The following is a 56,745-nucleotide window of genomic DNA, read 5'->3' on the forward strand; positions in this document are numbered from 1 at the left end:
TGCTCGGCGCCGGGGTGAGGGTTCGCCAGCCCGAACGCACCTCCGCCTACGACAAACCCCTCGCCGAGCAGTTCGCCGCCGAGACTCCGGACCTGGTGGTGTCGAAGATGGCGAAGGCGCTGCGGGAAGGGAAAGTGTTCGTCGACTGGAGCCAGAACAATCCCTCGAAGAACACGGTCGCGCCGTACTCGCTGCGCGGACGGGAACACCCGACGGTGTCGACGCCGGTGACCTGGAACGAAGTACGGCAGTACCGACGTCCGGCATCACACCTTCCCCGACCAGGCAACAGCTCTGAACCGTGTACAGAGGTCGACCTTCGTCTCCCACGCCAGCCCCGGGCCAGCGGGCAGGGTACCCCCGTCGGGTACAGCGAGCATCGGCTCGATCCAAGCAGGCACGCTGGCCACGTCGACCTCCGATCCACCTGCGGCTGGAAGGCACCTGGAGCGGTGGGCCGCCACCACCGAACATAACCCGTTCGGCCCAGCGCTGCTCGATAGACACAGGTCACAGGCCCCTGTTAGCAAGCAGCAGGGGATACGACTTGCGCCGTGGGACACCTCTGCACTCACCGGATGTGCCTCGCCATTGACGCTGTGGCCGGCGTCGGCCCGTCAGAACAGCCCGATCTGCTCAACCGTTGGCGCGTCCGGAGTTTTTGGCGGTAGCTATGCATCGCGTTCGAGATCGAGCAACGTCGACCAGGGCCCGCGCTCGATCAGTTCCCGAAGTGTCGACGGTCACGGATGTAGTTTTCGGCACGTACAGCGCTGGGCGATCTCGCGGCCCGGCGCGGCCGTGTCGCGGACTCGGCGGTCCGGGCGGGGACCGCGGTGGTCACCGTGACGGCCTCGGCTTACTCGGCGCCGGGTGCCACTCCAGGTAGTCGCGCCTGTGATTGCTAGGCCGCCGATTCACGGGCTGCCCGCTAGGCGTCGACAGCGAAGGCAGCAAGCCCGGTCTCAAGCAGGTGCGCGGCGCGGCGGACGTCGGTGGTGACCGCGTCGCGCACCCGCGCCGGACTCCGGCGTCCGTCCAAGTACCTGCGCGAGGAGTTGACCTGGACGCTCCATAGGCCGAGCAGCGCGGCCGCGGCAATCTGAGGCTCGGGGTCGCGCGGGTCCAGCCCGGCCCGATTGGCTAGGACATCGCAGGCGGCGGCGGTCATCTGCTGGAGCATGTTGCGGTGGTGCGCCTGCAGCGCGGGCGTGTCGTGGACCATGGCTTCGAAGCGCTGCACCGCTTCGGCGGCCCAGGCCCTGTCGTCCTGGGCCTCCAGCCAGGAGGTCAGATTGTCCAGTTCGCCGGCCAGGATCTGCACCATGCCCTCAAGCGGCGTCGTTCCCGGATCAGCGAGGGCTGCCCGGAGGGCGGCGAGCAGGTCGCCCGGGAGGTCCAGGACCAGTGCTTCTTTAGTCGGGAAGTAGTTGAACACCGTCGTCGGCGAGACATCGCACACCTCCGCGATCTCCGCGACGGTGACGGCCTCGAAGCCGCGCTCCAGGAACATCTCGGTGGCGGTGTCGATCAGCATCTGTCGTGTCGCGCGCTTGCGCCGCTCCCGGCGTCCCATCGCATCGCGTGTGTCGGCGTCCAGTGCGCGCAGCGCGCTCCAGTCGACGGTGTGTGAGCCCATGGCCACAAAGGATAGCCATCTGCTTACGATCATGGTGCTACCATAAAGTTGTAGTGACACCACTTTAGTACCGCATCAGAAAGAGGCAGGTCATGTCGGATCTCGAGCGCAACAAGCAGGTCGTTGTCGACTACTACACCACCGCCTTCGCCGGGAACCCGGAGAAGGCGATCGCCGACCACTTCGGTTCGCGGTACCTCCAGCACAACCCGGACGCGCAGGACGGCCCGGAGGCGTTCATCGGGTTCGTGAAGTGGCTTCGGGGCGAGTACCCGGACCTGAAGCTCGACATCAAGCGTGTGATCGCCGAGGGCGACATGGTCGCTACCCACTCCCACCTGGACCTCGAGCCCGGCAATCCGGGCAACCCGGGACGGGCGCTGGCGGACTACTTCCTCCTGAAGGACGGCAAGGTCGTCGAGCATTGGGATGTGATTCAGGAGGTGCCCACGACCGCGGCGAACGATAACGGGATGTTCTGAACAGCCGCGCCTGGCGAACAACCATCGTCGGATGCCGCTGTCCCGCCACCGAAGTTCAGTCCAGTTATCCGTGCAGGAAAACATGCACGCCTGAGGTGACAATGTCGGCGATTTCCGCGTCGGACGGCATCGTGACGCCGGGGAAGGGGCTGACGAGGTGAAGTAGTCCACTTTCGGTGATCTGCTGCAGGTGCTGGGCAAACTCTCGTCGGACATGTAGCGGTCCTGTCTCCTGCCAGGCGTCGAGTGAGTCCTGCGGGATGTGACCTGCTTCTGTGTTGATCTGCCGGACCAGCGCGAAGTGCTCGGCGTATCCCGGCGCGGGCACCGCGACGTCCATGCCGAACGCGATCAAGTCTGCTTCGAGATGGACTTCCGGACCTGCGCCAGGTCGTCTGCGCGGATCGTCACCAGGGGTGCGTTGGGCTTTTCGTCGTCGTCGGCCTGGAACCCGTAGCAGCAGTTCACACTGATATGGCTGGAGCAAAACTGGAGCGGACGCGTGCGATCGTCGGCAATGAACGACAGTCAACGGCAACCTGGTGCACCGAACGACATGCAGTTTCTCTATCGTCGCAGGTCAGGGGGCTATTTGGACCATTCTGGCAGTGAGGGGGTCAGGGGTTCGAATCCCCTTAGCTCCACAAGTTTCATGATCGCCCGGCCTGCACGTTTCCGCAGTTCGGGCGTTATTTTTCGGTGCACCAAACATCGGTCCATTGTAGACTCGCGTTAAGTTACTGTTTGGCAACTGGGGCACATCGTGACCCCCTTTCCCAACGGGGTCACCAAAACTGCCCCAGCGCATTCACCCAACGGGGTGATTGTGGCAAGTATTTTTGGCCGCCGACCGTCAACGGTTCGCTGTTTCGCCTGCATAGGGACCCTTTCCGGGTCGAAGGAGTCGTCCTCCAAGATGTCGGGAGCCGTAGTCCAAGACGAGAGGAGGTGATATCCATTTTGGGCTACACGAATTTCCTCGGTGGACGGGACTTCATTCGATGAAGTGTCGTTGTCGTCTGCCGTATAGACATGACTTGGCGATATTGAGACCGGCTTGAGCTCCTGCTCGCCGATCGGCACGAACGTTGGGAACGCGATCTCCAAGAAACCGTGGTTTCGCCGCATACCGCGTTGTCACCTTTGCCGTCATTGAGCGGGCACCTGAGGCCAGGCGGTGTCCGCGGCAAGTTTTTCGACGATCCGATCGTGGAAACTCTTGCGCTTCAGTGCTTCCTCGATATCGGTAACGACTCGGCTTAGTGGATAGGGGATTTCCGCTTCGATCTCGATGACCGCAGCCTCGGTGGCACGCCATTCGGCAGCCAGCCTGTCGACGATGCGGACCGTTTTGGCCGTGAGTACCACCTTCTTGCTGCGGGCATCGACACCGGTCTTGGTCCGGACGAAGCCGGCCGCGCGCATCGCTGCCACCTTCTGACTCATAGCCGAGTGAGTGGCCGAAACCGACTCGGCTAGTTCGGTGATCGTCATCGGCCCGCGAGCATGCAGCCTGAGCAGCACCATCACGAAGCTCGGCTTGAGCCCCTCGATGTGCGCCTCAAGGTAAATCCGCGCGATCTCCGCGTCCATGCGTGCCTGCAACAACGACCACTCGCGCCACTGGCTCTGCGCCGTCGGGTCGGGACCACTGACCTGCGTCATCCGGCTATTGTAACAGCACTTGCATAAGTGCTGTTACAATAGCTATGTTGGGTTGATGGCTGAGCAGTATCCGGAGATCGAGCCCTACGCGTCAGGATCCTTGGATGTCGGCGAGGGACACGACCTGTACTGGGAGACGGTCGGCGATCCGGCGGGGACGCCGGCGCTGTACCTGCACGGCGGCCCAGGGCAGGGCTGCAATCCGGGCCACCGACGGAACTTCGATCCCTCCGCGTATCGAGCAGTGCTCTTTGACCAGCGAGGGTGCGGACGGAGCCGGCCGCTGGCAGATTCCGCCGCTGCCGACCTGAGCACCAACACGACCTGGCAGCTCCTGCTCGACATTGAGCGGTTACGTGAACACCTCGACATCGAACGGTGGGTCGTGGCCGGCGGCTCCTGGGGCGTCACGCTGGCCCTGGCCTATGCCCAACGGCACCCGGACCGGGTGACTGCGATGGTGCTCGCCGCCGTCACCTCCGGCACCCGGCGCGAGACCGATTGGATCACCCGCGACATGCGGCGGGTCTTTCCGCGGGAATGGGACACCTTCGTCGCCAATGTGCCCCAACACGAACAGGGCGGAGATCTGGCCGCCGCCTATGCGCGCCTGCTAGCCGATCCCGATGTCGCAGTCAGCAACCGCGCCGCAGAGCAGTGGTGCAGGTGGGAAGACACCCATGTCTCGCTCACGCCCGGTTGGGAACCCTGGCTGCGGTATCAGGACCCCGCATTCCAGCAGATCTTCGCGCGACTCGTGACCCACTACTGGAGCAACGGCTGCTTCCTCGACGACGACCCAATCGCCGCGAATATGCACAGAATCGCCGATATCCCGGCAGTACTCATCCACGGCCGGTACGACATCTCCGGCCCCCTCGACACAGCATGGGACCTCCACCACGCTTGGCCGGCCAGCCGCCTCATCGTCCTCGACGCGGGACACGGCGGCAACAACATGACCCGCGCCGTAGTCGACGCCCTCAACACTTTCGCCCACCGCTAGCGTCAGTCGTCGATGACCAGGTGACGGAAGTTGTGTACCTCGATCCGCGAAATATGCGAGCCCATCCGTCCCTTTCGACTCTGTGCGTCGTTCCGTTCCGAAGACCATCCCAGGACTCACCGTGGAGCGACGGCGTCCTACCACTGGCCGAAGCACCGGCTCAGGGGTGTGTAACGTCAGTCGGCCTTGCGCACCGGCGGCCGCAATCGTTGTTGGATCGTGTGGCGTTCGGTTTCGTTGAGCAGAAATCCGGTGAACAGGGCGCGGATAGCGGCGATGAGTTCGTCCGCTGTCGGCGGGTCATCGGGCTTGGCCAGGTGTTGCAGCATGAAACCGTCGAGCAGCGCGACAAACGCGGGACTGGCCGTGTCGGCGTGGGGGAATCCGACTGAGCGCAGGACCTCCTCGGTCGAGTGCCGAAACCGGTCGACAGCCTCGCTCACCGGTTGGCGCAACGCCGGGTTGCGGCGCGCTTCGAGGTAGATGCTGACCTGGGCGAGCGCGAGTCGTGGATCGACGGCGCGGTGACCGACGACGTCGAGCAGTCGCTCCAGGTCGCCGGCGGCCTCGCGGGCGAAGGAGAGGTAGTCGTCGATCTCTCGCTCGGTGTAGGCCAGCAAGGCTTCGGCGGCGAGATCGTCGATGGAGGCGAAGAAGTAGCCGGCGGTCGAGGACGCAAGTCCGGCGCGAGCGGCCACGGCCCGGTGGGTGATCGCCTGCGGGCCGCCTTCGGCGATGAGTTCGACGGCGGCCCGAAGCAACGCGTCACGGCGGAGTTGGCTGCGCTGTTGGCGGGGCGTGCGTGCGTCGACCATGACCGACCATATCAAACCTGGAGACGTGCACAGATTCTGTGGTTTAGTGACTGCGCTCGCTGCCGAGCCCGTCGCACCAGGACAGGCTCGGTCAATGGCGGCGCCGTGCTCGCCGGCGAAGGAGCTACCGATGTCCACTAAGGACTTGGCCATGACAAGCAGGCGAGGTTTCCTTGCGACCACTGGAATGGCGGGCTTAGCGCTCGCTTGCGGGACGGCCGGTCAGGCTGCGGCGGCCACCACGGCACCACTCTACGACGCCACTCTCACTTCATTGGCGCGACACCCGTTGCCGACGTGGTGGCGGGACGGCAAGTTCGGTGTCTTCGTCCACTGGGGTGTGTACTCGGTTCCGGCGTGGGCACCGACCGACTGGCCGCTGTCCAGCACGGCAGAGTGGTACTGGCTGCTCCAACAGCTCCCGCTCACTCCGTACTGGCAGCACCACCTGGAGACCTACGGTCCAGGTTTGAGCTACGACGACCTCATCCCGCGATTCGGCGCCGAGCATTACGATCCGGAGAGCTGGGCGGATCTGTTCGTGGCGGCCGGGGCTCGCTATTTCGTACTGACCAGCAAACACCATGAGGGCTTCGCACTGTTCCCCAGCGCGGTGAGCGACCGGAACGCGGCCGTACTCGGACCGCGGCGAGATCTGGTCGGGCCGCTGGTGATCGCGGCGCGACAACGTCGCCTGAAGACCGGCCTCTACTACTCGGTGCCGGAATGGTTCAACCCCGCACCACACCTGGGAGCGACCCTGGGGCGACTGCAGGACATCGGGCGTTCACTGGGCATGGGTACGACCCCGGCAGACCTGCTCGGCCCGATCGAGAACCTGCTTGCGTTCAACGAGTTGCCGCCGCGCAACGCCTACACTCAACGCCCGGTGGCCTACACCGGCTACCGGGCCGTCGACGACTACGGGGCGTTCGAGCGGGCGCAACTGCGCGAGATCATCGCCCGCTATCACCCCGACCAGATCTGGGCGGATATCGGCGGCCCGGAGGACTACTTCCAGGGCAACCGGATCATCGCCGAGTACTACAACCAGGCGGCGTTCCACAATCCGGGCGGGGTGGTGGTCAACGACCGCTTCGGCGATCTGAACACCCACCGGGACTACTCCGTCGTCGAGAACGGCGGAACGTATCAGAGTGGCACCCTGTCCGGCGCGCCCTCGGAGACAGTGCGCACCATGGGTAATTCCTGGGGCTACAACACCAACGACACACTCGCGCCCGCCGAGACATTCATCCGCGAACTCGTTGTCGCCGTGGCCAACAACTCCAACTACGTGCTCAACATCGGCCCGCGCGCCGACGGCACCATCCCGCAGCCGATGGCCGATCGTCTGCGCACCATCGGCGCCTGGCTCGGCATCAACGGCGAAGGCATCTACGCCACGCGCCCCTGGACCCAACCTGACGCCACCTCCTCGGCCGGCGCCGTGTACTTCACCACACGCCCGGACACCACTCTGTACCTGACCACATTGTCCTGGCCCGGACGCGAACTCCGGGTCACTGCACCGCTCCCGCTGTCCACAGGCACCCGGATGGTCCTGCTCGGCTCCGACGGCAAGCCCCTGCCGTGGAGCCGGAACGCCGACGGCGTCACCATCACCATGCCCGCTGACGGAGACGAGCACGCCGCCACCAGCAGCCAGTACGCCTTCACCATCCGAATCACCGATTGACCCGGAGTTCCGGGACGGAGAGGAATCGCCATGCCGGCACGGAGCGCACGCCGCGTCGGGTTAGCCGTTGCCCTCGTTGCCTGCGTCAGCACGACCTTCGCGACCGCGGTGACGTTCACCGCCGCACCGCCGGCCAGTGCTGCCACGGGATACCACGAGTACGTCGCGCTCGGCGACTCCTACACCGCCGACTCGGCTCTGACCTGGCCCTCGGTGCAGTTCGTGCCGTTCGGCTGCGCACAGTCCACCGACGACTACCCGCACCAGGTCGCGGCCGCCCTCGGTGTCGCTGACTTCACCGACGCGTCCTGTGGCGGCGCCACGACCGACGACATGACCCAGCCGCAGTCGACCCCACTGGGTACGAACACGCCGCAGTCCGATCGGCTGACACCGACGACCGACCTGGTGACCTTGGGCATCGGCGGCAACGATGCCGGGTTCATCGGATACGTGAGCCAGTGCGAGAACTCCAACCCCGATCCCAGCTCCGGCAACTGCGCAGACACGTTGACCACCAACGGTGTGGACCAGATCTCGCAGTCCATCGCCGCGGCCGAGCCGAAGATCGCCACGGTCCTCGCGCAGATTCACCAGCGCTCACCGCAGGCGCGCGTGTTCGTCGTCAACTACCTCGACGGGCTGCCACTGACGGGCACGGCTGCTACCCCACGCTCGACATCCACGACACCGACGTGGCCTATCTGTCGGCGAAATACGTCCAGCTCAACGACATGATGGCGCGAGTTTCGGCGACAGGCAACGCCACCGTTGTCGACACCTACACGGCCGCCCTCGGCCACGACGTCTGCTCAGCCACCCCCGACGTCGCCGGCACCGACCAGTTCCCGCCGCTGCACCCCGACGACGACGGCGCGTACGCGCAGAGCCGGATCGTCACCAGCACGATCAAGGGCAAGGAGAATCCGTGATGAGGACGTTCTGGACGGCGCTATGCTGCGCGGCGGGCATGATCGCCGCGATGGTGGTCATGGCCCCCGATACGACAGCGGCACCCAACGCCGGCGCGAGCGGAAACCTGATCGTCAACGGAGACGCCGAAGCCGGGTACTGCACCACCGACTGGCACGCCGCGACAACCGTGCCCGGGTGGACGATCACCGCCAACAGCCCCAACATCATGTGCGACACCGCGGCAAGGTTCACGCATCCGGCCAGTCCCACGCCAGGCAAGGCGTTCTTCGCTCCCGGCGACCAGGGTGACGCCACCATGACCCAGAAGACCACGGTAGCCTCGGCAGCCGCCGCGATCGACACCGGAACGGTCAGGTTCGACCTGTCCGGCCAGTTAGGCGGCTGGACCTACTATCCGGGATACGTCCAGGTATCCCTGACCTTTCTCGACAGCGCAAACCACCCACTCGGCGGCACCGGCCTGCCGACCGTGACCGCCCTGGATCGTGGCTTGCAGACAGGTTTCCTCACTCGGACAACCTCGGGGACGGTGCCGACCGGAACCCGATCGATAACCGTTCAGGTCCAGTTCCTGGACAGCGGGTGGCTCAACGGTTACGTGTTCGGCGAATCCGGCTATGCCGACGACCTCGCCCTCACCCTGTCCACACCGGTCACCACGCCGATCCTGAAGCCGCCGCCATCGACGGTCCCCGGCTACGACCACGTCTTCGTGATCATGATGGAGAACTCGGACTACTCCCAGGTCACCGCGGCTGACAACGGAATGCCCTACTTCCACAGCCTGATGGACAAGGGCACGTCGATGTCGAACTACCACGCCGTCTACCACCCCAGCGACGAGAACTACCTCGCCATCGCCGGCGGCGACACGGCTGCGACTGGGGCCGTGTACTGGCCGAACATAAAAGATCCGGGCCGCAACCTCGGCGACGAACTCGAAGCGAACGGCAAGAGCTGGAAGGCCTACGAACAAGGCATGGGCGTGCCCTGCAACGACGACCCCAGCACCGTGCACACCTACGACTCCTACTACGCCCCCGACGACGCGCCGTTCATCAACTACACCGATATCAGCGGCAACCACGCGCGCTGTCAGGCGCATCTGGTCGATACCAGCCAGCTCACCACCGACCTCGCGGCCGCCGGCACCACACCGGCGTTCTCCTGGATCGCGGCTGACGACTACTACGACGGCGAGGCCTCCGGCAACGGCAACGCGACCAGCCGGCGGGTACAGGACGGCTGGTTCAAGCAAACCATCGACCCGATCCTGGCGTCGCCCGCCTGGACCACCCAGAAATCGTTGCTGATCCTCACCTGGGATGAGGACAACCCGGTCATCGGCGACCCGGACAACCATGTCGCAACGCTCGTACTGGGTTCGCAGGGATCAGTGCCGGCCGGCCGCACGAGCGCCACCCGCTACGACCACTACAGCACCGCGCGCACCGTCGAGGACGCACTCGGTATTGCTTCCTTCACCGCCAATGACCGTTACGCCACACCGCTCAACGACGCCTTCACTGCCGGAACCAGCTGATGGGCGACTTTCCCGACGGCTTCCAGTTCGGCCTGGCCACGTCCGCCTATCAGATCGAGGGCGCCGCCGCGCTGGACGGACGCACCCCGTCGGTGTGGGACACCTTCTGCCGCAAGCCCGGCACGATCGCCGACGGCTCCACCGGCGACGTGGCCTGCGACCACTACCACCGCTGGGCCGAGGACGTCGCGCTGATGGCCGACCTCGGTGTAGACGCGTACCGGCTCTCGGTGTGCTGGTCACGGGTCCAGCCTGACGCCGGCGGAGCACCGAACGAGAAGGGGCTGGACTTCTACAGCCGGCTCGTCGACGCGTTGCTGGAAAGCGCCATCCAGCCTGTGGTCACCCTGTTCCACTGGGACCTGCCGCAATGGGTGCAGGACGCCGGCGGCTGGCGGCGGCGCGACACCGCCGACCGGTTCGCCGAGTACGCCGCGGTAGTGGCCGCGCGCCTCGGTGACCGGGTCGGCACGTGGAGCACGATCAACGAGCTGTTCGAGCATTTCGCCCTCGGCCACCTCACCGGCGAGCACGCGCCCGGGCTCACCCTCGGGCTGGCCGACGGACTCGGCGTGGCGCACCACCTCCTGCTCGCCCACGGCCGGGCCGTGCAGGTGTTGCGCGGCGAAGTCGACGCACCGATCATGGGCATCACCAGCTACGCGCCAGCCGTGCCGTCCGCCGACGGCGACCACACCGCGGCTCAGTTCTACGACGTACTGCAAAACCGGCTGTTCACCGAACCGATCCTGCAAGGCACCTATCCCGATGAGGTCGCGGCGCTTCTCGCACCGTTCACCCGGGACAGGGACCTGGAGCTGATCGCTGCGCCGCTCGACTATTGGGGCGTGAACTACTACTCGGTCAACGCGGTCCGCGCGGTCGACCGCCCCATCCCGCTGGAGGTCGTCGCACCTGCCGGTTACCACCTGACCGACTCCGGGTGGGCCGTGTCCCCGAGTGGCTTGACCGACGTCCTCGTCGGCCTGCGCGAGCGTTATGGCGAGAAGCTGCCTCCCCTGGTCGTCAGCGAGACCGGCTGCGCGTACGCCGACACGATCGACGCCACCGGGCAGTGCCATGATCCGGACCGCGTCACGTTCCTCGCCGCACACATCGATGCGATGACCACCGCGATCCGTGCCGGAGTGGACATCCGCGGCTTCTACGTGTGGTCGCTACTGGACAACTTCGAATGGGCCCAGGGGTACACCCGACGTTTCGGTCTCGTGCACGTCGATTTCTCCACCGGCCGCCGCACACCGAAGTCATCATTCACCTGGTACCAAAGCCTGATCGACACGCGAAGCTGAGCTTCCAACCAGCGCAGTTTCGGTGATGGCGAACAGCTTCGTGATCCTCAACGTCGACCCGCGACGACCAGGTCCTACTGGTTCCGCGCCGGTTCGGTCTGGGATGGACACTCAAGGGTGGTTTCCGGGACGCCGGCAGGTCGGGGGGCGCCCTGCTGACGCTCCAGCACGGGGAGTCGCATCCCCTGTCCTTCCGAAGATGATCACGTCGCGGTCGTAGATGAGCCGCCGAAGCTCTGCGGTGGGCTCGTTGAGGTGCTCGTCGACGTGCTCGCGGGTGTCGCCGCGCGGTGTCAGCGCGAAGCTCACCGGCAGCCCGAGTCCGCCCTCCCACCGTGTCGGGTCACTGGCGAGCCGGGTCGGCCTTCAGAGTGACGCGGTGCAGCAGACGGGTGAGGTCGTCGAGTGGCCCTGCGGGTCGCAGGTGGGGTGGGTGCGGCTGGCCGAGGGTGTGATCGTCAGCGTGCAGAGCGGCGATGAACCCGGCGACCGTGCTAGGAGGTGGAGTAATGGTGTCGCCGGCGAGGTAGCGCAGGACGATCAACTCTTCCCCGGAGTGGCTTTCGATGGCTGCGGCCCAGCCGTGCCGTTCATCCCAGAGCAGCGCGAGGTCCCGATCGGGGTATTCGGGGTGGCGCGTGTCGAGGGCGACGTAAGCCGATACCGAGGTGTCATGGTCGATGGTGCAGGACTCGAGACCGATGTCCAACTGCTCGGTCACCGCGCGCAGATAGGTGCGCAGAGCGAGGATCGCGGGGTGCGCGGGACCGCTCGGGAGTTCGGTTGCCGGGAGCACGACGGACGACATCCTTTCGAGGCATGGGGACAGGGGGACCGTCGGGTGGCGGGGAGCCGTGCGCCGGCTCCCCGCCACCCGGGCGGACCCGCAGACCGCGCTCGCGACCCGGGGCTCACTGTTCGGACCGCAACGCGGCGGGCGGGTTCGTCGGGTGGTTGATCCTTCGGACAGGCATCACCTTCTTCCTCAGGCACGTCACTGGCCAGCGGGTGCGAGGCGGGGACCGTTCCCGTGCGCTCACCTGCCGGGCGACAAGAGGAACACCCGGGCACCTCCGGCGGCGGACCGGCGCCGCGGCGTGGTGCGGGTCGTGGCTACGGGACTGCGGGCGTGGGCCGCGTGGAGGCCGGGCGGACCAGGCAGCGTTCATCAACTCGTCGAACTCCGCCTGGATCGTCTCCTCGTCCAGCAGGAGGAGCAGTGCCACCGCGGCCGGCACCTCGATGGTGTTCATGGCGATCACCTCGGTCGCGAGGCGGCGGGATATCAGGCCCGGATTTCCTTGCGGTCCCCGCCGGTGGCGGAAATCGCGATACGCCGCGGTTTGGCTTTCTCCGCGATCGGGATACGCAAGGTCACGACACCCGCGTCGTAGTCGGCATTGATGTGCTCGGTGTCGAGAGTGTCACCGAGGAACAGCTGGCGGGAGAACACACCCAGCGGACGTTCGGCGACCTGCATCTGAACATCGTCACCGGTGGATACCGGGCGTCGTTCGGCTTTGACGGTGAGCACGTTGCGCTCGACGTCCAGTTCGATCGCCGTGGGATCCACGCCGGGCAGGTCGAACCTGACCACGAACTCGTCGCCGTCGCGGTAGGCGTCCATCGGCATCGCCGTCGGCTTGGACCAGGTGCCGGTGGGTGTGCCGAGCAGCTGCTGGGTGAGCCGGTCGAGGTCGCGGAACGGGTCAGTGCGCATCAACATGGGTTCCACCTCCAAGTTGTCTTCTCTGGCGTCAACACGCACCACTGTTCTAACATGTCATCGAAACGATGACAAGTAGGGAGTCGTCGAAAGGATGACGAAAATGGATGTGGACCCGCTCGCTGCCGTCCGGCCCCTGCTGGTGTCGGTGCTCGCCGCACGCGACGGGACGGCTGAGCAGGGCGAGTTGCTGGCGGCGTTGAGCGCGCTGCGGTCGCTACGCGAGGAACTGTCAGGCTGGGAGCCAGAGCTGATCACCGCTGCCCGCGCCGCGGGCGTCAGTTGGACCGCGCTCGCGCCCGCGCTCGGCGTGGCTAGTAGGCAGGCTGCTGAACGCCGCTACCTGCGCCTGCAGCCGTCTAGCACCGGCGAGAGAACAGGTGAAGCCCGCGTCGACGCCCAGCGCGCCCGCAGGGCCGGAGACCGCGCCGTAGCCGACTGGGCCCGGGAACACACCGCCGCACTGCGGGCGCTGGCCGGGCAGGTCAGCGCCTTGGAAGACCTCGGCACGGCGGCGCAGAAACGTGTCACCCAGCTCAGTGAGGCCCTCGGCGACGACGACCCGGCCGCGCTTCTGCGTCCCCTCGCCGCGACCCACCCTCATCTCGGCGATCAGCACCGCCACCTCGCGCACCAGGTCGGCGCCATCACCGAGCGCACCGACCAGGTGCGCCGCGACGCCACCCATCGCGGCCACCCTCCGAAGTGACGGGCGCGACGGACAAGCACAGACCGACCGCCTCGCCGGGCCGGATCAGTCGGTGACCGGCAGGTCGGCGTCGGCCGACCGTAGTTCAGTGTTGCGGCGCTCGGAGTCGTGGAGCTGGTCCTCAAGGGTGATGATGCGGCAGGCAGCATCGAGGCTGCGCAGGAAACCCTGCGTCACGCCGAGCATGTCCGCGGCTCGGCCCATGGTGTAGGCGGGGTACTGGTCATCGTCGAACTTGTCGGCCCCACCCGAACCGGGCACAGGGGTCTCAGGTTGGTCAGGAATCATTCCACCTCCACAGCACAAGGGACCCCGGGTGCCGTGTGCGGCGCCCGGGGTCCCGAGGGTTGGGTTTCACCATTGTCAACCGACGTAGACGTCGGCTTCCTGTATCCGCGGTGTCCGTCCGAGAGGCGGACGACGCAGAGATCGCTTATTCGTAACCGAGAACCACCTTCCAATCCGATGGGACTGCGGCACCCGCGCGGCGCAACTACCCGGCCGCTGCGGGCGATCCAATGATGAGACGCTTTCCTTCCTTTTTCCCGTGTTTCCTTACCGTGTATCACTTCCACTGCTGCGGCCGTCACCGGCTGGGACCCCTTCACTGATCGGCCCCGGCACGCGTCATGCCTTCTATGAGTCAACGGGCTTCCGGGCAGTTGCCCAGGGCCTATCGCCTCATGAGGTCCTCCCGCGGCGTCGAGCTCTTGGTCACGCTCGGCAAGGTTTTCGTTGAGGTCAAAGACTTGTTACTGCTGGGTGGTGGACACGACCGCAGGACGTCCAGCGGTGTTCACGTCAGCTGACTCCGTCAGAAGCCGGGGAACACGCGGCGCAGGTCGTCGAGAGTGACGCTGCCCTCGACGGTGACGCCTTTGTCGTACGGTGCCTTGAGACGACCGCTGACCAGCCGGACGAACGCCTCCGCCGACCCGTTGAACGTCGAGGAAGGAGACTCCAGGTGGTTCACCACAGTGACCGCATCGTCGATCACCAGACCGCCGCCGGGGATCGCGACGGACACCGGGTTCGCAAGCTCGGCCGGCTTCGCGAGGAAGCTCAGCATGAAGCCCACGGGCCCGGCGAAGAGATCGACGAGCACCGCGGCCGAGCCGGCGTCCACCCCGGCGTTCGGGTCGAAAGCCACGCGCACGTCCCACGAGTGGTTGGCCACCTCGTTGAGCCGCATACCCAGGGCGGTCAGCAGCGGGACCGGCTCCGGAAGGAAGCCGAGGTCGACGGTCAGCGACGAGCGCTGCTCAGGCGTGAGCGCCTCGACCGTGTCAAGCCAGCGGCCGTCGTACTCCAGGAAGCCCTCAGCCTGCGTTCGCGGAGCGGACGCGTCCCAACGAGCCCAGATCGTCTGGTTGTCCTCGGCCACCACGGTCTGTCCGGCGGCCACGGCAATCGGTGTACGGCCGATCTCCGCGCCACTGCCAAGGTGGGAAAGGGCCTGGGCGACGGTCCACTCCGTGGCGCCACTGGCAGCGGCCAGCTGGTCGTCGGTAAGGGTGCGGACGAGGCCGGCCAGCGTGGCGTGCTCGGAGCGGAGGGCGATGATCGTGCGGTCCACGAGTTGACTCATGCCACACTCAACTCCCGAATGGACGCGTCTGTTCCGCAGATCACCATGCCAGGCAGATCAACAAGGCCACCCGGACGTGGCCGACCCGTAAGGCGCCGGCCGGCAGCGCGCACTTACCCGTCCGGGTTACTGCGCAGTCGACCGGTCGCTGCGCAGGAACAGGACGCTGCTGAGGAGGCCGATGAGCACGATGGCGGCGTTCACCGCGATCGCGACCTTCAGGCCGCCGAGGATGGCCGTGGCTCCAGTGCCGACTATCGCGGCGGTGGAGACGGCGCTCATGATCGGCGTGCCCATCGTGATACCGACCTGCTGGGTCATGGTGGCGAGGCCGACTGCCAGGCCCTGCTCGTGGTCGGCGAGCCCCGAGGTGGCGGTGACCATGAAGCCCACGATGACGAGCAGGTTGCCGACACCGCCGGTGAAGCTGGCGACCAGCAGCAGCCACATCGACGAGCGGTCGTCGCTGAGGAGGCCGATCATGGCCGCGGTGGACACGGCCTGCAGGATGCCGCCGACGATCAGCGTCTGTTTGGTGCCGATCTTCCCGATGACCTTCGCCGCCGTAGTGCCGCCTAGGACCGTTCCGAGGCCGAGAACGCCGAAGCACAGGCCGGCGGTAAGCGGGGAGAAGCCAAGCACCTTCTGTAGGTAGAGGGTCAACGGGAAGACCAGGGAGGTTTCGGTGAGGAACGCAAGCAGACCGGCGAGGTTGCCCCAGGCCACCGACCGCTTGCCGAGCACACCGAGCGGCACCAGCGGCGAGGACACCTTGCATTCGACGGCGTAGAACACCAGCAGCAGCAGCACACCCGCCGCCAGCGACAGCAGGGCGCTTGCCGAGCTCCAGCCCTTCTCGCCCGCCTGGGTGAGCCCGAAGATGATGGCCAGTAGACCGAGCGTGACGCTGACGGCGCCGGGCACGTCCAGCTTGGGGCGCACGTCGGGCCGGGACTCGTTGATGACCCTCGGGGCGATGAGCAGCACGGCGAGTGCGACGGGCACGTTGATGAAGAACGCCCATCGCCACGACAGCAGGTCGGTCAGCACGCCGCCGAGGATGGCGCCGGCGGTGAACCCGCTGGACATCAGCGCCCCGTTGAGTCCGAGCGCCTTCCGGCGGAGCGGTCCCTCCGGGAACGAGGTCGTCAGCAGCGACAGTCCGGCAGGGGTCACAGCGGCGGTGGCCAGCCCCTGGAAGATGCGGGCGGTGATCAGCATCCCCGGGTTTTGTGCCAGCCCGCCCACGATCGAGGCCACGCCCAGGACCGCGAGGCCGCCGAGGAACAGCCGGCGACGGCCGAACAGGTCTGCGACCCGGCCGAAGAACAGGGTGAAGCCCGCCGCGCACAGCGCGAACGAGGTGGCGATCCACTGCAGGTCCGCCAGTGGGAAGCCCAGGCTCCCACCGATCACCGGCAGCGCCACGTTCAGGATGGCGAAGTCCACGGCCAGCATGAACTGCGCTGCGAGCAGCAGGACGAGCACCAGCCGGAGCCGGGGGGTGAGCACGGCTGATGCCGTGCCGACGGCAAGGCCGGACCCGATGCCGGTCACCTCCGTATCATTGACAGACATGACGTCGAGTCCCTTTCCTCATGGTTCCTGACACGCGGCGCGTTCGGTCACGTCAGTCGCGGTTACGGATAAAGGTTCGTCGACGTCCAAATTCCCAGCCAGAACCGTGCCTTGCACAGTCAGCGCGAGGGTAGTCATCACGGGACCACCCTTACGGCTTCCGACCTTCGGACCCGGCGGGCATGATGGGAGGTCAGTGGCCACAGCTCGCAGCAGTCCGCCGATCCGGAGGCATGGATGGACCTCTCGTCCGAGCTCGGCGAATTCCTCAAGTCGCGCCGCGCCGCGGTGCGCCCCGAGGAAGTCGGCATCACCTCGCACTTGCTCCGCCGCCGCGTCACCGGGCTGCGCCGCGAGGAGCTGGCTGTGCTCGCCAGCGTCAGCGTCAGCGTCACCCACTACACCCGCCTCGAACAGGGCCGCGCCCCCAGTGTCTCCGACGGATTGCTGGAGGCGATCGCGCGCGCCCTGCGCCTCACCGACGACGAGACGGCCCACCTGAAGGACCTCGCCCGGCCTGTTGCCGCGTCGTCCCGCCCCGCGCTGCCCCGGGTGGCGCACACCAGCGCCTCGGCCCGGCAGCTGCTGGCGGCCATGACCGACGTACCGGCCCTCGTCCTGGACCGGCGCAACGACGTCCTCGCGTGGAACCAACTGGGCCACGCGCTGCTCGCCGGTCACCTGGCGCCCGAGAGCCCTGACGCACCCGCCACCCGCCCCAACCTGACCCGGATGCTGTTCCTGGACGAGCAGTACCGGGAGTTGTACACGAACTGGCACGACCAGGCACTACTCGCCGTGGCCTCGCTGCGTCTGGTCGCCGGTCGCCACCCCGATGACCGCTCTCTGGCCGAGCTTGTCGGTCAGCTCAAGATGAACTGTGACGAGTTCGCCTCTCGCTGGGCCCGACACCCGGTGCGCACTTGCACCTCCGGAGTGAAGCAACTACGTCACCCACTAGTCGGTGCCATTGAACTCAGCTTCGAGAATCTCGTTATCCCTGGCACCTCAGGCCAGCGCCTGATCGCCTATACGGCGGAGCCCGGCTCGCCGTCGGAGGCGGCATTGCGGCTCCTGGGCAGCGCGACGGCTCCTGAGGCGCAAGACACGACAGCCGTATGGCGCCACATCACTGCCCCGGCGGTGCGGTGAATGCGGCGTCTTTGAATGTCGTGCGTCACCTTCGCGTGCAATATTGAGTTCCTCGAATTCTCGTGATTGACTCCTCCCTTGTCTCGCCGGCTTATGGCGACGACACGTGCCGCCCCTCGAGCGCCATTTCCCGCGTGCGTAAGCCACATCCAGGCCAAGTCCGAAAACAGGACCAGGGCAGTTCAGGGCGCGCGTCCACGCAGGGCGCCGCCGGCGTGGAACTCAGCGCCCTGAGCGTGGGACTCGCGATGTGCACCCGGTGCTGTCGGCGAGTCCCACGCTGACGGAGCCGAGTCCCACACCCGGTTCCGCCACCTACGACCGAAGAGTCACATTCGTGCGCCGGCGTTCCGTTGCCGGTGATCGTACGAATACGCGTCGTCAGCGGACTCGGCAGTTGACGACACGAGCCAAGGACAACGCCCGGTCGTAAAATGATTAGCCAACGGTAAATAATGAGTACGTCGGCACCCGACCAAGCAAAGCTTTTTCGCCGGATGTGGCGCCGGTCCCATTTCGACGTGTATTCACGACGGTAGGCAACCGGAGCCGATGATCACACGTCTTGACACCAGGTTGTCCTGTATCGCGGGAAGGATTCTCGGTGACGGATAGGAATGGGGAGAGGCCGGGCCGCGGGGCGCCCGGACAGCGGCGCGACTACCCGACGCGACGTCCTGGCGTACCGGCTCGCCCTACCCCGGCACCGCGGGACGCTCGCGCGAGTGAGCCGCGGACCGTCGCAGTGTCGGCGCCCGCGAACGCGCCGACCGCGCGCCGCCGCTCAGGACGCCGCCGGGGGCGCACCATCGGCGCGGTACTCGTCAGCGCTGTGTCACTCGTGGTATTCGGCGCGACCGGCTACGCCTGGACGCAATACACCAGCCTCATCGCAGGACTGCACACCTCCAATGTCCTCGGCGGCGGCACCGCACCGGCCTCGGTCCACGGCGACACGAACATCCTGATCATGGGGCTGGACAGCAGGCTCGACGAGAACGGCAACCCGCTCCCCCAGAACATCTACGACGCCCTCCACGCCGGAGACAGCCAAGACGGCGGCTACAACGCCAACGTCCTGATGCTCCTGCATGTACCGGGTGACGGCAGCAAAGCCACCTCCATCTCCATCCCCCGCGACGATTACGTCGACCTACCCGGCTGCCCCGACCAGCAATGCAAAGGCAAGATCAAACAGGCCTACGGCCTCGCCCTCGACGCCAAATCCAAACAACTCGCCGCGCAAGGGGGCACCGACAAGACCCAGCGCGAACAACAAACGCGCGACGCCGGCCGCTCCGCCGAAATCGCCACCGTCCGGCAGTTCCTCGGCGGTGTCGCGATCGACCACTTCACCGAAGTCACCCTGGTCGCGTTCTTCCAGATCGCCCAAGTCGTCCAGCCGATCACGGTCTGCGTCAGCGAAGACACCCAGGACAGCTACTCCGGCGCGAACTTCCACCAAGGACAGCAACAAGTCAGCGCCGAACAGGCGGTCGCGTTCGTCCGCCAACGCCGCGACTACGTCCACCCGAACCTGAACTTCACCGATCTCGACCGCGAACGCCGCCAGCAGGCGTTCATCGCTTCGCTGGCCTTCCAGCTCAAGAACGGTGGCGTGTTCACCAGTCCGGCGAAGTTGCAGGGCATCCTCGCGGTGGCCAAACAGAACATCGCCATCGACTCGGGACTCGACCTGCTCAGCTTCGCCCAGCAGGCCTCGAACCTCACTGGCGGCAACATCAGCTTCGTCACCCTGCCGATCGACCACTTCGGCAAAGACCCCAACGGACAGGACGTCAACTTCGTCAACCTGGCCCAGGTTCGCGCCACCGTGCAGCAGCTGCTCGGCACCACCCCGGCCGCCCCCACCCCGGCCCCGGCAGCGGGCCCTGCCGCACCCGCGGCAGCCACCGGCACCGTCGACGTGATCAACGCGACGTCACGCACCGGACTCGCCGGCCAGACCCAGCAACTCGCGGTCGCCCACGGTTTCACCGCCGGGACCACGAGCACGGACAGCAAGCACCTGAGCCGCTCGAAGATCTACTACGGCACCGGCGGATCCGCTGGTGCCACCGCGCTCTCGGGCTTGCTGGGCGGGATCACCACCGCGCACGACACCGCCCTCGCCGCGGGCCACGTACGCATCGTGATCGGCGCGGACTTCGTCCTGCCTGCCGCCGGCAGCTCCACACCGCCACCGAACCCGGCAGCGGCACCGGCACCGGCACCGGCACCGGCACCGGCAGCAGGAGCGTCTGACAACCCCAACGCGTTGAGCAGCCTCAGTGGCGGCGGCATCCCCTGCGTGAAATAACCGACCACGGCTACGACGACAGGCAGGAAGATCATGACCGCCAGCTCACCAACCAAAGGACCGTCCACACCGGACTCGCCTTCGGAGCCGGCGCCGCGCAGGCGCGGGCCGTCGGCGCTGGTGATCACCCCGGCGGCACTCGTGGTGTCGGTCGGCGCAGGCGCTCTGGACATGCGACTGAACCACACGCTCGGCGTGCTGTTCGCCACGGTGTTCATTGTGGCCTGCCTTTCCGCCGCACTCACCGTGCGCCGAGGCAGCCTGATCGAGGTGATGCTGGCGCCGCCGATGGTGTTCGTCGTGGCCGCCGGGATCGACGTCCTGCTGTTTCGCCAGCCAGGTGGCGGAACGACATTGACCGTGCTGGCCGTCGCGCAACCGGTGGTGACGCATTTCCCGGTCATGATCGGCGCCACCGCACTGACGTTGCTCGCGGGGATCGTCAGGCTTGTTTTGCAACGCCACTCCGCGGGGCACGGACAGGCACTTACCTGAGGTCAGTGGGAACACCACCAACGGCGTCACGCAGCAGAGGACCAACTACCGGTAGCGAGGGGCCACGCGCATGTTCGGTCTGAGTCTGGAGCACATCACGATCCTGGTCATCGCCGGGCTGTTCATCCTGGGCCCCGAACGACTCCCCGGCGCCGCCGCGTGGGTGGGCACCACACTGCGCAAGGTCCGAGATCAGGTCGCGACCGCGCGCGACCAGATCAACACCGAGCTCGGCCCGGAATTCGAGGAGCTGCGCAAGCCGCTACAAGACCTCCAAGCCCTGCGCGGGCTCGACCCTCGCACCACAATCTCCCGCTTCCTCACCGACGACACACCCCAGCCACCAGCCGCTTCCCCGGCTGTCGGCCCGCAGGTCACCCAGGCCTCGGCGCTCCGTGAGCCCGGCTCCACACCGACCGTCGACATGGACGCGACCTGACCCTCAGGTTTGAGACCCACAGACACATTTCCGGCTCTTGTGTCGTATCGTTCACCGAGGGCGAGTCCCACACTCAGACCGACGAGTCCCACACCCAGCTCCGGACACCGGCTTTCGCCGTACACCGACACGACCCGACCGGCCTTCGCACCCACCAGAGACTCCCCCGCCGCCCCAGTCCGTGCTGCGGTAAAACGCAGCCAGACCACATCACCAGCACCCACTGCTATCGCGGACCCACACAGACGACCGACAGAAACATTTCCTACTACTGTGGACGTAACGCGGCTCGGGCCATGTCCAGTTCGGTCGTCAGCCTGTCGATCTCGTGCCGCTGTGCGGCAACCTTCTCGGCCAGCTGGTCGCGGTAGGTGGCTTCTGCGGCAGCGTCGTACTGCATCTGCAACACCCTGGTGTACAACCCGATCCGGTTGTTCTCCAGCTTCTCCAACAACACCGACTCGGTGTACGGCCGCAACGCCGCCAGCAGCTGCTCGTCGGCGGCCGACCCCCGCCTCATCAGCACACCCAGACCGAACACCGCCGGCACCACCACGAAATGCCAGTCATCCCGGGCCGCGGAGAGCACGTCCTCGACGGCCGTCGCGACACCATTGCGCTCACCACCCGCCTGCTGCGCCACGGTGAATGCGCCGAGCCCGACAAATCCCGCAGGGGTCAGGCCGTCGTGCCATACCGTTGGCCCGTCCTCGCTCGCCGGGTGCCTGTCGGCGAGACTGAGCAGCGACGGCTCGTAGTACAGGTCCCGGCGCGACCACGGCCACAGCACGTCGTGCATCACGACCACAGCATCCGGCGCGTTCGCGACGATCCAGCGCAACTCCCGCTCGACCACCGCGTAGTTGTGATCACCATCGAGTACGTAGAGCTGCGCCGGTGGCAGGTCGGGCAGTACCTCGGGCGAGGGTTGCTCGACCAGGTGCAGCGCGTCGTTGCCGGCGAGGGTGGACCGCAGCCGATCGCTCGGTTCCGGGTCGACGCAGTACACCGCCGACGCACCCAGCTCGACGTAGATTCCACTGACTTGACCGGATTCGACGCCGATCTCGGCGACTGTAGCGATTTGCCGGTGGGTGAAGACGATCTCGAAGATCTCCCGGAACACCGACAGGGAGTGCAGGAGCAACGGCTGGCTCCTCGCCTCGCGTATCTGGGTGTGCGGATCGTCGCGGCAACCCAGTGACGGCCTCATCACTGTCCCTTCAGGCGGCGGACGGCGAGCCGGGCCGCTCCGGCGGCGATACCGGTCGCACCACGCTCGCGATACTCGTCGCGGACCTTCGCCGAGATCCGCAGCGCCCGACCGGCCGGCGGCATCCGATGCCCGAGCCCGGAACGCGACCGCGCCAGCATCGCAAACGCGACCGTGACCTGCACCGAACTCACCGGTCCGCCGCACGCATCCTCCAGTGGCAACCAGACAGCGGCGAGCGGGGAATGGAACTCCATCATGTTCGCCCCGAGCCACGCGCAGTCCTCATAGTGCAGCCGTGAGAAGTCCTCGGTGCTGCTCCAGCGAATGCTCCTCGGCTGCCCACCGGCGATGACCTTTGCCTCGATCCAATCGACCCGCACCAACGCCGGACGACCCGGGATCGCCAGGGACACCTCCGACACGTCACTGGCATAGAAGTCCATCCGGGCGAAGGTCAGTCCATTGTGGTTGATCCGCACACGCCGGCTGGCGCCGTCGAACCACTCGCCGTCGGTGGTGCGGTAACGCACTGTCGTCGAGGACGGCTCCCCCGCCGGTTCGAACATGCTCGCGTCGATCAGCCCGGCATGGACCGCACGGGCCGCAGCGCCCAGGTGCGGATCCGACGCGCCCAGCAGCGCCGGCCAGAACGAGTCGCGCATCTGCAGATCGTCGAGGTCGCTCGGGGACAGGTACGGCACCGCGGAGGCGAGGTCATCGGGCAGCATCCGCGTCACCACCGCGGATCCGAAGTTGTCCTCGTGCTCCCAGTTGCCGAACACCGAAGCTTCCTCCGCTGTCGGCAGCTTCAGGGACGCCACCAGGATGTTCGCGAGCCGGTCACGGGCGTCACCGACCAACAGCGGCCAGCGACCTGCCGCGGTGCCGACGTAGCGGTTCCACTGCGCCTGGAACGCGCGGATACCGGCCTGGACCGCGCCGCGTTCGAGGTTCTGCGCCGTGCTGCCCGCGGATACGCCCAGCACCGGCGAACCGTCTTCAGCGAAGTCGATCAATGAGCCGCACAGCGCGTTCACCGACTGCTCGAGGACTTCCGGGCTGCGCGCCAGCACGCCCGCGATTTCCCGCGGATGCCCTGCCTGTCCGAGATAGCCTTCCGCCCGCAGCCCCGCCATCAGCACCGACACCGATCGATCGTCGGTAGCCAAATACAGCCCCACCGGTGCGATGTCGAGCTGCGCCAGCTTGAGTACCTGCGCGAGCTGCCGTTGGATCGTGCCGCCCCACCCGAGGTCGACGAGCGTCAAATCCGGCCGGTCGAGCGCGCCGGCCTTCCGCAGGGAGATCAGCAACCGCTCGCGTGCGGTCGTCGCGGATACGGCCAGCCGATTGGCCAGGTGCGGTGTCTCGGTCAGCGCCAGGCCGACCCGTGAGGCGATGTCGTCATTGTCGAGGACCGTGTCGAGGTCCTGGGCCAGATGCGGGACATCGCCGACCCGCAGGTGCAGCATCACCAGCAGCTGCCGCACGGTCAGTTGATGCCGCTTGCGCACGAACTCGTGGATCGACGCCTGGTCGGCACCTGCCAGTGCGGCGATCGAGGTGACCTGGCGCGACAGCCAGATCGGCTTCGCCCGCACAGCCCAGCCCCGCGTCTGAGCGGCCGCGTTGATCAGGTCGGAGAGCAACTCGCCTTCACGCATCGGGCACCAGAGCACCGGGGTGCCGGCCTTGTGCGCGGTGAACGCGGCCCACTCCGCGAAGCCGGTCAGCGCCGGACCCGCGACCGATGCGCCATAGCGCCAGGCTGCGGTTACCGCGGCGGTGCCGCTCGGGGTGTGGGCCTGCAAGGTCTTCGCGCGCAGACTGGTGATACCGAAGTCGCCGTCGTCAGGATCGAGGTGCGGCGCATACGGGCCGAAGGGATCGCCGGGCTCGTTCTCCCGCTCCAGTGTCCGCGCGAAACCCTGGTCGATGCGCGCGAAATGCACGGTTCTGACGCCCAGTTCCGCAGGAACGTCGACGTCGGCGATCTCATTGTCGCCGATGTGCACGATCTGGTCGGGACTGCGGCCAAGCTCCTTGAGAACGATTTCCCATAGGCCAGAGGCCTTGTCGGCACCGTGCTGGTGAGAGCGGAAGATCCGCGCACCCTTGAGCACCTCGAGTTCCGGCCGGTCGAGCAGGTACGCGAGCTGGCTTTCGGTGAAGTACGTGTCGGAGATCAGCACGAGCGGCAGACCCTGTTTGGCGGCGACCTGGACCAGTTCGGCGATGTCGAGGTCGACCACGGTGAACTCACGCTCAGCGTCGACTTCGGCTTGGACAAGTCGGTCCAGCGAGGTGGTCGCGAACAACGACAGCGGCATCGCGCGCCAGATGTCGAACAGTGAAACCTCGCTGCCCAACGCATCGTCACCGCAGCGCGCGTCGTGTTCGGCAGTGATGCGCATCCTGCGGAACGCGGCATCGGAAATCCACGCCGGGCAGACGCCGTCGCGCCGGAGGCGGGCTCCCAGCAGGCCGAACAGGTCGGCGGGGCGCGGCGTACGGCGCCACAGGATCGTGTCGAAGATATCCAGTGAAAGCACCGAACATGATCGGTCGGTGACCATCCGGAGCACCCGCGCCAGATTCCTATGTTCAGGATTCGCATTTTTCACTGCGTCGACGCTTTCTTGCAACGGCATGCTTCTCCCGATCACGATGATTCTTTGCCACGCGTGTACTTGGCGCGAATTCAAGTTGTCCGTTGCCACGCTGGTCAACCGGCAGTTTTCCGCTATCCGCAGACTGGTAGCGGACCGGCTCGTGGACCGTAACGAGTCTGCGGAACCCCACAAGAATGGCAACCGCCGACACGCACAACAGCAGTGCCGGCATGATCGAACTCGTCACCATCGAGTGACCGTAGCCGCAAGAGGCTGAGAGGACGCTGAGCGCCGACTGGGCAGTGCGTTAGCCGGCTACGAATAGCCCAACCACCAAGGGCCGCGGCCCCGCACCGCAGGACAGGCGCCGACCGGGCGAGGTTACGACGACTGGCAACACCACTTCGCCGAAACACGGGAGCCGAGATGACGTTGACAAGCCTCGCGGGAAGGTCCTACGATTCGGGCAATAGTTAAGAGTCTTACCAAATAGGCGTCGGGTGCGGTCCCGACGCCGCGACTGCCATCGAACCCCTCCGAGAAAGTCTCGCCGGGCAAGCGCCGAAACCGGCAGGCTTGGCAACCCACCGCTGCTCGCGACGCCATTCGTGTCTGTGACATTAACGCCTGCCACGCCGCCGAACCAGATACGGACCGTACGAAAGGACGTACCGTGATCAGAATACTCGCCCGACCGGTGGCGGTTCTCAGCTGCGTACTCGTCACCGCCGTACTGTCGGCCGGCTCCACCTATGCCGGCACCCACTCACTTTCGTGGTCGGCGGACCCACATCACGGCGTGGGCGCGTTCCCGTCGATCCAGTGCGACACCGGTACGTTCCGCACCACGACCGACCCGCAGCAAGGCCTGGTGTGGCAGGCGGAACAACCGGCGAACCTCGAACGCTGCGAGTCGGTTGGTCCGGACTTGAAGCAGGGCAGCACCTACTACCTCGGCTGGTCGTCGAAGTTCCACATCACCGATTCGACGAGTCGGTACATCTTCCAGGTGAAGTCCAGTCCCAGCACGGGCACCGCCAACCACCCGATCGTCCTCGAGGTGGTCGGCGGCCAGCTCCAACTCCAGGAATGGACCCATGAGCACAACGAGGTGGTGCTCTGGCAGACCAAGGCCGTCGACGACCACTGGAACCGCTACGCGCTCAGGGTCTTCGAAGGCCAAACGAAAGGCACGATCCAATTCTGGTTCAACGGTAAACCCCAGCAGTTGAGCAATGGGTCGAACACCTACACCGGGACCACCTATGACGGTACCCGAAGCTATCTGAAATGGGGCCTCTACCATGTGGCGCCCGAACCCGCCACGCAATGGCTCAGCACCATCAAGATGGGTTCGACACTAGGCGACGTGACCAGCTGAAGGCACGGCCTCCTCAGTGCCGCAGCGGTCACCGCGAAGCCCTTCGAGTCGTCCACTGTGGACATCGATTTCGGGCTCGCTGGTCACCGCTGGCGTTCCACATCGGAGGACACGAACAGCAGCCCCTTGGGGTTGCCGAAACCCGATCCGAAGACCGCGACGGCACCGGTGTTCAGATCCAGGCTGCCCAACGCCGCGGGCGTAGGCGACCCGCTGGGTACCGAGACAAAGGCTTGGCCATCGCGGAACGGCCCGTCGATGGCGATCACCCTGTTGTTGGCGCTGTCGACGACATACAGCGTGCCTCGCCCGCCGGAGGTGAACACGGTGTCGTCGACCTGGGTCTTCAGCGACAGCACATCGGCTCGCTGCGTCCGCTTTCCGGGGTGGGAAAGGAAAACCAGTTGACCGTCGCCTTGGCTGTCGAGCAGCAGATCCCCTCCGCGGCGCGGGACCGACCGCGGCACCACCTCACTGGAGTCCGGGTCCGACAGGTTGAGCTTGACCGGTTTCCCCGTCACCACGTCGGTGGCGACCGCGTTGTCGGCGAGCACGGGTGTCAAGGTGGCTTTGCCGTCGGACAGCTTCGCGGTGTAGAGCGCCGGCCGGCTGTAGGTGGTGCCATTCGCGTCGGCGGCCGGCGCGGACGCGGTGATGAACACCGTCCCGTTACGGACCACGACACTGTCGGTACCGCCGCCGTGCGGCAACGGGCTCGGATTGTACTGGTAGTGCTGGACCTCGGTGCGCTTGTCGCCGCCGTCGCGACGGGCGTTCCCCCGCGGTGAGATCGTGTACAGACTGCTGTTGCCGTCCTCGTTGGCCGTCGCGATGACCCGGTCTCGCGTCGGGTCCGCGCCGAGGCCGTCGATCTTGCCGGTCAGATTCCACTGGGCGACCTGCTTGCCCCGCAAGTCGTACTCCACGACGGTGCTGTCGGCCCGCCCGGAGGGCGCAGGCTCCCCTTTGGCGCCGACGCCGTTCTGGTAACCGACGAACAGATGGTCGCCCAACCTGGCGATGTCGTCCGGACCGACGACAGCCGAATCCTTGCTCAGTGCGAAAACCTTGGCCGAGAACCCGGCGGGCAGAATGATCCCGGCGTCGGCTGTCCGGACGGCGGCCGTGGCGTTCGGCACCCCCAGAACCGCCGAGAGGAGCACCGTCGCGGCGACGGTGGCCGTGCGTCCATTCTTCACGAAAGTCATAGAACAACCCTCTCCAAAAAAGATCCGTGCAGGCGCACCCGGTTATACTCACCTGTCCTCGTGACGTATTCACGTCGACAACCTGGACACCGGGTGAACACGTTTGGGATTTCGCCGAGGTCGGAGCTTATTTTCGGGTCAGGAATCGACCACGCGAAGAACAATCCTGAATGGACTCGGATCAAAGCTGAACCACTTAGGACAGTCGGATACCACAGGTGCTGTCAGCGGCCGCGCGGCGGCAACGAGATCACGTCGTGGTCGTCGTCCGGCGCGACGTCAGGACGGTCCATACCGGGAGAAAGCCAACGCCGCGGTGTCAGCGCGGAGGCGACCCGCCGTCGGAAGCCGCTGCGGTTTCGGGCCGCGGCAATGGTTCCGCGGCGGAGCTCGGCGACGTCGGGAAGTGACAGCGGACTCAGGTTCCATCCGGTGGCCATGGTCAGCAGACGATCGGCCAGTGCCGGGTTGCGGGCCAATACCGGTCCATGCAGATAGGTGCCGACAATGTTGCCGTGGACCACGCCTTCACCACCATCACCGTTACCGGTTCCCCTTTTCACCCTGGCCAGCGGCGAGATTCCCGTACCCAGCCGAGTTCTTCCCTGATGGTTCTCGAATCCCGTCAACACCGGATCCGCCAAGCCGACCTCGGGCAGCGCCTGGGTGACGATTTCACCGATGGCGCGCCGCGGTGCCGGCGTGGTGGTGAGATCCAGCACGCCGAGACCGGACACTGCGCGACCCTCCTCATCAACAGCCGCGGTACCCAGGATCTGCAGACCCGCACATACCGCGAGCACAACCGCTCCACCATCGACCGCGGCAGGAAACGCGCTACCGGCGAGAAGTCGGCTGGCCTCGGCCTGCGCGATGTCCTCCCCGCCGCCGAGCAGGTAGATGTCGCAGCCGGCCGGCACCTTCATCCCGGCGACCACTTCGGTCAACTCGGCGCGGTGTCCGCGCGCGCGGAGGCGTTCGACGAGTACCGTCGCGTTGCCCCGATCTCCGTACGTGCCAAGCAGATCGGGAAACAGCAGCACAATGCGAACCGCGGACTCAGTGCCCATCGGAGAGTGCCCCCAAAGTGTTGCGCAACTGCGCGAAACTCGTGTAGTCCGCGATGAGCGTCACCGGCCCCGCGGGTACGGTTTCCAACGCGGCCGGAGAGTCTGCGATGGTGAGGTGATCAACGCCGGCATAGCTCAGTCGAACACCGAGATCGGCGGCCCGAGCGCCGGACGCGATCACGAGCCTCCCGCGGAGGCGGTCGAAATTCACGTCGTAGAGCCACGAGGTGTCACGGCCGTCGGCCTCGCCGGCATTGATGGAGATGATCACCGGGGTGCGGTCGGCGCACACCAGGTTCAAGGTCGCGGCCCATCCGGCCGGGTTCTTCGCCAGAACCAGTTGCACCTCGTGCTCGCCGACGCCGAGCGTGCGATAGCGGCCCGCCGCCTCCGTCACTGACGACAGCGCCACCGAAGCTTTCTCCGCCGCCACACCTAACGTGTAAGCCGCGGCAACCGCCATCGCCGCGTTCGCGCGGTTGACCACGCCGGGTACGTTGACCTGCAACGGAACCAAGCTGCCGTCGTACATCACCAAAGGCCCACCCAACTCGTCTCCGCCCGGGCTGCGCATTTCGTTGTGCGAGAGCCACCACTGCGGCAGCGGGCGGAAGAGACCGCACCGCGTGCACTGCCAATGCAGATCGTCGGCGTCGTCAGCGGAAAGCCGGTGCCCGCAGTGCGGACACGTACGGGCATCTTCGTTGAGCCCGGTGCCCGCGGCCACCCACACGACGTTGGCGAACGAAGTCGCGATCGAGACCACGTACGGGTCATCGCAGTTCGCGACGACCACGAGGTCCGGAAACGTGTCGGCCAGGCGGCGGAGCGCTATCGCGGTGCGGCGGATCTCGCCGGCCCGGTCCAGCTGATCACGCGTGAGATTGAGCAGCACCAGCACAGCCGGGGCCGTCTGCGCGACCGCTTGCGGCAGATAGAGCTCGTCGATCTCGACGACGGCGGTGGGGGCCTTGGACGTCGCCAGCGCGGTGGTCACCCCGTCGAGCATGTTCGCGCCGTCGGAATTGCTCGTCACCGCTCCCGCCGACCGCATCGCGGCCGCCAGCAACGCGGTGGTCGTCGTCTTGCCGTTGGTACCGGAGACCAGCACGACCCGACGCCCCGCGGAGAGCTCCCGGAGGATGCCGGGATACACCACCAAAGCCACGCGGCCGCCGATCATGCCACCGCCGAACCCGAACAGGCGTGACGCGCGCACGGCCCACACACCGGCGCGCAGCGCGACCCGGCCACGCCACGAGACCTTCATCGTCCCCGGTGTGGTCGGTTCACCGGCGGCCCCGGGCGCTTGCACCGGCCTTGCCGGAGCGCTCAGATGCTCGGTACTCACGAGGTGTTCACAACTCACGCCATACCCATCTTCATCATTGACCGCCCGCGATCACGAAAATTCTTCATGATTCACCTGAAGAGCGGGCTCGGAATGTTCGACGACCACCGCGCCGATTACGTCGAGGCTCGAGTGACCGGCAGCTTCGGGTTTCACGGAGCTCCGGCTCACGATCGGCCCGCTCCCGGCCAGGCGGAATCCCCACACCATGATGACCACCAGCGCACAACCGAGAACCGACAACACCACTACAGAAGTCGTCGTCACAAGCTCGAAGATAGATAAATCATCCTGAGTAGACGCTGAGTGATCACTAACCCGATCCGGCGGGCATGCCGGATTGCAGGTAATTGGTTCGGTTCACCAGGGACAGCGGAAGGTAAACTATCGCTGCCGGGCAGGGAATGGTATTCCCGATCACCACCGTCACGAGAGCATCGTGGATTTGCCGTCCGGCGGCGTCTCGAGGCGGTAACCATGACCGCGCAGGGTGGAAATGGTGGGTGTTTCGAGCGGGGTGGAGCCCGCGGATTCGTCAGCCAGACGTCGACGCAGGGCAGCCATCGTGACGTCGAGGGTTTTCGTCGAGCCGAACCAGTTCTCGTCCCACACCTCGGCCATGAGGTCCTCGCGGGTCACCGCTGTGTCCGGTCGGCGGGCCAGCGCGGTGAGCAGGTCGAACTCCTTGGGCCGCAGATCGACTTCGCGCCCGGCCAGCAAGCACCGCCGCGCGGCGACATCGAGCACGAGATCGCCGAGCCGGATCGGGTCCGATCCGGCCGGGACGGCCGGTTGGCGCCGCAACTGCGCTCGCAACCGGGCGAGAAGCACGGTAAGTGTGACGGGTTTGACCAGGTAGTCATCGGCGCCGGCGTCGAGCCCGACGACGATGTCGATGTCGTCGGCGCGGGCGGTCAGAATGATGATCAGCAGGTTGGGGTGTTCACCTCGCAGCGCGCGTGCCACCTCGACGCCGTCGGTGTCGGGCAGTCCGAGGTCGAGCAGCACGACGTCGGGGGCGGCCAGCCGGGCCTGGGTCAGCCCGCTTTCGCCGGTCCGGGACCAGTGCGCGTGGTAACCGCTGGCGAGCAGCCCGGCGTGCAGGTTCCGGCCGATGGTCGGGTCGTCTTCGATGACGAGGATGTCGACGCCCTCGGCAGCACGATGCGGGCTCATGAAACGGATCGTAGCCAGCTGACCCGGTATCGCGAGTCGGCGGTTCGGGCGGTCATAGGTCACGCAGTTCTTCCACGGCCGGACGGGTCGAAGCGCGCGCGCTGATCAGGGCTGCGACCGTGAGGGCGACGACCACGGCGACCGCGGTGCCTGCCAGGTAGGTCCACGGGACCGCGATGCTCGAGGGCGGCGGATCGAAGACACCGGTCAACACCGTCACGAGCATCCGTGACAGGCCCCACGCGATGACAGCGCCGCCGAGCAGCCCGCCGACGCTCAGCAGGAATCCTTCGCTCAGGACCAGCCCGCGGAGTTGACGGCGATTCGCGCCGAGCACGGACATGATCGCGAGGCTCCGGCGCCGTTCGGCCAGCCCGACGGCCAATACGATCCCGCCCGCGCCGGCCGCGAGCAGGACGGCGAACATCAGTTCCAGCTGGGTGAGACCGTGCAGATTGACCGATGTGAGGCTCGAGCCCACCTGTGCCCTGGTCTGGGTGAGGTCGGTGATCGCCGCGGTGGTTCCGAGCCGGGACCGCAGCGCCGCGGCGACTCCGGTTTGGTCGGTTCCGCCGGTATCGACGAGAAATGCGCTGACCGAGTCCGACCCGGCGGCCTGCGCCAGATAGTCAGCGTTGGCGACGAAGAAGCTGTCCTTGGGCGCGGTCGGAAACTCCTTCACGATCCCGACATAGTGAAACGGGACAGTCCGCAGTGTTTTCGTCCTGCTGTCCTGCACCCGAAGGTTGATGAGGTCGCCAGGGGCGAGCTGGAAGTCCTTGACGGTTTCGGCACTGACCAGGATCGAATCCGGTTGCCGGGTGAGGGTGGTCATCAGGTCGGTCGCCGTGCCGCCCTGGAAGTAAGCGTCCTGCAAAGCGGTCGCCTGGGTGATGGTCCCCGGCCGGATTCCATAGAGGTCCTGCAGGTCGGCGCCGACGTAGGCGAAGCGATGCTGGACCGGCTCGACGTGGCGCACGCCCGGAACGGCCTGCAGCTGCTCCGCGGACGACGGTCCGACCTGGGCACCGGCGGGCTCGGTCACGGTGACGTCCGCGCCGTTGGTGAGCTGGGCGTCGGCCTCGGCCTGCTGCTGATAGGTGCTGTTGAACACCGCGGTGGACGCGGCGAAGGACAGGGCCAGCGCGAGCAGGACGATGGCGCGGGCGAGAGTCCGGCGCTGCCGGGACAGACTCGCCGCTCCGGGACGGGACAGACGGCCGGCCAGCGGGCGCAGAAGCCGCTCGAGCGGGCGGCGTCCGTGCGCCAAGGCCAACGCCACCACGCGCCACAGCAGGCCCGCAGCCCCCAACCACAGCAGTGCCGGGCCGAGGAAAGCCCAGTACGACACCGAAATCGAGGCAACCCCCTCCGGTGCCAGCACCAAGGAATAGTCGTTACCGCTCGAGGCCCAGAAGACCACCAGCGACCCGCCGATGAGCAAGAAATCCAGGCCGGACTTCATCCACCAGGTCGCTCGCGGACGGCCGACGGCCTGGCGGGCCTGGATGACGCTACGACCGCGGAGGTCCGCGACAGCCGGGACCAGCACGGTCAGCGCCGTGATCAGCAGACCCGCGACGAACGCGATGGCGAACCAGACCGCGGTCGCCGTGGGGCTGGTACCCGCGGGCGACGGCCCGAACGCGAACCTGCCTGCCGCGGCGGCGATACCGAGACCGAGGGCGCCGCCCGCGGCACCGACAAGGACAGCCTCGGCCACCGCGAGCCGGGCTACCGTGCGCGGCGCGTGGCCTCGGGTACGGAGCAACGCTTGCTCGGCCCGTCGACGATCCGCACCTGCACTGACCAACGCCGCCGTCAGCAACGCGGACACCACCACCCCGGGAAGTCCGAGGAACAGGAACAGCATCTGCGCGTAGGCGGCGTCGCCACGGGCGGCGTCCAACGCCGCGCCCAGGTTGTTGCCGACCAGCGCCGCGCCGGACAGCTGGGCTTCGAAGTTGTGCGCGGCGGCGATCGTGGTCTGATACGCAGCAGCGGGGTCGTTGGACAAGGGCGCGTCGCGGTGGACGTGGAACTGGGTCGTCACGGTCCCGGTGGCCGGGGAGCCGGTAAACGCGGCGAACATCGTCTCGGGAAGCAGCATGACGTTGTCCGGAGGCGCGGACGCCTGGGCTTGGGAGGGCGCCCCGACCTTCTGGAACAGCGAGTCCGCCTGGGGCAAATCGACGACGCCGTCGACGGTGACGATCAGGGGGTCCGCCCCGCTACGCCCGATGCTGACCTGGTCACCGGGGCGGACGTGCAGGTTCGAGGCGGTCTGCTGAGCGATGAGCACCCCGGTCGGTGACCCGCTGAGCTGCCGGACCTCGCCAGGGAAGGCGGCCGCATAGGTCCCTGACACACCGAGGATGACGCCGGGGCCGGTGGTCTGAGCGGTGCCGCCATTCGACGCCTGGAAGCCGGTCGTCCGTGACGTCCGGACGGTTTCCGTCGCCGCGACACCCGGGGTGCCCCGCAATCGCGCGAGCACGGTCGCGGGGTCCGCTCCGGGCTGCACCTCGACCTGCCAGTCGACCGCGACCGAGCGCAGGGCCCGCGCGGTCATGGTCGCCTGGGAAGCGGTGAGAAATGTCCCCAGTGCCGCGATCAGTGCCACCGCCAGCGAAATACCACCGGCGGTGGCGAGCAGGCGGCCTGCTCGCCGGGCCAACAGCCCGCGCAGCCACAGGATCGTCATGACCGCACCACCCCGGGCACCGTCGTGCGCAACCGGCCTTCGTGCATCGACCATTGCGTTTCCAGTCGTTCGGCGACAGCTCGGTCGTGTGTGGTGACCACGAGCGCCGCGGCGAGATGGTCGGTCGCACCGAGCAGGGCGTCGAGCAGTCGCTGGCCGGCGGCGTGGTCGAGCTGACCGGTGGGTTCGTCGGCCAGGACGAGCCGTGGGCGCTGCGCGAGAACGCGAGCCACGGCGACTCGCTGCGCCTGGCCGCCGGAGATCTCCTCCGGGAGCTTCGCCGCCAGATCCTCCACGCCCACCAGTTCCAACGCCTCGGTGACCCGCTGTGCGCAGTCGGCCCGGCCGATCCCTGCGATGACCAGTGGGAGCGCGACGTTCTCCTCGACGTCGAGCGCGGGCAGCAGACTCGGGCTCTGGAACACCACCCCGATCTGGTGGGTGCGAGCACCGACGGCGGCCGGCAGCCCTGGCCAGCCGACGTTGCCCCGGGTCGGGCGTTCGAGACCGGCCAAGAGATGCAGCAGCGTCGACTTCCCCGAACCGGACGGCCCGGCGATCGCGATCCTGGCGCCTCCCGTCACGGTGCAACTCGTCCCGTGCACGGCGACGACAGCGGACGCCCCGGTTCCGAAAGTGCGCGACACCTCGTCGCAGACCACCAGTATTTCGGCCGCGCTCATGCGGTCACCGCTCCATCCTGCAAGGACACAACCCGATCAGCGATCGCCACGACGTCCGCGCTGTGGGTCACCACCAGAAGCCCGGTACCCCGGCTCGTGCGCTCACGCAGCAGGGACAGCACCTGCTGTTCGGTGCGGCCGTCGAGTTCGCCGGTCGGTTCGTCGGCGAGGATCACGTCGGGATCATTGGCCAGCGCGACCGCCAGCCCAGCACGCGCGAGCTCACCGCCGGACAGCTGGGTCGGCACGGCGCGGCCGCGACCGCTCAAGCCGACCTGCTCGATCAACTCGTCGACGGCGACCCGGCTGCCCGCCCGGCGACCGGCGTACCGGGCGACCCTGATGTTGCTACGGACATCCAGGTGCGGCACCAGGTTCCGGGATTGCAGCAGCACGCCGATCCGGTCGGCGCGGATCTTGGCGCGGTCGGACTCCTGGCGGTGGCTCAGTCGCTCACCGCCCACCCAGACCGTGCCTCCCGCGGGTTCGTCCAAGCCGGCCAGGCACGCGAGCAGGGTCGACTTGCCCGAACCGGACGGGCCGACCACCGCGACCGTCTCGCCGCGCTCGACGGTCAGGGAAACTCCGCGCAAAGCCAGGGTCTCGTCCTCCCCGGTGCGGAAGAACCGGTACAGCTCGCAAGCCCGCAGCGCCGGGTCGGACCCGTCCGCCGTCGTCGTGGCGACTGCCATCACTGCCACCGCAGCGAGTCGGTCACGGTGCGCCAAGGATCGACGTTGTCGGCGTTGGTCGGGCCGGACACAGTCAGATCCACCCGGGTGCCGGCGTGAAAGAAGACGTAGCGCTCGAACGCGTCCCGGACGACCTTGCCGGTGACCGGATTCGGCGGCGAGTCACCCTGGTAGGTCACCAGGACCGCGGATCCCGCCGGGCGGTCGACCATGGTTACCGCTCCGAGCGCGAACTTCGGTACCTGTCCTTTCCAGGACGCGACGTCGGAGGCGGTGACCGAAGCGGCCGTCGGTGCGGTCGCCGCCTTTACCGCGATTACCTGCACCTGGTTCAGCTTGTCAGTGAACGTCGTCGCCGCACCCGCGCCGGACGAGGCCCAGCCTTCCGGGATCTTCACGGTGAAACCTCCTCCCGGGGGCGCGAACGCCACATAAGCCTGGTTGTCGGGGATATCACCCGGTGGGTTGGTCTCGGTCGGCGCGGCCTGCCCCGATACCGGCGCCGAAGTCTGAGCGACCGAAGACGACGGTGCTTGCCCCGACGACCCCGAACACGCGGACAACGTCCACGCCGCGATCACGATTCCAGTGCTCAGCACCGCTTTCCCACCCGACATGACACCTCCACCTCCGCACCCGCTACCGACGTGATCACGCTAGGAACCCAGTGGCCAAAGGAGTCGCCCAAGAGGGTTCGAGGAGGGCAAAAACGAACACGCCCAAGGCCACCGGCGAACTCCTTGTGCCGCGCGGCGAGGGCAGGCGGTCATGATGGGTCCATGCGACGTCGTGTGGTGCGGGTGGCCGTGGTCGCCATTTCGGTGGCGCTGGTCCTGTTCGCACTGCCGTTGGCGGTTCTGGTCCGGTCGTCCCTGCTCACCGAAGAGCAAGGCGAACTGGAGCGGGTCGCCCTCGCCGCCGCGGTCCGGGTGAGTCCGCAGTTCGCGGCCAGGGACAAGGTGGAGTTGCCGGCCGTCGAAGCCGACAACACAGTCGGTGTCTACGACCTGACCGGACACCTCAAAAGTGGACGCGGACCCGCGGTTGCCGACGGAGTCACGCAGCAGGCGACGGCCGGTGTCGCGGCCGACGGCCAGGTCGGCTCGGACCTCGTCGTCGCCGTGCCGGTGTCCAGCGCCGAGCAGATCAACGGCGTGGTCCGCGCTTCGGCGCCCACCAGCGTGGTGTGGGGACGGACCCTGCTCGGCTGGTCGCTGCTGGCGGCGCTGGCAGCCGGAGCCCTGCTGGTGGCCGTCATGGTCGCGCGTCGCCAAGCACGTCGGCTCGCCGAGCCCCTGGAAACGCTGTCCGACTCCTCCGAGCGGATCGCCGGCGGCGACCTGGGTGCGCGCGCCGAACCCAGCGACATCGCGGAGATCAACCGCGTGGCCGAAACGCACAACACGATGGTCGACCGGCTGACCGACATGCTGCAGCGTCAAAGCCACTTCAGTGCCGACGCTTCACACCAGTTGCGGACACCGCTCAGCGGCATCCTGCTCGAACTGGAAGCAGCCCGGACCAGCCCGCCCGGTGACCTTCCCCAGGTGCTCGAGAATGCCGCCGAGCGAGTGCGCGATCTCACGCAGACCGTCGACGGCCTCCTCGACCTGGCCCGGCAGCACCCGAGCCAGTGGCTGACCGCCGCCCCGCGGCAGCTCGGCGAAGTGATCGACGGGATCGAGCGTCGCTGGCATGGCCCATTGGCCCGCGACGGGCGCCGGCTGGTCCTGCAGGTGGATCCCGGCGTCCGCGACTGGCCCACCCCCGCGAGTCTGGTCACTCAGATCGTGGACGTCCTGACGGACAACGCGCTGCGCCACGGCCGCGGCACGGTGACCGTGGCCGCCCGCGACGCCGCCGGTGTCCTCGCCGTCGACGTCATCGACGAGGGCACGGTTCCGGTCGATCCCGCCAGCGTGTTCACTCGCGGCACCTCCGGCGACAACGGCCACGGTATCGGCCTGGCGCTGGCCCGCACCATCGCCGAAGCCGGCGGAGGGCGCCTCTCGATCACCGGGCACGCCCCGACGGCCTTCACCCTCTACCTCCCACTGCCCACCGACAGCTGAGGCCGGCCCGCCGAGGTCGAGCGTTTTCGGTGTCGGTCGAAATTCCCTGATTGGTTACTTTTCCACAGAATTAACCGTCCACTCATCTTTGTTCCGCCGACACCTAATCTCGCACCCCCTACTGTCTGACCGGTCGTGACCGTGCCCGTTTCCGTTCCCGGGTCGTCTGCCGGCAGCGGCGGCCAGAGCAAGAAAGAGCTTTATGACTGAGCAACACACGCTCGCACCGAGCCGACAACTCCTCAACAAGGTGCCTGAAGTCACCGTCTACTTCTGGGTCGTCAAAGTACTCTGCACAACAGTCGGGGAATCGGCGGCCGATTTCCTCAACGTCAACCTGAACCTCGGACTGACCGGGGTTTCGGTCATCACCGGTGTCCTGCTTATCGTTGCGCTCGTCCTGCAATTCAGTGCGAAACGGTACACCCCGAGCCGGTACTGGCTGGCGGTGGCGCTCGTCAGCGTCTTCGGCACATTGGTCACCGACAACCTCACCGACAACGTAGGACTGCCGCTCGAAGCGAGCACCATAATCTTCGGTGCCCTGCTCGCGGTCATCTTCCTGGTGTGGTTCTCCTTCGAGAAGACGCTTTCCATCCATTCCATCGTCACGAGGCGACGAGAAGCTTTCTACTGGCTCGCGATTCTCTTCACCTTCGCACTCGGCACGGCAACCGGTGACCTCATGGCGGAGGTGCTCGGGCTCGGCTACCTCGTCACCGGACTCATCGTGGCGTCGCTGATCGCCCTCACGGCGGCCGCCTGGCGGTTCGGGCTCCACTCGGTACTCGCCTTCTGGGTCATCTACATCTTGACCCGCCCGCTGGGAGCGTCGATCGGCGACTACCTCTCCCAGCCGTCGAGCCAGGGCGGTCTGGCACTGGGAACGACCGTGACAAGCCTGATCTTCGTCGTCGGAATCCTCGGTGTCGTCACCTATCTCTCGATCACGAAAACCGATGTCACCCCGGAAGCCGCTGTCATCGACACCGTCGCGGTCAGGGAACGAGGGGGCCTGTGGCAGACAATCCTCGTCGTGGCACTCGTCCTCATCGCCGCGGGAACGGGATACTCGTTGCGGAAGTCCTCGCTCCAAGACGCAACGGCAGCTCCGGCTCCAGCTCCCGCGGCGCAGTCGGTCCCCGGCGGAAGCCCGGTGCCACCGCCCTCGCCGCTCGGAGACGTCTCGACGTTCCGGAAGATCAGCAAGGACACGCTCGGCTTGCTCAACGCCGGCGACCAACCTGGCGCCACTGCCAACATCGACAATCTGGAAACCGAGTGGGACAACGCCGAAGCGCGGTTGAAACTGAAGAACAAGGCCGAGTGGACCACGGTGGACGGCAAGATCGACACGGTATTGCGCCGGCTCCGCGCAACGAGTCCGGATCCGGCGAGCGAGAAGTCCGCACTCGACGCACTGCTCGCCGAGCTCGGATAGTACATTTCCGGCTCTCAGGTCGTCAGTGTGGGACTCGCCATCGGCGAGTCCCACACTCAGTGCACTGAGTTCCACGCTCGCGACCCCACACCCACACCACAAGAGCCACATTTCCGGAAGATCGTCAGCGGTCAGCGCAGGGTGAGCCAGGCAAGACTTCCGGCACCCGCGAGCACGCAGTACAGCGCGAACGGAGTGAGGGTCCGGGTCTGGAAGTAGCGGGTGAGGAAGCGCACGGCCAGGTAGGCGCTGAGGAACGACGCCACGCTGCCGACGAGGACCTGACCGTGGATGCCCGCGCCGAGCGGACCGAACAGGTCCGGGATCTTGAGCGCTCCCGCGGCCAGGATTACCGGCGTTGCCAGCAGGAACGAGAACCGGGCGGCCTCCACGTGCGACAGACCCCGCGTCAATCCGGCCACCATCGCGATCCCGGACCGGCTGATGCCCGGCAGCAGCGCCAGAACCTGCGCGGATCCGATCAGCGTGCCGCGTCCGAAGGACATTGCGGCAAGCCGGTCGTCGGCAGCTGCGGTCTCGACGGCCGCGGTCTCGACAGGCGCGGTCTCGACAGGCGCGGCGACGGCAGCGCGGACGGTACCGCCGGTTTCCCCGACTGTGCCGCGGTGCCGTAACCGTTCACCCACATACAAGACAGCGCCGTTGGCGATCAGGAAGGCAGCCGCGGGAATCGGCTTCCCCAAGGTGGTACGGAAAAGGTGTTCCAGCAGTAGCCCGGCGACGCCGACGGGGATGGTGGCGATAATGATCAGCCACGCCAGCCGCTCGGCCGGGGTCTGGACCCGGCGGTACCGGACCGAGGTCACGAACCCACCGATGATGCGTACCCAGTCACGCCAGAAGAAGATCAGCAGGGCGGCGGCGGTGGCCACGTGCAGACCGACGATGAACGCCAGATACGGAGACTCCGGCGCCGACACATTCAGGTCTTTGGCCCATTGCCCGCCGACCAGCGCCGGAATCAGGACGCTGTGCCCCAGGCTGGAGACGGGGAACAACTCGGTGACGCCTTGGAATGCGCCGACGATGATCGCTTCGACATAGCTCAGTTGGCTCATCTGAACAGACCCTCCCTGGCTGGGACCGTACCTCAATACCGGACTCGGCGCCGCCGAGGCCGGGCGCGAACTCGGCGACGCCGGGGGCCACTGCTCGTGGCCGGTGACGCGTCCGCGGCCACGCCGCAGGCACTGGCCACCGTCAGCAGGCTCCTGACCGTCCACACGGGACGGAGAACCTCCGTGCCTCCGGTTTGCGACGGGTAGCCAAGGCCAGCTCAGCTGGTCACGGCAACGGGCGCACGATTGCGCGCGCCGCGGAGAAACAGCACCACAGACAGGGCCAGCAGCACCACCTCGACCACGACGCTGAGCACCCCCAGCGGTTCACCCCAGTTTCCCTTGTCGTCATCGTAGTTGGGCAGCCCAGGACCCCGGGACAGCACAAATCCGATGAACGGGCCCGCCGCGACCCCGATGGCAAGCAGCCAAGCGGGCCGGGTGAATCCCGCGAGCATCAGCACGGCAGTCACCACGCCGACAATCTCCAGAACGTAATAGCCCACGCCGACGTACCCGGGTTCCTTCGACCCGGGAATCCCGCCTTGGTCAAGAATGTGAATGACGACCACCCCGAGGCAGAGCAAGGCCCCGAAAATTCGCAGCGGCCATGCGGCAGAGTGGGAAACGGTGCTGACCGGCATCGTGGATCCTCCATGTGCATCACTGAAGAAATTGTCGGACTAATTGCCGACCAGAAGTTACCGCAGCCAGCCAGTTACAAACAGAGTCAAACGCGCCAATGTTTGGTAAACGCGACCAAAGTAGCGGGGTTAATAGGCATGCGGAATCCAGAAATATGCCTGGTCCTGTTACGCGCCGGGGATACCTCCGCAGTCCGGCGCCCACCGACCACCAGTCGGACATGCACCCCCGTTCCGGTGACCGTGACGCGGCTTAGCGTGACGGAGAATCCTGGGAGTTTCCTGGGCGCCACTTCACGATCGCCGCGCCCGCGCGCAGAGCCGCGACGCCGGGTAAAGCGCGCGCTAACTCTCGCCTTACCCAATGATCATCGTTTTTCTTGTCCATATTGGTTTTTATGTCGCAATCAGTGGAATCGTTCATCCGGAGTCCATCTCGTCGTCAACTCCCGACCACGCGATGCGTGCTTGGCCGGACAACTGTGCTCAAGCCGGAGGGGAAAGCCCCACCGGCGCAGGTCATAGCTGCACAAGGAGCGGGATGGCACTCTCATACCTCAGACGCCGATGGCTGCGGCTGATGGGCGCCGCGGCGTTGTCGATGGTCGCGGTCGCCGCGACCGCCACCGCCGCGTCGGCACACGACAACCAGTTCTCCCCGCCGAAGATCGGCCACGTGTGGACGATCATGCTGGAGAACAAGTCCTACGAAGCCACGTTCAGCGGGCTGAACCAGAACGACTACCTCTGGAAGACCCTGCCCAGCTACGGGCTGCTGCTGCGGCAGTACTACGGCACCGGGCACTTCAGCCTCGACAACTACATCAGTGCCGTGTCCGGGCAAGCGCCCGCTCCGGCCAACCAGAACGACTGCGGTCAGTACACCAACGTGCAGCCCGGCTACCCCGCACCCGACGGGCAGACGTATGCCTCCACCGGCTGCGTGTACCCCGCGTCCGTGCCCACGCTGTTCAACCAGCTCGACCAGAAGAAGGTCAGCTGGAAGGTCTACGCCCAGGACATGGGCAACACCCCGACCCGGGAGAACGCCTACCAGTGCGGCATCCCCGGCAGCCCCGACGGCGCCGGAGTCGTCGACCCCGGCGGTGCCACGCCCACCGACCAGTACGTCCCCAAGCACAACCCGGTGCCGTGGTTCCACTCGCTGATCGACAACCCGAAGGACTGCGCCAACGTGGTGCCGCTCAACGGGTTGCCCGCGGTCACCGGACACAAAGCCGTCGACGGACTCACCCAGGATCTGGCGAAGGAGTCCACCACCCCGCATTTCAACTGGATCAGTCCGAACAACTGCTCCGACGCCCACGACGCCACCTGCAAGGGCGACAACCTCTCCGGTGACCCGAACAACCACCAGGGCGGCCTCTACGCCTCGGACCTGTTCCTGCAGAAGGTGATCCCGCAGATCATGGCGTCGCCGGCGTTCCAGCACGACGGCGAGATCCAGATCCTGTTCGACGAGGCGTTCCCGCCGTACAAGATGTACGGCAACTCCATCGCCGACTACACCGGCAACCCCACCGCCGCGCTGAACAACCCGAACGACGTGTCCCAGTCGGTCGTGGCTTGCTGCAACGAACTGCCCGGACCGAACACCACCCAGCCCGGCAACCAGGCGTTCGGCCAGGACACCACGCCAGGTGGCGGGATCACCGGCGCGGTGTTCATCAGCCGCTTCATCCGGCCGGGCTCGGTCTCCGACCAGCCCTACAACCACTACAGCTGGCTGCGCAGTACCGAAGACCTCTTCGGCGTCAACCACGGCGGCACTGACGGCCAAGGACACCTCGGCTACGCCGCCGCCGACGGCCTGCGCCCGTTCGGGCCCGACGTCTACAACAACGCCGGCGGCCGCGCGCTGCGCCCGGCGGCGTCCGGCGCGGCGGTGTACTCGGCGACCGCCAGCATCGACGACGCCCCGCACCCGACGGTCACCGCACCCGCGGTCCCGGTCGGCAAGTAGCAGCACGAGAAGCACCAGAGGAACAGCATTCCGTGAACCACGCGCACCGCGCACGAGCGGGCTGGGCCGGCACACACCGGCCCAGCTCGCTCCTCGGCGCTTCCCTGCTCACCGCCGCAACACTCCTGCTCGGTGCCCTCACCGGCTGCTCGTCCACGCCGCCCGCCGCGGCAGGCACCAGCGAGGCCGACCAGACGATCCATGACCTCGGACGCGTTCCGATCCCCTCCGCCCCCGCGACCGCACCCACCCCGACCGCGTCGCCGGACCATCCGCAGCTGCTGGCGATCGGGGCCAGGGTGCACGCCGATCTCCCCGGAGGCACCTCGGCGGTCGTCACCGCACTGGGTCCCCAGGTCACGGTGCCGATCACCAACGGGAAGCCGCCGGACCACGCCGACGGCACCATCACCATCACCGCGACCGACACCACCGGCACGCTGGCGCTGCCGGCGTCGGCGTTCACGTCACGAGACGACAAGGGCCGCGAGGTGCACCTGAGCGCGACCGGGCCGGCGACTGTCACCGCGAGCCAAGGGCAGCCCGCCACGCTGAAGCTGACCGGCACCTTTGACGCGGGTTCAGCCCAGATCACCTGGCGTGACCACGACAAAGTCATCGCCGTGTGGGATTTTACCGTCGAACTCGACTGAGCGGCACCTCGTCGTCGACCGGCCGTCTGCGCTGCCGATAGCTGTAAAGGATCAGTCCTATGAGGACTGATGCCAATACGGCGGAAGCGCCGAGTGTGCCGTAACCCAGCCCGCCGGCGGCGACGGGCTTGCTAAAGAAGTCCCCCGCCGACGCACCCAGTGGCCGGGTCAGCACGAAAGCCATCCAGAACAGCAGGGTGTGCGACACCCGGCTGTATCTCATGGCGACCGCGATCAGCACCAGCACAGTGCCGACGACCAATGCCGATCCGCCGAAGCCGAGACCGGAGTCGTCCGCGAGAAAGTCACCCAGGGAGGTGCCGAGGGTGTTGGAGAACAGGATCGCCGTCCAGTACAGCGTCTCGCCACCGAACGTGCGGATGGTCGTGACGTCGAAGGAACGGCCGCTGAGCTTCCAGATCCAGAACACCGCCGCCAGCGCTGTGATCAGCACCAGCGCTCCCGTCGCGTAGCCCAGTCCCGCTGTCCGGTTCATGAAATCCGACATGGTGGTCCCGGCGGTGCTCGTGGACAGGATGACCGTCCAGTACAGCGCGGGGTGAAACGTCTTCGCCGCCAACTGCGTCACCAGACTGACTGCGAACAGTCCGACCAGGATCATCGAGCTGACGAGGTAGCCGACGTGCATCGTCTGCGCGAGGAGGTCGCCCGCTGTTTCCCCCAGCGTCGTCGCCGCGATCTTCATGATCCAGAACACCACCGTGATCTGGGGAAGCTTGTTCATCGTCACCTTTCAGCGCCGGGAGGATCGTCCCTGGGCACGAGCACGCCGGCGCGGTCGCGACGTCGCGGAAAACCTCGCACCCGCTGATCCCAGTGAAGCGCACGAGATGTCCCCGCTGGGGCGTTAACCGCAGTTGACACCCGATCCGGTGACGAATACCGGCGTGGTTTGCCCAGCCTTAACTGTCAGCATGCCGAGCGCTAAAGATAACGCCACCGAGGCGTCCACATTCCTGCTCTGGCAAGGAAAACGAACGAGGAAGAATTCTTTCCGTTGTCATACGCAGGTAGGTGTCGCACGCGCACCGAACCGCTCACACTCGTCGGGACCTACCGCTTCTCCCGACTTCTCCCGGCCCGCAGAGCGTGGCCCAGCCCGGCACGTGCACTACGCCCGGCGAAGCGTCGTTGTCCCCACCACCCACTGGAGGACCGCATGCAACGCAAAAAGATCATCCGACTCGCCGCGTTCGTCATCCCCGCCGTCGCGATCATCGCGCTGGCCGCGGTGCCGGCTCTGTCCTCCAGTCAGGACGCCGAACAGAACGGCGAGGTCGAAGTCGAAGCTCTCAACCCGCAACCACACGCGACAAGCGGCAGTTGCGGAGTCGAACGCTGGGCCGTCAAAACCGGGACCGACGCGGACAACGCCAAGATAACCCTGCAGTCGACAACCCCGGCCACCGTCGCATCATTGCGAGCACTGCCGAAACCCGCCAACCTGCCGTCCGCCAACCGCATCTCCCCGACCGAGGACACCGTCTTCCAGATCCACAGCACACTGACCGAATACAAGCTGGAAAACGATTCCGACTACCACCTCGTTCTCGATGACGGCAACGGCACCACCATGATCGTCGAGATCCCCGACCCCGCCTGCACCGGCGCGTCCAGCCCGCTGCTGAGCAGCATCCAGAAGGCCCGTGCCGAGTTCAACGCCAAATACACCGTCACGACGAGCTTCAAGACCACCAACGTCCCGGTCACCGTCACCGGCGTCGGGTTCTTCGATTTCCTGCACGGCCAAACCGGAGTCGCGCCCAACGGAATCGAGCTGCACGCGATCCTCGACGTCCAATTCGGCGGCACCACCGGCGGTGCCGTGACCGTGGCGAATCCCGGGCCCCAGACCGGCACCGTCGGCCAGCCGAGCAACCTGGCGGTCCCCGCGACAGACACCGCTGCCGGTACCCTGTCCTATCGCGCCACCGGGCTCCCACCCGGGTTGTCGATCACCAGCGCCACCGGCCTGATCACCGGCACCCCGACGACGGCGGGCACCACCACGGTCACCGTGACCGCCACGGACTCCACCGGCCCCTCGGGCTCGACCACCTTCACCTGGGCCATCACCGGTTCCGGAGGCGGCTGCACCCCGGCCCAGCTGCTCGGCAACCCCGGCTTCGAAACCGGCACCGCCGCACCCTGGACCGGGACAACCAGCACCGTCACCAATAGCCCGACCGAGCCGCCGCACTCAGGCACGTGGGACGCTTGGCTCGACGGCAAAGGCACTGCCCACACCGACACCCTCGCCCAGACTGTCACCCTTCCCACGGGCTGCACTGGCTACACACTCGGTTTCTGGCTGCATGTCGACACCGCCGAAACCAGTACCACCAAGGCCTACGACACGCTCACCGCGCAACTGCTCGACGGCTCGGGCACGGTCCTGCGAACCTTGGGTACCTACTCCAACCTCACCGCGGCCCCCGGCTACGCGCAGAAGACATTCGACCTGTCCGCGTACGCCGGAAAGGCAGTCACGGTGAAATTCACCGGCACCGAGGACTACACCCAGCAATCCTCCTTCGTCCTGGACGACACCACGCTCAACCTCACCTGAGCACGGGTCAGGCCGCCAACCGTGACAAGGCCGGCGGCCGGATGCTTGCCCGCATCCGGCCGCCGGCCTTGTCCGTGGCTCTGCTCAGTGGAGGGCGATACGGGTGATATAGGTGTCTTCGTCGTTGGCCACCGACGCGTTGGCGGCTCCAGCCTGACAGGTTCGCGGTGGCGCGGTCGGGGTGCCGGTTCCCGGGCACAGGAACAGATCGACCGGCCGGGTGTCCGACCACACCGGGTACGCCGTCCGCGCGGTCACGGCGATACCGGCGTAGTCACCGTAGAACGTGCCGGCGAATTGCGTCGGCGGCGGGATGCTGCCCGACGTCGCTCTCGTGTGCGCGAACACCGCGCTGGACCCGGCCGGGTTGTGCGTCGCGGACACGGTGATGTCGGAGAACCCGAGGTTCTCGTCCGCGCCGTACTGCCGGTCGTAGTAGCTGACCGCGAACGTGCCGTCCGGGGAAAACGCGGCGCCCTGCCAGTACTGGTCGGTCCGAGTCTGCGCCCCGGCAGTGGTGACGACGGGCAGGTTCCGCGGGTCGGTGGTGGCGCCGGTGAAGCCGGCACCGGAGTTCGTCGAGGTCGACAGGACGATGTCGTTGTTGCAGGTACCGGTCTTCACCCCGGTGTACAGGTTGCCCGCAGGGGCGGGAGTGAACCCGGCCGGACTACACCCGGTGCTCTCCTGGGAATTCTTGTTGAGGTAGGAGCCGTAGGTCACCACGACCCGATTGCCGTGGGTGGGGTCCACCGCGCCGATGGGATAGTTGCTCGCCCGGAACACCGAGTTGGCCGACGGGCCCTTCTCCGGCACGCACGCCCGACCGGGATCCTGCCCGTTCTGATACGTGGCGCAGTCGGGAAGCTCGTAGTAGGAACCGACCAGGACCGGTGCCGAGAAGCTCTGACCGCCGTCACTCGAGCGCGAGAGGAGCACCTGGTTGTGGTTGTCGGTGGCCGACGCGGCATCGTTGTTGAAATTGTTGTAGACCACGTACAGCGCACCGTCCGGGCCGACGAACGGCTGCGAATCCTGGTTCTGGTTGCACCGGCCGAACGGCGTGGGCTGACCCGTGGCGTTCGGGCACAGGGCACTGTCGGCGCTGACGAGGACCGGCGCGGAGAACGTCTCGCCGTAGTCGGCGGAGTAGGCCTCGTAGATGTAGCCGGTGCCATCGGCGGCGAACGTCGTCCAGGACACGTACACACGGTCCCGGAACGGACTGTGCGCGTTGCTGTCGACGGCGAGGAGTTGCTTGTCGAGCAGGAAGGTCCCGGCACCGGCGGTGTCGTTGTGGGTCGTGACAGGGCGTCCGGTGAAGTTCCACGAGGCGCCGTTGGTACCGGTGGACCGGTAGAGCAGGAACGCGCTGGACTGGTCGGGGTTCGGCGAGGTCCCGTTGCCGCGGTTGAACACCTGACAAGACAGGTAGGCGTTGCCCCGGGAATCCCACGCGACCGATGTGTCGCCGCCGGCCTGCCAGTACTCCCGTGGTGCGCCGAAGTCGCCGCCGCGACTGAAGCCGTTGGGCGTGGTGGCGTCCGCCCAGGTCCGGGCGCCGTCGAGGGAATAGCTCACGCCGCAGGTGCCGTCACCACGGCGGTAGTCGTTATAGCTGGACACGACGTGGTCGGCGTTGTTCGGGTCGGCCGCGGCCCAGGTCTCGTTCTGGGCTTGCCCCCGACCCTGCAAATCGCTGTCGGTGACGTTGAGGCAGTTCTGGTTGACCTTGACATTGGCGCCGAACTGGTTCACGCACGCCGCCGCGGTCGCGGGCTTGGCGGTACCGGGGACGGCCTGCCGGTGGACTGTGGCGGGATCCTCGCCATTGAGGACGGTCGACAACAGGCCGGAGACGTGGCGTTGCTGAACCTTGGTGAGCTGGGCGTAACCGAACGGCTGGGCGTTCGCGGCCTGGACCGCGAACAGCCCGAGCGCTGCCGAGGTCAGCAGCGTGACGCCGAGGGCGAAGTAGGTACGGGGACGGGGGTGTCGCGTCATCGCGCGCTCCCTGGTTACTCGAACACGGGTACGTCCGGGACGCCGCCAGCCACACGACGAGCGTGCCTTGGTGCGCCGTCCGACTTGTCGGCGTTCAGCGGTCGATCGTTACCGCGGCCGCACAATCGATTGATTCCGGCAACCAGAACAAGGAGACGCAGTCGACACGCCCGGAAGTTGATCAGCTATCGGAAGGTTAATCCTGGGACAAATCAATTTTACTTTTCGCCGGCGAGCCAGCACTTAACAAACTGTTCAGTCACCGTTGGTGTCACCAACCCGACCGACCCGACGACCAGAAGACCGCAGGAATGCGAAACAGGCCCAGCGGATCGGCCAAATGGGGTCGCTTCAGTGGAATAGCGCCACTACCGACTTCCGGGGGTGCCACACGTGTCCGGCACGCGGTACACCTGACCGCGCCGAACTCGGCAAGATTCGACGCGGTAGCGCCGGTGTCGGACATTCTCGCGCGACAAAAGCACATTCCCCGGCAGCCGGCCCTGATCTGGAGGAACGAGTACGCCGATGAACTTCGCCCGCAGCAAGGCCCAATCACGTCTGAGGAGACCGACGACGATGGTCGACAGGTCACGATTCCCCCGCTACACCGGTGTTGTGCTCGCGGCGTTGACCGCGATAGCGCTCACCGGACTCGCCCCCGGCATTGCCTCGGCCCAGCCCTCCGCCCTGGCGAACACGGCCGCAACACCGGCAAGTGCCGGCTCGGTTCCCCGACCCGACCACGTGGTCGTCGTGGTGGAAGAGAACCACTCCTACTCCGACGTGATCGGGAACTCCGCGGCCCCCTACATCAATACCCTCGCCGGTCAGGGTGCGTCCTTCACGCAGTCCTTCGCGATCACCCACCCGAGCGAACCCAACTACCTCGCCCTGTTCTCCGGATCCACCCAGGGCCTGTCCGACGACTCCTGCCCGCACACCTTTTCCGGCGCGAACCTCGGACAGGAACTGCGCGGCGGCGGGTTCGGTTTCACCGGCTACTCCGAGACCATGCCTTCGGCCGGGTACACCGGCTGCACCAGCGGCTCCTACGCCCGCAAACACAATCCCTGGGTCAACTTCAGCAACGTCCCGACGTCGGCAAACCAGCCCTTCACCGCCTTCCCCACCGACTACTCGACCCTGCCGACGCTGTCGTTCGTGATCCCCAACCTGCGCAACGACATGCACGACGGCACAGTTGCCCAGGGCGACACCTGGCTGCACAACAACATCGACGGCTACGCCCAGTGGGCCAAGGCGCACAACAGCGTCCTCGTCGTCACGTGGGACGAGGACGACAACAGCGCGGGCAATCAGGTCCCGACCATCATCACCGGAGCCGGCGTCACCCCCGGCTCCTACGCGGAGACGATCAACCACTACAGCGTGCTGCGCACCCTCGAAGACGCCTACGGACTCCCTGCCGCCGGCGCCAGCGCGACTGCCACGCCCATCACCGACATCTGGTCGTCCTCCCCCACCGGCACCGTGACCGTCACCAACCCCGGCACCCAGAGCGGAACCGTCGGCACCTCGTCCAGTCTGCAGATCAGTGCCGCTGACACCGCCGGCGGCACCCTCACCTACACCGCCGCGAACCTTCCGGCAGGACTCTCGATCAACCCTGCCACCGGGCTCATCTCCGGTACACCCACCTCCGCGGGATCGGCAACAGTCACGGTGACCGTCACCGACTCGACCGGCCCAGCGGGATCGACGTCGTTCACCTGGACCGTCACCGGGCCCGGCGGAACTTGCACCGCCACGCAACTGCTGGGCAACCCGGGCTTCGACACCGGAACGCCGGCCCCGTGGTCGACCACAGCCGTCATCACCAACAGTGGTTCCCAACCCGCACACAGCGGCGGCTGGGCTGCCTGGCTCGACGGCCACGGCTCCACCCATACCGACACCTTGTCCCAGACGGTCACCCTGCCCACCGGTTGCGCGACCTACCGCCTGGGCTTCTGGTTACACATCGACACCGCTGAAACCACCACGACGAAGGCCTACGACACGCTCAAGGCCCAGATACTGAACAGCTCAGGAACGGTGCTGTCCACAGTGGCCACCTACTCCAACCTCAACGCGGCACCCGGCTACACCCAGCACACCGCGGACCTGTCCGCCTACGCCGGCCAGACCGTCACTCTGCGATTCACCGGCGCCGAGGACTTCACCCTGCAAACGTCGTTCGTCCTCGACGACACCAGCCTCGCCCTGTCCTGACCAAGAGGCGACAGGTTCCTTGGCAAAGCCGAGTCGTGCACTGTGGACCGCGAGAAGTGCGGTCCACAGTGCACGTTCACCGGTCGTTGCCCGCGCGGAGCCAGGCTAGGTAGTCGGCGACCGCGCGTTCGGTGTCGTAGGCGGGCCGATAGCCGGTGTCCTGCTGGATGTGGGTGATGTCGAGGTAGCTCTGTCGGCCGGACCCGCCCGTGGGTAGCTCGATCCGGGCGTCCGGGACGACCTTCTTGATCGCGGCGATGACCTCGGCGTTCGTCGTCGCGCGGCCGGCTGCGACGTTGTAGGTGCGGTGGCTGAGCTGGTCTACGAGTTGGAGCAGCGCGATGGCTCGGCCGCAGTCCTTGACGTAGCACAGATCGATCGCATCCTCCGCGTGTACGGGGGAGCTCAGCCTGGAGAGGTCCGGCTCGGTCCCGCGGGCAGCGGCGTGGACGAGTTGGGGCGCGGCGAAGAACGGACCCGCGGCGCGGCCGAGCGGCCCCCAGATGGCGCCGATGCGGTAGTTGACGATCTCGAGGCCGGTGGCGCCGGCCAGGTGATCGGACAGCAGCTCGCCGATCTTCTTGAACGCCGGGATCACGTGGTCCGCGGTCATCGGCAACGGCATGTCCTCACCGAGTGCGCCCTCGTCGGTGACGCCGCCGTACACGCCGATCGTGCTCGCGACGCCCACGCGCGTCACGCCCCAGTCCTGGGCGGCCTGCAGGACGTTGAACAGGCCGCCGATCGCGGTGCGCGCGGCGTCGATGGGCTGGGCGGCGCTGGGCGGCCAGGGCATCGAACCGGCGAGGTGCACGATGCCGGTGATCTTGTGACGGGTTCCGATGTCGAGCAACGTCTTCAGATCGGTGATGTCCGCCTGCTCCACCACCACCGGCTCCCCTGCGGGGCCTGCCGGAGCCTCGACAGCGCGGCGCTGGACCAGCACGCAGGATTCGCCCAGGTCGAGCAGGGCTCGCACGGTGTGTGAGCCGATGAAGCCCAGGCCCCCGGTAACCAAGATCATGACGACTCCATCTGCAGCTTGACTGATCATCAGTAGTACTGACGATCAGCCTAACGATAGAGTTGGCCGATGTCGAGCACTGATGGACCGGGACCGGAGTTGGGCAAGCGTCTGGGCTACTTGCTCAAACACGCGCAGCTGCGGATGGCCGCGCTCAACGAGGAGGCGTTGGCGCCGTACGGCACCAACGGACGTGAGCTAGCGGTGCTGCTAGTTCTCGACGGCCGCGAGCCGGCCTCCCAGCAGCAGGCAGCGCATCGCCTGGGCATCGATCGCACGACGATGGTCGCGTTGCTGGACACGCTCGAAGGCAAGGGGCTGGTGTCGCGTCATCCGCACGCGGACGACCGGCGTCGCAACGTGGTCGAACTGACCGAGGCCGGGCAGGACACCGTCCGGAGAGCCACCAAGGCAAGCAATGAGGCCGAGCGCACGTTCCTCGCGCCGCTCAGCTCACAGGCCGCCCAACACCTGCGGGACTCCTTGCAGACCATCGTGATCCAGCCGGGCAAGCCCTAGACGGTTGCCGCGACACCGTGGCCGATACTGAGGCATTCCGGCATCGCGCTCACCGCCGGCATCTCAGCGACAAGCGTCGGGCGGGGAAACCCATGGCTCCCCACCCGACGCTTGTCCTGGGTGTTCGGTTCCCCTTCAGCTTTGGGGCGCGCCTGAGACGGAGTAGGCGTCCCAGTCGTAGAGGAATCCCTTCACATTCGGGCCGTCGGTGGCCGGGTTGCCATGATCGTCGACGAGGATGTTGCTCTGGTTGAGCGCATGGCTGATGTATCCGTGGTCGAGCTTGTACTTCAGATCCAGCGTGCCGATGTGGTAGGCCGTCTCGTTGGAGGCGCCGGCGGGGTTGAAGTTGCCGAGCACCTGCATGCTGACCCGGCTCCCGGTCACGTTCATCCAGCCTTCGAAGGTATACAGCGCGGAGCTGCGCAGGCCCTGCGAGTCCGTGGAGCTGAATTCGTGTCCCATACAGCACTTCCCGTCGTACGGACTGGTTGTGCCGTCGGCGATGTGGGCGGGGCTGACGGTGCTCTGCGCGGTCTTGTCGAAGGTGTTGCCGGCGATCGTGTTCCAGATACCCATCAGGTCGCTGGAATGGTGACCCTGATACAGGAACGCTCTGGCGATCGCCGCGTTGCCACCAGTACCGACCGCGGCGAAGCATTGGCCGGAGTTGGTCAGACCGGCCGCCTTCAGTTGCGAGGTGACCGTGGCATCGCTGAACGACGTCAGCATCGAATCCCAGTTCGCCGCCCCGAAGAACTGGATCGCCGCGATCTCGGTGTCGACACCACCATCGCGGTAGTTCGGGTTGTTGGTCTTGGAGAAGTTGCCGAACCCGCAGATGCCGGAGGAGAAGCTGTTGGCGTCGTTGTAGGTGTAGTTGCTGCCGTAGCCCATCGCGGCTTCCAGCAAGGTCACCTTGTTCTGTTCTGCCGCGGTGAGCTCACTCCACGCCGGGCCGTTCTTCAGCAACAGCAGCGCTTGCGCGACCGGCGCCTGAGCCCACATCTCGAGACCACCGTCGGAATCGGGTTCCTTCCCGCCGGAGATCATGGTGCGCACCTGGGCCAGCAGGGCACTGTCCACGGTGGTGCCGCCGGTCGCCTTCGCGCCAGGCGCCACCTTGTCCACGAGAGCCAGGTAGTAGACCACCTTGGACTCGCCGATGTTCACTGGATTGGTTCCCGGCCGCGGCACGGCCGAAGTCGGCGCAGCCCAGGCGAAAAGCGGCGCCGCGACCGCACTGTCGATCTCGGGCTGGCTGAAGCCGGACCCGCCACCGCCACCACTCGTCGTGGCGGTCACCGGCGCGCTCGGCGCCGACTCGACACCTGCCGAGTCCACCGCGCTCACCGTGTAGCTGTGCGAACTGCCAGGCGCGAGCCCACTGATCGTGGCACTGGTCGTCGTCGGTGTGGCCACCACGACGCTGCCTTCGTAAACCTTGTACGACACAGCAGGGTCGCTGTTGTTCGTCTCCGACCAGGACAGGTTCACGCTAGAACTCGTCGTGCCCGACACAGCCAGACCCGTCGGAGTGGCCGGGCCGGTAGAATTGGGATTCGTCGCACCGGTCACCGACGCGCTCTGTGCCGACGTCGCACCTGCCGAATCCACCGCCACCACCGTGTAGGTGTGGCTGCTGCCAGCCGCGAGCCCGCCGATCGTGGCACTCATCGCTGTCGGCGTGGCCACCACGACACTGCCTTCGTAGACCTTGTACGACACCGCCGGATCAGTGTTGTCGGTCTCCGACCACGACAGCGTCAGACTCGAACTCGTCGCCGCCGACACCGCCAGCCCCGTTGGGACGGCGGGGGTTCCGCCACCACCGGTGCCCTGGCCGTTGACCGTGACGTTCGTCGGGGGAAGGTAGCCGGTGGTGTAGTCCCCACTGAACACGACCGTGACGCTCGCGCCGTTGGCGATGGAGCCGCTGCTGCCAGTGTTGGTGAACGTGTAGTGGTTCCCACTCGTCGTCAGCGTGGCATTGCTCTCGCTTTCGATGTTCTCGCTGGCGTCAAGATCGAACTGCACATTCCAGCCGTTCACCGCGCTACCGGATTTGTTGGTGATGGTGGCACTGTCGGTGAACCCGTTGCCCCAGTCCTTCGTCTTGGCAATGGTCACCGTGAGACCGCCACCGGAACTGCTGGAGGTCTGCCCCGTCGCCGGGACGCTCTGCGCCGACTCGGCACCGGTCGAGTCCAGCGCGCTCACGGTGTAGGTGTGGCCGGTGTTCGGTGCCAGTCCGGTGATGGTGGCGCTGGTGGTGGTCGGGGTGGCCACCACGGTGGTGCCCTCATAAACCTTGTACGACACAGCAGGATCGGCGTTGTTCGTCTCCGACCAGGACAGCTTCAGGCTCGACGTCGTCGCCCCGGAGGTGGCCAGACCCGTTGGCGTGGCAGGAGTGTTGGTACCGCCGCCGCTTGTCGTGCCCGTCGCCGACATGCTCGGTGTCGATACGTTGCCCGCCGAATCGATGGCCTCCACGGTGTAGGTGTGGCTGGTGTTCGGCGCGAGACCGCTGATCGTGGCGCTGGTAGCGGTCGGGGTGGCCACCACCGCGGTGCCCTCGAAGACCTTGTACGACACTGCAGGATCAGCGTTGTCGGCCTGCGACCACGACAGGTTCAGACTCGACGACGTCGCCCCCGAGGCGGTCAGGCCGGTCGGAGTAGCCGGAGTGGCGGGGCCACCGCCGGTCTGCTGCCCGGTGGCAAGGGTGAAGTCGGCGAACTCGTCGGTGGTGGTTTTACTCGGGCTCCACGACGTGTCGTGGCCGCCATGGAAGGTGGAGAAGAACACGCCTGAGTTCGCGCCGGGCAGCGTCTGCGTGGTCTGGCATACCGGGGTGGATCCGCCGTCGCTCCAGACGGTGATCGAACCGGTGGTGGTGTTCACCTGCTGCTCGATCGAATGCCACTTACCGTCCCCGGCGAACTTCCAGTTGCCCTTGCAGAGATCTGCGCCGAAGCCGCCACCGGACGCGGTGTAGAAGTACAGCTCGCCATCGGTCGCGTTGGCACTCCCGCCGCGCCACATGTAGCGCGTCGACCAGCCCTGCTGGCAATGCTGGCCGCCGCTCTCACAGCCGGGCACACCACCACCCCAGAGGCCGGGCATTTTGCCGGCCAGCTTCTTCCCGAAGTCAAAGCCGACGGGGAAGTTGTAATAGTACTTCAGATCCAGTGTCGGGCTGGCCGCCAGCGCGGCCGCGCCTGGCGCGGTGGACTTGCTCAGATCCTGATACATCTGGCCGCCGCCCAGCCCGCACCCGCAACTGGGCGGTCCGCTCGGCGCCGGATAGGTCGTCTTCAGCGCCTGACCACCGCCGGGCGCGGTCGGGTCGCTCACCGGCTGGAAGTTGGAGTAACCCCAGTTGCAAGTCGACGACGAAGTGGCACCCTTGCAGACCTGGGTGTCCGAGGTCAGGCCGTAGTTGTTGTTCCAGCTCGGTGTGTGGAAGTTGCTGAAGTCCGTGCTCCAGGTCGATGCTACCGACGGCGTGGTGGGCGCGGCAGCGATGGTGCCGCTCGACGCCAGCGCCACCCCCGAGGTCACCAGCGTGAGCGCCAACGCCCACGCCCCGACCCGCGCGATTCTACCCAGGACTCTCCTGTGCGACATTGCACATTCTCCCTAACTGGTTCCGGTGAACAAACCGGCGGAATGAGGATTCCACCGGATTCCTTCTGGCGGCGGGATCAGCGCAGAGCTAGCCACTTTCGGTATCGAGGAGAGGAAACGCTCGGCGACGAAGCGGAGGTGCGACCGTCCGAAACAGGCTGCAAAACGGAGGCCCCGGTTTCGTTGACTATCTACTTGTGACAGTCCTTAGGCGTGTTGGATCGACAGTGCGTAGAACTGCACTTTCGCTCCGACTGTGCTGCTGCTTCCGGTCGACTGGTCGTAGTCGCCGGCCTTGAAGTACATGGTGTAGCTCTTGAAGGCCGAGGCCAGCGGCCAGGTCGTCTGCTTGCCGTTGAGCGTCAGCCTGATGGTGTTGCCTCCGGTCAGCGCGATCACGTAAGTGAACTGCGTGCCGACGGGCACATTCCCGACCTTGTACAGGATCTCGTTGCCACCGGCGGGGGTTTGTTCGATCCCCATCTTGACGTCGCCGTTGGCGTAGTAGAACAGCTCCAGCAACGGTTTCGTCGATCCGCTGTTCTGGCCGAGGTGGATCTGCCCGACACAGACGTGGTTCGGGATCTGGGTGGACTTGACGGTCGCCGAAAGCGTGTGGGTGCCGGGAACGGACCAGGCAGCTGCGGAGCCGTTGGGGTTCATTTCCCGCAGTTCTGACCGCGCGTAATGTGAATTCGGCGTGGTGACGCCGTTTTCCGGGTCCCAGAAGCTCATGGAACCGTCGGTTTTGTCGGTGGAGAAATAGCTGTCCTGGAACCCGTTCGACCCCACCAGACCCGAAGAGGGGATAGTCGTGGGTGACCCCGGGGAGCCGGTCGGGAGTTGCAGTTCCCACCGGGAGAGATCAAAATTGCCGCCGGGGGCGACCGCAGGATTGAGCTTGGCTGCCGAGGGAGTGGCAGCGGCAGCGGCCGGACCAGCAGAGCTCATGGTAATGGCGGGTACGGCAAGCAGGGCGAGCGCTACGGTCCCTGCCCCGATACTGAGTTGACGGCTTCGGAACTGATGGTGCGACATTGCACATCCTCCACAGCTGATGGGTGATCAATCCGTGGTCACACGATGACGAACCCGACGCCGAGCGTCGCGTGACGCGGACAGGCGACCCGACAGCGGATACGCCCGACCTCCACAGATCTCTTGGCCGACGCCAAGCCGCCCCTCCTTCCCCGGATTGGCGTTCATATATGTGACTCGTGCCCTTTATGTGATTAGAGGTCACATACTCGGCACTCGCCGAAAAGTAGCTGCACCCGTTCGTCCTGTCAACGGGCAGCCGCAAGAACGGGGAACACCAGGCCCGATTGCCGCATCCGGAGATTCACGCAATGCCGCAAGTCGGACAAATCACCATGCCGAGAGCGGTATTCCACGCCGCACTCATTTGTCTGCCGCTCCACCGCCGCTACCGTGGTCCAGCCGGGAAGACGGTAGAACCATTCGTGGCCACTGCGAACAGCGCCACCGTGCCAGAAGGTTAGGCGCAGGTTAGCGTAAAACGCTTTTTCGCTTATCTCACGGTTCAACGAAAGAGAGATCCATCCCGGACTGCGCCCGGGCGGCCGGATCGCCTCCCCAGACCGATGGCAGCCATGGCAACGATGTCATCAGCGACTGCCCGGCCTGCGTTCGGATACCGGGCGGCAAG

Annotated in this window: 49 protein-coding genes and 2 pseudogenes; 22 read left to right on the forward strand and 29 right to left on the reverse strand. The window is 66.5% G+C overall.

Going from position 1 to position 56,745, the window contains the following annotated elements; translation table 11 throughout:
- Window positions 1–476, forward strand: a pseudogene (locus JWQ81_RS06475) (hypothetical protein); the annotation flags it as partial.
- Between the two features lie 455 nt (window positions 477–931).
- Here the strand turns inward: JWQ81_RS06475 and JWQ81_RS06480 are convergent.
- Entirely contained in the window at window positions 932–1,639 is a 708-nt protein-coding gene (locus tag JWQ81_RS06480) for a TetR/AcrR family transcriptional regulator (RefSeq protein WP_297538576.1), read from the reverse strand.
- Window positions 1,640–1,731: 92 nt separating this feature from the next.
- On the opposite strand from JWQ81_RS06480, the gene JWQ81_RS06485 reads away from it, so the two are divergent.
- Window positions 1,732–2,121, forward strand: coding sequence for an ester cyclase (locus JWQ81_RS06485; protein ID WP_297538578.1), 390 nt, complete (start codon window positions 1,732–1,734; stop codon window positions 2,119–2,121).
- 64 nt (window positions 2,122–2,185) lie between these two features.
- Here the strand turns inward: JWQ81_RS06485 and JWQ81_RS06490 are convergent, their stop codons facing one another.
- Entirely contained in the window at window positions 2,186–2,476 is a 291-nt protein-coding gene (locus JWQ81_RS06490; protein WP_297538580.1) for a hypothetical protein, read from the reverse strand.
- Window positions 2,477–3,270: 794 nt separating this feature from the next.
- Complete coding sequence (locus JWQ81_RS06495; protein ID WP_297538582.1) at window positions 3,271–3,714, reverse strand: MarR family winged helix-turn-helix transcriptional regulator; 444 nt, start codon at window positions 3,712–3,714, stop codon at window positions 3,271–3,273.
- Window positions 3,715–3,841: 127 nt separating this feature from the next.
- Here JWQ81_RS06495 and pip point away from each other — a divergent pair, with 127 nt between their 5' ends.
- Complete coding sequence (gene pip / locus JWQ81_RS06500) at window positions 3,842–4,792, forward strand: prolyl aminopeptidase (RefSeq protein ID WP_297538584.1); 951 nt, start codon at window positions 3,842–3,844, stop codon at window positions 4,790–4,792.
- Between the two features lie 176 nt (window positions 4,793–4,968).
- Here the strand turns inward: pip and JWQ81_RS06505 are convergent, their stop codons facing one another.
- On the reverse strand, window positions 4,969–5,607 hold the full coding sequence (locus JWQ81_RS06505) for a TetR family transcriptional regulator C-terminal domain-containing protein (protein ID WP_297538588.1): 639 nt from the start codon (window positions 5,605–5,607) through the stop codon (window positions 4,969–4,971).
- A 130-nt stretch (window positions 5,608–5,737) separates the two neighbouring features.
- Here JWQ81_RS06505 and JWQ81_RS06510 point away from each other — a divergent pair, with 130 nt between their 5' ends.
- From JWQ81_RS06510 to JWQ81_RS44810, 6 genes and pseudogenes are all read left to right on the forward strand, one after another.
- Complete coding sequence (locus JWQ81_RS06510; protein WP_297538590.1) at window positions 5,738–7,306, forward strand: alpha-L-fucosidase; 1,569 nt, start codon at window positions 5,738–5,740, stop codon at window positions 7,304–7,306.
- A gap of 30 nt (window positions 7,307–7,336) precedes the next feature.
- A complete protein-coding gene (locus tag JWQ81_RS06515) occupies window positions 7,337–8,044 on the forward strand; it encodes an SGNH/GDSL hydrolase family protein (RefSeq protein ID WP_297538592.1) in 708 nt (235 codons plus the stop codon).
- On the forward strand, window positions 8,002–8,238 hold the full coding sequence (locus tag JWQ81_RS06520) for a hypothetical protein (RefSeq protein WP_297538594.1): 237 nt from the start codon (window positions 8,002–8,004) through the stop codon (window positions 8,236–8,238). The genes JWQ81_RS06515 and JWQ81_RS06520 overlap by 43 nt, the downstream gene beginning before the upstream one ends.
- Window positions 8,238–9,785, forward strand: coding sequence for an alkaline phosphatase family protein (locus JWQ81_RS06525; RefSeq protein ID WP_297538757.1), 1,548 nt, complete (start codon window positions 8,238–8,240; stop codon window positions 9,783–9,785). Before JWQ81_RS06520 ends, JWQ81_RS06525 begins: the two co-directional genes overlap by 1 nt.
- Window positions 9,785–11,098, forward strand: coding sequence for a GH1 family beta-glucosidase (locus JWQ81_RS06530; RefSeq protein WP_297538596.1), 1,314 nt, complete (start codon window positions 9,785–9,787; stop codon window positions 11,096–11,098). The genes JWQ81_RS06525 and JWQ81_RS06530 overlap by 1 nt, the downstream gene beginning before the upstream one ends.
- Before the next feature lie 59 nt (window positions 11,099–11,157).
- Window positions 11,158–11,301: pseudogene (locus tag JWQ81_RS44810) on the forward strand (DUF5808 domain-containing protein); the annotation flags it as partial.
- 140 nt (window positions 11,302–11,441) lie between these two features.
- Here JWQ81_RS44810 and JWQ81_RS06535 read toward each other — a convergent pair.
- The 3 genes from JWQ81_RS06535 to JWQ81_RS06545 all read right to left on the reverse strand — a co-directional run bounded on the left by JWQ81_RS06535 (window position 11,442) and on the right by JWQ81_RS06545 (window position 12,824).
- Complete coding sequence (locus tag JWQ81_RS06535; RefSeq protein ID WP_297538598.1) at window positions 11,442–11,894, reverse strand: DUF6292 family protein; 453 nt, start codon at window positions 11,892–11,894, stop codon at window positions 11,442–11,444.
- Between the two features lie 115 nt (window positions 11,895–12,009).
- Window positions 12,010–12,351 (reverse strand): hypothetical protein, encoded by a 342-nt coding sequence (locus JWQ81_RS06540; RefSeq protein WP_297538600.1) that lies wholly within the window; start codon window positions 12,349–12,351, stop codon window positions 12,010–12,012.
- A gap of 32 nt (window positions 12,352–12,383) precedes the next feature.
- Window positions 12,384–12,824, reverse strand: coding sequence for an Hsp20/alpha crystallin family protein (locus JWQ81_RS06545; protein ID WP_297538602.1), 441 nt, complete (start codon window positions 12,822–12,824; stop codon window positions 12,384–12,386).
- 103 nt (window positions 12,825–12,927) lie between these two features.
- Here JWQ81_RS06545 and JWQ81_RS06550 point away from each other — a divergent pair, with 103 nt between their 5' ends.
- The gene (locus JWQ81_RS06550) at window positions 12,928–13,533 is read left to right on the forward strand and encodes an HSP18 transcriptional regulator (RefSeq protein ID WP_297538759.1); all 606 of its coding nucleotides are present in this window, start codon (window positions 12,928–12,930) and stop codon (window positions 13,531–13,533) included.
- A 45-nt stretch (window positions 13,534–13,578) separates the two neighbouring features.
- On the opposite strand, the gene JWQ81_RS06555 is transcribed toward JWQ81_RS06550, so the two are convergent.
- From JWQ81_RS06555 to JWQ81_RS06565, 3 genes are all read right to left on the reverse strand, one after another.
- Window positions 13,579–13,821, reverse strand: a complete 243-nt coding sequence (locus JWQ81_RS06555) for a hypothetical protein (RefSeq protein ID WP_297538605.1) — start codon at window positions 13,819–13,821, stop codon at window positions 13,579–13,581.
- Between the two features lie 526 nt (window positions 13,822–14,347).
- Window positions 14,348–15,121 (reverse strand): maleylpyruvate isomerase family mycothiol-dependent enzyme, encoded by a 774-nt coding sequence (locus JWQ81_RS06560; protein WP_297538607.1) that lies wholly within the window; start codon window positions 15,119–15,121, stop codon window positions 14,348–14,350.
- A gap of 126 nt (window positions 15,122–15,247) precedes the next feature.
- Window positions 15,248–16,699, reverse strand: a complete 1,452-nt coding sequence (locus JWQ81_RS06565; protein ID WP_297538609.1) for an MFS transporter — start codon at window positions 16,697–16,699, stop codon at window positions 15,248–15,250.
- Between the two features lie 237 nt (window positions 16,700–16,936).
- Here JWQ81_RS06565 and JWQ81_RS06570 point away from each other — a divergent pair, with 237 nt between their 5' ends.
- The 4 genes from JWQ81_RS06570 to JWQ81_RS06585 all read left to right on the forward strand — a co-directional run bounded on the left by JWQ81_RS06570 (window position 16,937) and on the right by JWQ81_RS06585 (window position 21,105).
- A complete protein-coding gene (locus JWQ81_RS06570) occupies window positions 16,937–17,851 on the forward strand; it encodes a helix-turn-helix transcriptional regulator (RefSeq protein ID WP_297538611.1) in 915 nt (304 codons plus the stop codon).
- A 745-nt stretch (window positions 17,852–18,596) separates the two neighbouring features.
- Window positions 18,597–20,171, forward strand: coding sequence for an LCP family protein (locus JWQ81_RS06575; RefSeq protein ID WP_297538613.1), 1,575 nt, complete (start codon window positions 18,597–18,599; stop codon window positions 20,169–20,171).
- A 33-nt stretch (window positions 20,172–20,204) separates the two neighbouring features.
- Entirely contained in the window at window positions 20,205–20,666 is a 462-nt protein-coding gene (locus tag JWQ81_RS06580; RefSeq protein ID WP_297538615.1) for a DUF6542 domain-containing protein, read from the forward strand.
- A gap of 70 nt (window positions 20,667–20,736) precedes the next feature.
- Window positions 20,737–21,105, forward strand: a complete 369-nt coding sequence (locus tag JWQ81_RS06585; RefSeq protein ID WP_297538617.1) for a Sec-independent protein translocase TatB — start codon at window positions 20,737–20,739, stop codon at window positions 21,103–21,105.
- Window positions 21,106–21,373: 268 nt separating this feature from the next.
- Here the strand turns inward: JWQ81_RS06585 and JWQ81_RS06590 are convergent, their stop codons facing one another.
- From JWQ81_RS06590 to JWQ81_RS06600, 3 genes are all read right to left on the reverse strand, one after another.
- Window positions 21,374–22,252: a class I SAM-dependent methyltransferase gene (locus tag JWQ81_RS06590; protein WP_366942264.1), complete on the reverse strand. Its 879-nt coding sequence runs from the start codon at window positions 22,250–22,252 to the stop codon at window positions 21,374–21,376.
- A 65-nt stretch (window positions 22,253–22,317) separates the two neighbouring features.
- Entirely contained in the window at window positions 22,318–24,651 is a 2,334-nt protein-coding gene (locus JWQ81_RS06595; RefSeq protein WP_297538760.1) for an HAD family hydrolase, read from the reverse strand.
- A gap of 274 nt (window positions 24,652–24,925) precedes the next feature.
- The gene (locus JWQ81_RS06600) at window positions 24,926–25,183 is read right to left on the reverse strand and encodes a hypothetical protein (protein WP_297538621.1); all 258 of its coding nucleotides are present in this window, start codon (window positions 25,181–25,183) and stop codon (window positions 24,926–24,928) included.
- A 423-nt stretch (window positions 25,184–25,606) separates the two neighbouring features.
- On the opposite strand from JWQ81_RS06600, the gene JWQ81_RS06605 reads away from it, so the two are divergent.
- Window positions 25,607–26,314, forward strand: a complete 708-nt coding sequence (locus tag JWQ81_RS06605; protein WP_297538623.1) for a hypothetical protein — start codon at window positions 25,607–25,609, stop codon at window positions 26,312–26,314.
- Window positions 26,315–26,397: 83 nt separating this feature from the next.
- Here the strand turns inward: JWQ81_RS06605 and JWQ81_RS06610 are convergent, their stop codons facing one another.
- The 9 genes from JWQ81_RS06610 to JWQ81_RS06650 form a co-directional block, all read right to left on the reverse strand.
- Window positions 26,398–27,522: a hypothetical protein gene (locus JWQ81_RS06610; RefSeq protein WP_297538625.1), complete on the reverse strand. Its 1,125-nt coding sequence runs from the start codon at window positions 27,520–27,522 to the stop codon at window positions 26,398–26,400.
- Window positions 27,523–27,746: 224 nt separating this feature from the next.
- Window positions 27,747–28,592 (reverse strand): glutamine amidotransferase, encoded by an 846-nt coding sequence (locus JWQ81_RS06615; protein ID WP_297538627.1) that lies wholly within the window; start codon window positions 28,590–28,592, stop codon window positions 27,747–27,749.
- Window positions 28,582–29,943, reverse strand: a complete 1,362-nt coding sequence (locus JWQ81_RS06620; protein WP_297538629.1) for a MurT ligase domain-containing protein — start codon at window positions 29,941–29,943, stop codon at window positions 28,582–28,584. The genes JWQ81_RS06615 and JWQ81_RS06620 overlap by 11 nt, the downstream gene beginning before the upstream one ends.
- Before the next feature lie 51 nt (window positions 29,944–29,994).
- Window positions 29,995–30,210, reverse strand: a complete 216-nt coding sequence (locus JWQ81_RS06625; protein WP_297538631.1) for a hypothetical protein — start codon at window positions 30,208–30,210, stop codon at window positions 29,995–29,997.
- A 159-nt stretch (window positions 30,211–30,369) separates the two neighbouring features.
- Window positions 30,370–31,119, reverse strand: coding sequence for a response regulator transcription factor (locus JWQ81_RS06630; protein ID WP_297538633.1), 750 nt, complete (start codon window positions 31,117–31,119; stop codon window positions 30,370–30,372).
- 52 nt (window positions 31,120–31,171) lie between these two features.
- Window positions 31,172–33,823: an FtsX-like permease family protein gene (locus tag JWQ81_RS06635; protein WP_297538635.1), complete on the reverse strand. Its 2,652-nt coding sequence runs from the start codon at window positions 33,821–33,823 to the stop codon at window positions 31,172–31,174.
- Window positions 33,820–34,506 (reverse strand): ATP-binding cassette domain-containing protein, encoded by a 687-nt coding sequence (locus JWQ81_RS06640; protein WP_297538638.1) that lies wholly within the window; start codon window positions 34,504–34,506, stop codon window positions 33,820–33,822. Before JWQ81_RS06640 ends, JWQ81_RS06635 begins: the two co-directional genes overlap by 4 nt.
- Complete coding sequence (locus JWQ81_RS06645; protein WP_297538640.1) at window positions 34,503–35,198, reverse strand: ABC transporter ATP-binding protein; 696 nt, start codon at window positions 35,196–35,198, stop codon at window positions 34,503–34,505. The genes JWQ81_RS06640 and JWQ81_RS06645 overlap by 4 nt, the downstream gene beginning before the upstream one ends.
- The gene (locus tag JWQ81_RS06650; protein ID WP_297538642.1) at window positions 35,198–35,815 is read right to left on the reverse strand and encodes a hypothetical protein; all 618 of its coding nucleotides are present in this window, start codon (window positions 35,813–35,815) and stop codon (window positions 35,198–35,200) included. Before JWQ81_RS06650 ends, JWQ81_RS06645 begins: the two co-directional genes overlap by 1 nt.
- 162 nt (window positions 35,816–35,977) lie before the next feature.
- On the opposite strand from JWQ81_RS06650, the gene JWQ81_RS06655 reads away from it, so the two are divergent.
- Both JWQ81_RS06655 and JWQ81_RS06660 read left to right on the forward strand, forming a co-directional pair.
- Complete coding sequence (locus JWQ81_RS06655; protein ID WP_297538644.1) at window positions 35,978–37,270, forward strand: HAMP domain-containing sensor histidine kinase; 1,293 nt, start codon at window positions 35,978–35,980, stop codon at window positions 37,268–37,270.
- 202 nt (window positions 37,271–37,472) lie between these two features.
- A complete protein-coding gene (locus JWQ81_RS06660) occupies window positions 37,473–38,711 on the forward strand; it encodes a hypothetical protein (RefSeq protein WP_297538646.1) in 1,239 nt (412 codons plus the stop codon).
- A 131-nt stretch (window positions 38,712–38,842) separates the two neighbouring features.
- Here the strand turns inward: JWQ81_RS06660 and JWQ81_RS06665 are convergent, their stop codons facing one another.
- Window positions 38,843–39,790, reverse strand: a complete 948-nt coding sequence (locus tag JWQ81_RS06665; protein ID WP_297538648.1) for an undecaprenyl-diphosphate phosphatase — start codon at window positions 39,788–39,790, stop codon at window positions 38,843–38,845.
- Between the two features lie 218 nt (window positions 39,791–40,008).
- On the reverse strand, window positions 40,009–40,434 hold the full coding sequence (locus tag JWQ81_RS06670) for a hypothetical protein (protein WP_297538650.1): 426 nt from the start codon (window positions 40,432–40,434) through the stop codon (window positions 40,009–40,011).
- Between the two features lie 541 nt (window positions 40,435–40,975).
- On the opposite strand from JWQ81_RS06670, the gene JWQ81_RS06675 reads away from it, so the two are divergent.
- Both JWQ81_RS06675 and JWQ81_RS06680 read left to right on the forward strand, forming a co-directional pair.
- On the forward strand, window positions 40,976–42,418 hold the full coding sequence (locus JWQ81_RS06675) for an alkaline phosphatase family protein (RefSeq protein ID WP_297538652.1): 1,443 nt from the start codon (window positions 40,976–40,978) through the stop codon (window positions 42,416–42,418).
- A gap of 32 nt (window positions 42,419–42,450) precedes the next feature.
- On the forward strand, window positions 42,451–43,071 hold the full coding sequence (locus JWQ81_RS06680) for a hypothetical protein (protein ID WP_297538654.1): 621 nt from the start codon (window positions 42,451–42,453) through the stop codon (window positions 43,069–43,071).
- Here the strand turns inward: JWQ81_RS06680 and JWQ81_RS06685 are convergent.
- Window positions 43,052–43,816 (reverse strand): hypothetical protein, encoded by a 765-nt coding sequence (locus JWQ81_RS06685; protein WP_297538656.1) that lies wholly within the window; start codon window positions 43,814–43,816, stop codon window positions 43,052–43,054. The genes JWQ81_RS06680 and JWQ81_RS06685 overlap by 20 nt on opposite strands.
- A gap of 435 nt (window positions 43,817–44,251) precedes the next feature.
- Between JWQ81_RS06685 and JWQ81_RS06690 the strand changes: the two genes are divergently transcribed.
- Entirely contained in the window at window positions 44,252–45,661 is a 1,410-nt protein-coding gene (locus JWQ81_RS06690; protein ID WP_297538658.1) for a putative Ig domain-containing protein, read from the forward strand.
- Between the two features lie 84 nt (window positions 45,662–45,745).
- Here the strand turns inward: JWQ81_RS06690 and JWQ81_RS06695 are convergent, their stop codons facing one another.
- Window positions 45,746–47,665: a sialidase family protein gene (locus JWQ81_RS06695; protein ID WP_297538660.1), complete on the reverse strand. Its 1,920-nt coding sequence runs from the start codon at window positions 47,663–47,665 to the stop codon at window positions 45,746–45,748.
- Between the two features lie 579 nt (window positions 47,666–48,244).
- On the opposite strand from JWQ81_RS06695, the gene JWQ81_RS06700 reads away from it, so the two are divergent.
- On the forward strand, window positions 48,245–49,900 hold the full coding sequence (locus JWQ81_RS06700) for an alkaline phosphatase family protein (protein ID WP_297538662.1): 1,656 nt from the start codon (window positions 48,245–48,247) through the stop codon (window positions 49,898–49,900).
- A 76-nt stretch (window positions 49,901–49,976) separates the two neighbouring features.
- Here JWQ81_RS06700 and JWQ81_RS06705 read toward each other — a convergent pair whose 3' ends face one another.
- Window positions 49,977–50,924 (reverse strand): NAD(P)-dependent oxidoreductase, encoded by a 948-nt coding sequence (locus JWQ81_RS06705; RefSeq protein WP_297538664.1) that lies wholly within the window; start codon window positions 50,922–50,924, stop codon window positions 49,977–49,979.
- 69 nt (window positions 50,925–50,993) lie between these two features.
- On the opposite strand from JWQ81_RS06705, the gene JWQ81_RS06710 reads away from it, so the two are divergent.
- Complete coding sequence (locus JWQ81_RS06710; protein WP_297538666.1) at window positions 50,994–51,443, forward strand: MarR family transcriptional regulator; 450 nt, start codon at window positions 50,994–50,996, stop codon at window positions 51,441–51,443.
- A gap of 135 nt (window positions 51,444–51,578) precedes the next feature.
- Here the strand turns inward: JWQ81_RS06710 and JWQ81_RS06715 are convergent, their stop codons facing one another.
- Together JWQ81_RS06715 and JWQ81_RS06720 are read right to left on the reverse strand one after the other, a co-directional pair.
- Window positions 51,579–55,076, reverse strand: coding sequence for a polysaccharide lyase (locus JWQ81_RS06715; protein ID WP_297538668.1), 3,498 nt, complete (start codon window positions 55,074–55,076; stop codon window positions 51,579–51,581).
- A gap of 207 nt (window positions 55,077–55,283) precedes the next feature.
- Window positions 55,284–56,027, reverse strand: coding sequence for a polysaccharide lyase family 7 protein (locus tag JWQ81_RS06720; protein WP_297538670.1), 744 nt, complete (start codon window positions 56,025–56,027; stop codon window positions 55,284–55,286).
- Between the last annotated feature and the right edge of the window lie 718 nt (window positions 56,028–56,745).

Source organism: Amycolatopsis sp. (assembly GCF_025464955.1).
Lineage (GTDB): Bacteria > Actinomycetota > Actinomycetes > Mycobacteriales > Pseudonocardiaceae > Amycolatopsis.

Excerpts from the sequence above, each read along its gene's own strand:
- JWQ81_RS06480 (WP_297538576.1), bottom strand. The coding sequence starts at position 1,639 with ATGGGCTCACACACCGTCGACTGGAGCGCGCTGCGCGCACTGGACGCC.
- JWQ81_RS06485 (WP_297538578.1), top strand. The coding sequence starts at position 1,732 with ATGTCGGATCTCGAGCGCAACAAGCAGGTCGTTGTCGACTACTACACC.
- JWQ81_RS06495 (WP_297538582.1), bottom strand. The coding sequence starts at position 3,714 with ATGGACGCGGAGATCGCGCGGATTTACCTTGAGGCGCACATCGAGGGG.
- pip (WP_297538584.1), top strand. The coding sequence starts at position 3,842 with ATGGCTGAGCAGTATCCGGAGATCGAGCCCTACGCGTCAGGATCCTTG.
- JWQ81_RS06505 (WP_297538588.1), bottom strand. The coding sequence starts at position 5,607 with ATGGTCGACGCACGCACGCCCCGCCAACAGCGCAGCCAACTCCGCCGT.
- JWQ81_RS06510 (WP_297538590.1), top strand. The coding sequence starts at position 5,738 with ATGTCCACTAAGGACTTGGCCATGACAAGCAGGCGAGGTTTCCTTGCG.
- JWQ81_RS06515 (WP_297538592.1), top strand. The coding sequence starts at position 7,337 with ATGCCGGCACGGAGCGCACGCCGCGTCGGGTTAGCCGTTGCCCTCGTT.
- JWQ81_RS06525 (WP_297538757.1), top strand. The coding sequence starts at position 8,238 with ATGAGGACGTTCTGGACGGCGCTATGCTGCGCGGCGGGCATGATCGCC.
- JWQ81_RS06530 (WP_297538596.1), top strand. The coding sequence starts at position 9,785 with ATGGGCGACTTTCCCGACGGCTTCCAGTTCGGCCTGGCCACGTCCGCC.
- JWQ81_RS06540 (WP_297538600.1), bottom strand. The coding sequence starts at position 12,351 with ATGAACACCATCGAGGTGCCGGCCGCGGTGGCACTGCTCCTCCTGCTG.
- JWQ81_RS06545 (WP_297538602.1), bottom strand. The coding sequence starts at position 12,824 with ATGTTGATGCGCACTGACCCGTTCCGCGACCTCGACCGGCTCACCCAG.
- JWQ81_RS06550 (WP_297538759.1), top strand. The coding sequence starts at position 12,928 with ATGGATGTGGACCCGCTCGCTGCCGTCCGGCCCCTGCTGGTGTCGGTG.
- JWQ81_RS06555 (WP_297538605.1), bottom strand. The coding sequence starts at position 13,821 with ATGATTCCTGACCAACCTGAGACCCCTGTGCCCGGTTCGGGTGGGGCC.
- JWQ81_RS06560 (WP_297538607.1), bottom strand. The coding sequence starts at position 15,121 with ATGAGTCAACTCGTGGACCGCACGATCATCGCCCTCCGCTCCGAGCAC.
- JWQ81_RS06565 (WP_297538609.1), bottom strand. The coding sequence starts at position 16,699 with ATGTCTGTCAATGATACGGAGGTGACCGGCATCGGGTCCGGCCTTGCC.
- JWQ81_RS06570 (WP_297538611.1), top strand. The coding sequence starts at position 16,937 with ATGGACCTCTCGTCCGAGCTCGGCGAATTCCTCAAGTCGCGCCGCGCC.
- JWQ81_RS06580 (WP_297538615.1), top strand. The coding sequence starts at position 20,205 with ATGACCGCCAGCTCACCAACCAAAGGACCGTCCACACCGGACTCGCCT.
- JWQ81_RS06585 (WP_297538617.1), top strand. The coding sequence starts at position 20,737 with ATGTTCGGTCTGAGTCTGGAGCACATCACGATCCTGGTCATCGCCGGG.
- JWQ81_RS06595 (WP_297538760.1), bottom strand. The coding sequence starts at position 24,651 with ATGCCGCTGTCGTTGTTCGCGACCACCTCGCTGGACCGACTTGTCCAA.
- JWQ81_RS06600 (WP_297538621.1), bottom strand. The coding sequence starts at position 25,183 with ATGGTGACGAGTTCGATCATGCCGGCACTGCTGTTGTGCGTGTCGGCG.
- JWQ81_RS06610 (WP_297538625.1), bottom strand. The coding sequence starts at position 27,522 with ATGACTTTCGTGAAGAATGGACGCACGGCCACCGTCGCCGCGACGGTG.
- JWQ81_RS06615 (WP_297538627.1), bottom strand. The coding sequence starts at position 28,592 with ATGGGCACTGAGTCCGCGGTTCGCATTGTGCTGCTGTTTCCCGATCTG.
- JWQ81_RS06630 (WP_297538633.1), bottom strand. The coding sequence starts at position 31,119 with ATGAGCCCGCATCGTGCTGCCGAGGGCGTCGACATCCTCGTCATCGAA.
- JWQ81_RS06635 (WP_297538635.1), bottom strand. The coding sequence starts at position 33,823 with ATGACGATCCTGTGGCTGCGCGGGCTGTTGGCCCGGCGAGCAGGCCGC.
- JWQ81_RS06640 (WP_297538638.1), bottom strand. The coding sequence starts at position 34,506 with ATGAGCGCGGCCGAAATACTGGTGGTCTGCGACGAGGTGTCGCGCACT.
- JWQ81_RS06645 (WP_297538640.1), bottom strand. The coding sequence starts at position 35,198 with ATGGCAGTCGCCACGACGACGGCGGACGGGTCCGACCCGGCGCTGCGG.
- JWQ81_RS06650 (WP_297538642.1), bottom strand. The coding sequence starts at position 35,815 with ATGTCGGGTGGGAAAGCGGTGCTGAGCACTGGAATCGTGATCGCGGCG.
- JWQ81_RS06655 (WP_297538644.1), top strand. The coding sequence starts at position 35,978 with ATGCGACGTCGTGTGGTGCGGGTGGCCGTGGTCGCCATTTCGGTGGCG.
- JWQ81_RS06660 (WP_297538646.1), top strand. The coding sequence starts at position 37,473 with ATGACTGAGCAACACACGCTCGCACCGAGCCGACAACTCCTCAACAAG.
- JWQ81_RS06665 (WP_297538648.1), bottom strand. The coding sequence starts at position 39,790 with ATGAGCCAACTGAGCTATGTCGAAGCGATCATCGTCGGCGCATTCCAA.
- JWQ81_RS06670 (WP_297538650.1), bottom strand. The coding sequence starts at position 40,434 with ATGCCGGTCAGCACCGTTTCCCACTCTGCCGCATGGCCGCTGCGAATT.
- JWQ81_RS06675 (WP_297538652.1), top strand. The coding sequence starts at position 40,976 with ATGGCACTCTCATACCTCAGACGCCGATGGCTGCGGCTGATGGGCGCC.
- JWQ81_RS06685 (WP_297538656.1), bottom strand. The coding sequence starts at position 43,816 with ATGAACAAGCTTCCCCAGATCACGGTGGTGTTCTGGATCATGAAGATC.
- JWQ81_RS06690 (WP_297538658.1), top strand. The coding sequence starts at position 44,252 with ATGCAACGCAAAAAGATCATCCGACTCGCCGCGTTCGTCATCCCCGCC.
- JWQ81_RS06695 (WP_297538660.1), bottom strand. The coding sequence starts at position 47,665 with ATGACGCGACACCCCCGTCCCCGTACCTACTTCGCCCTCGGCGTCACG.
- JWQ81_RS06700 (WP_297538662.1), top strand. The coding sequence starts at position 48,245 with ATGGTCGACAGGTCACGATTCCCCCGCTACACCGGTGTTGTGCTCGCG.
- JWQ81_RS06705 (WP_297538664.1), bottom strand. The coding sequence starts at position 50,924 with ATGATCTTGGTTACCGGGGGCCTGGGCTTCATCGGCTCACACACCGTG.
- JWQ81_RS06710 (WP_297538666.1), top strand. The coding sequence starts at position 50,994 with ATGTCGAGCACTGATGGACCGGGACCGGAGTTGGGCAAGCGTCTGGGC.
- JWQ81_RS06715 (WP_297538668.1), bottom strand. The coding sequence starts at position 55,076 with ATGTCGCACAGGAGAGTCCTGGGTAGAATCGCGCGGGTCGGGGCGTGG.
- JWQ81_RS06720 (WP_297538670.1), bottom strand. The coding sequence starts at position 56,027 with ATGAGCTCTGCTGGTCCGGCCGCTGCCGCTGCCACTCCCTCGGCAGCC.